This window comes from Clostridium sp. CM036 (genome assembly GCF_055081135.1).
This window is the reverse complement of the sequence record NZ_CM143652.1, coordinates 1,730,145-1,787,815: the sequence shown is the minus strand read 5'-3', so window position 1 is coordinate 1,787,815 and position 57,671 is coordinate 1,730,145. Positions and strand designations below refer to the sequence as shown.

43 protein-coding genes, 1 tRNA gene and 2 riboswitches (1 of these 46 only partly in view) are annotated in these 57,671 nt (G+C 31.4%); of the genes, 36 read left to right on the top strand and 8 right to left on the bottom strand.

The window, feature by feature from the left end:
* The first annotated feature begins 124 nt into the window (after nt 1-124).
* Both ACWJKE_RS08415 and ACWJKE_RS08410 read left to right on the top strand, forming a co-directional pair.
* A tRNA-Lys gene (locus ACWJKE_RS08415) sits at nt 125-201 on the top strand.
* 107 nt (nt 202-308) lie between these two features.
* The gene (locus ACWJKE_RS08410) at nt 309-2,531 is read left to right on the top strand and encodes a flotillin family protein (protein WP_220286514.1); all 2,223 of its coding nucleotides are present in this window, start codon (nt 309-311) and stop codon (nt 2,529-2,531) included.
* Between the two features lie 68 nt (nt 2,532-2,599).
* Here the strand turns inward: ACWJKE_RS08410 and ACWJKE_RS08405 are convergent, their stop codons facing one another.
* On the bottom strand, nt 2,600-3,178 hold the full coding sequence (locus ACWJKE_RS08405; protein ID WP_165413113.1) for an NUDIX hydrolase: 579 nt from the start codon (nt 3,176-3,178) through the stop codon (nt 2,600-2,602).
* A gap of 45 nt (nt 3,179-3,223) precedes the next feature.
* Complete coding sequence (locus ACWJKE_RS08400) at nt 3,224-3,508, bottom strand: hypothetical protein (RefSeq protein WP_165413114.1); 285 nt, start codon at nt 3,506-3,508, stop codon at nt 3,224-3,226.
* Nucleotides 3,509-4,252: 744 nt separating this feature from the next.
* Between ACWJKE_RS08400 and ACWJKE_RS08395 the strand changes: the two genes are divergently transcribed.
* From ACWJKE_RS08395 to ACWJKE_RS08355, 9 genes are all read left to right on the top strand, one after another.
* Entirely contained in the window at nt 4,253-5,728 is a 1,476-nt protein-coding gene (locus ACWJKE_RS08395) for a Na+/H+ antiporter NhaC family protein (protein ID WP_220286513.1), read from the top strand.
* A 209-nt stretch (nt 5,729-5,937) separates the two neighbouring features.
* Nucleotides 5,938-8,991 (top strand): insulinase family protein, encoded by a 3,054-nt coding sequence (locus tag ACWJKE_RS08390; RefSeq protein WP_462959330.1) that lies wholly within the window; start codon nt 5,938-5,940, stop codon nt 8,989-8,991.
* 143 nt (nt 8,992-9,134) lie between these two features.
* The gene (locus ACWJKE_RS08385) at nt 9,135-12,386 is read left to right on the top strand and encodes a DEAD/DEAH box helicase (protein WP_220286511.1); all 3,252 of its coding nucleotides are present in this window, start codon (nt 9,135-9,137) and stop codon (nt 12,384-12,386) included.
* A 69-nt stretch (nt 12,387-12,455) separates the two neighbouring features.
* Nucleotides 12,456-13,646, top strand: coding sequence for a sensor histidine kinase (locus ACWJKE_RS08380; RefSeq protein ID WP_462959329.1), 1,191 nt, complete (start codon nt 12,456-12,458; stop codon nt 13,644-13,646).
* 52 nt (nt 13,647-13,698) lie between these two features.
* Nucleotides 13,699-14,373 carry a response regulator transcription factor gene (locus ACWJKE_RS08375; protein WP_220319986.1) on the top strand — a complete coding sequence of 225 codons (675 nt, stop codon included), beginning with the start codon at nt 13,699-13,701 and terminating at the stop codon, nt 14,371-14,373.
* Between the two features lie 126 nt (nt 14,374-14,499).
* Nucleotides 14,500-15,639, top strand: a complete 1,140-nt coding sequence (locus ACWJKE_RS08370; protein WP_216303119.1) for an ABC transporter permease — start codon at nt 14,500-14,502, stop codon at nt 15,637-15,639.
* 16 nt (nt 15,640-15,655) lie between these two features.
* Complete coding sequence (locus ACWJKE_RS08365; protein ID WP_216303118.1) at nt 15,656-16,360, top strand: ABC transporter ATP-binding protein; 705 nt, start codon at nt 15,656-15,658, stop codon at nt 16,358-16,360.
* Nucleotides 16,338-17,468: an ABC transporter permease gene (locus ACWJKE_RS08360; protein WP_220319989.1), complete on the top strand. Its 1,131-nt coding sequence runs from the start codon at nt 16,338-16,340 to the stop codon at nt 17,466-17,468. The genes ACWJKE_RS08365 and ACWJKE_RS08360 overlap by 23 nt, the downstream gene beginning before the upstream one ends.
* A gap of 83 nt (nt 17,469-17,551) precedes the next feature.
* Nucleotides 17,552-17,998, top strand: coding sequence for a DUF2383 domain-containing protein (locus tag ACWJKE_RS08355; protein ID WP_216303116.1), 447 nt, complete (start codon nt 17,552-17,554; stop codon nt 17,996-17,998).
* 48 nt (nt 17,999-18,046) lie between these two features.
* On the opposite strand, the gene ACWJKE_RS08350 is transcribed toward ACWJKE_RS08355, so the two are convergent.
* Entirely contained in the window at nt 18,047-18,799 is a 753-nt protein-coding gene (locus tag ACWJKE_RS08350; RefSeq protein WP_462959328.1) for a tetratricopeptide repeat protein, read from the bottom strand.
* Nucleotides 18,800-18,963: 164 nt separating this feature from the next.
* Here ACWJKE_RS08350 and ACWJKE_RS08345 point away from each other — a divergent pair, with 164 nt between their 5' ends.
* The 3 genes from ACWJKE_RS08345 to ACWJKE_RS08335 all read left to right on the top strand — a co-directional run bounded on the left by ACWJKE_RS08345 (nt 18,964) and on the right by ACWJKE_RS08335 (nt 21,977).
* On the top strand, nt 18,964-19,779 hold the full coding sequence (locus ACWJKE_RS08345) for a ZIP family metal transporter (RefSeq protein ID WP_216302929.1): 816 nt from the start codon (nt 18,964-18,966) through the stop codon (nt 19,777-19,779).
* Nucleotides 19,780-20,096: 317 nt separating this feature from the next.
* Nucleotides 20,097-20,657, top strand: a complete 561-nt coding sequence (locus tag ACWJKE_RS08340) for a hypothetical protein (protein WP_216302928.1) — start codon at nt 20,097-20,099, stop codon at nt 20,655-20,657.
* 213 nt (nt 20,658-20,870) lie between these two features.
* Nucleotides 20,871-21,977, top strand: a complete 1,107-nt coding sequence (locus ACWJKE_RS08335) for a DEAD/DEAH box helicase (protein WP_462959327.1) — start codon at nt 20,871-20,873, stop codon at nt 21,975-21,977.
* Nucleotides 21,978-22,039: 62 nt separating this feature from the next.
* On the opposite strand, the gene ACWJKE_RS08330 is transcribed toward ACWJKE_RS08335, so the two are convergent.
* The gene (locus ACWJKE_RS08330) at nt 22,040-23,284 is read right to left on the bottom strand and encodes an HlyC/CorC family transporter (protein WP_165413161.1); all 1,245 of its coding nucleotides are present in this window, start codon (nt 23,282-23,284) and stop codon (nt 22,040-22,042) included.
* 338 nt (nt 23,285-23,622) lie between these two features.
* Here ACWJKE_RS08330 and ACWJKE_RS08325 point away from each other — a divergent pair, with 338 nt between their 5' ends.
* From ACWJKE_RS08325 to ACWJKE_RS08275, 11 genes are all read left to right on the top strand, one after another.
* The gene (locus ACWJKE_RS08325; RefSeq protein WP_220286505.1) at nt 23,623-27,027 is read left to right on the top strand and encodes an ATP-binding protein; all 3,405 of its coding nucleotides are present in this window, start codon (nt 23,623-23,625) and stop codon (nt 27,025-27,027) included.
* 274 nt (nt 27,028-27,301) lie between these two features.
* The gene (locus tag ACWJKE_RS08320; RefSeq protein WP_216302925.1) at nt 27,302-28,207 is read left to right on the top strand and encodes a DUF2156 domain-containing protein; all 906 of its coding nucleotides are present in this window, start codon (nt 27,302-27,304) and stop codon (nt 28,205-28,207) included.
* A 131-nt stretch (nt 28,208-28,338) separates the two neighbouring features.
* Nucleotides 28,339-28,881 (top strand): GNAT family N-acetyltransferase, encoded by a 543-nt coding sequence (locus ACWJKE_RS08315; protein WP_258875995.1) that lies wholly within the window; start codon nt 28,339-28,341, stop codon nt 28,879-28,881.
* Between the two features lie 342 nt (nt 28,882-29,223).
* Complete coding sequence (locus ACWJKE_RS08310; RefSeq protein WP_216302924.1) at nt 29,224-29,718, top strand: TspO/MBR family protein; 495 nt, start codon at nt 29,224-29,226, stop codon at nt 29,716-29,718.
* Nucleotides 29,719-29,932: 214 nt separating this feature from the next.
* Nucleotides 29,933-32,728 carry a sigma-54-dependent transcriptional regulator gene (locus tag ACWJKE_RS08305; protein ID WP_462959326.1) on the top strand — a complete coding sequence of 932 codons (2,796 nt, stop codon included), beginning with the start codon at nt 29,933-29,935 and terminating at the stop codon, nt 32,726-32,728.
* A gap of 355 nt (nt 32,729-33,083) precedes the next feature.
* Nucleotides 33,084-33,557, top strand: coding sequence for a mannose/fructose/sorbose PTS transporter subunit IIB (locus ACWJKE_RS08300; protein WP_216302922.1), 474 nt, complete (start codon nt 33,084-33,086; stop codon nt 33,555-33,557).
* A 258-nt stretch (nt 33,558-33,815) separates the two neighbouring features.
* Entirely contained in the window at nt 33,816-34,793 is a 978-nt protein-coding gene (locus tag ACWJKE_RS08295) for a mannose/fructose/sorbose PTS transporter subunit IIA (protein ID WP_220286502.1), read from the top strand.
* A gap of 43 nt (nt 34,794-34,836) precedes the next feature.
* Nucleotides 34,837-35,643, top strand: coding sequence for a PTS mannose/fructose/sorbose transporter subunit IIC (locus ACWJKE_RS08290; RefSeq protein ID WP_216302920.1), 807 nt, complete (start codon nt 34,837-34,839; stop codon nt 35,641-35,643).
* A 19-nt stretch (nt 35,644-35,662) separates the two neighbouring features.
* Complete coding sequence (locus ACWJKE_RS08285) at nt 35,663-36,574, top strand: PTS system mannose/fructose/sorbose family transporter subunit IID (RefSeq protein ID WP_216302919.1); 912 nt, start codon at nt 35,663-35,665, stop codon at nt 36,572-36,574.
* Between the two features lie 244 nt (nt 36,575-36,818).
* Complete coding sequence (locus ACWJKE_RS08280) at nt 36,819-37,184, top strand: DUF956 family protein (RefSeq protein ID WP_216302918.1); 366 nt, start codon at nt 36,819-36,821, stop codon at nt 37,182-37,184.
* Nucleotides 37,185-37,319: 135 nt separating this feature from the next.
* Nucleotides 37,320-38,762 (top strand): MDR family MFS transporter, encoded by a 1,443-nt coding sequence (locus ACWJKE_RS08275; protein WP_220286501.1) that lies wholly within the window; start codon nt 37,320-37,322, stop codon nt 38,760-38,762.
* A 1-nt stretch (nt 38,763) separates the two neighbouring features.
* Here ACWJKE_RS08275 and ACWJKE_RS08270 read toward each other — a convergent pair whose 3' ends face one another.
* Complete coding sequence (locus ACWJKE_RS08270; RefSeq protein WP_216302916.1) at nt 38,764-39,882, bottom strand: AI-2E family transporter; 1,119 nt, start codon at nt 39,880-39,882, stop codon at nt 38,764-38,766.
* A gap of 551 nt (nt 39,883-40,433) precedes the next feature.
* Here ACWJKE_RS08270 and ACWJKE_RS08265 point away from each other — a divergent pair.
* Both ACWJKE_RS08265 and ACWJKE_RS08260 read left to right on the top strand, forming a co-directional pair.
* A complete protein-coding gene (locus ACWJKE_RS08265) occupies nt 40,434-41,033 on the top strand; it encodes a 50S ribosomal protein L25 (protein ID WP_216302915.1) in 600 nt (199 codons plus the stop codon).
* A 156-nt stretch (nt 41,034-41,189) separates the two neighbouring features.
* A complete protein-coding gene (locus tag ACWJKE_RS08260; protein WP_216302914.1) occupies nt 41,190-41,477 on the top strand; it encodes a hypothetical protein in 288 nt (95 codons plus the stop codon).
* 119 nt (nt 41,478-41,596) lie between these two features.
* Here the strand turns inward: ACWJKE_RS08260 and ACWJKE_RS08255 are convergent, their stop codons facing one another.
* The gene (locus ACWJKE_RS08255; RefSeq protein ID WP_216302913.1) at nt 41,597-41,956 is read right to left on the bottom strand and encodes a hypothetical protein; all 360 of its coding nucleotides are present in this window, start codon (nt 41,954-41,956) and stop codon (nt 41,597-41,599) included.
* A 323-nt stretch (nt 41,957-42,279) separates the two neighbouring features.
* Between ACWJKE_RS08255 and glpK the strand changes: the two genes are divergently transcribed.
* The 5 genes from glpK (at nt 42,280) to ACWJKE_RS08230 (ending at nt 47,974) form a co-directional block, all read left to right on the top strand.
* The gene (gene glpK, locus ACWJKE_RS08250) at nt 42,280-43,770 is read left to right on the top strand and encodes a glycerol kinase GlpK (RefSeq protein WP_216302912.1); all 1,491 of its coding nucleotides are present in this window, start codon (nt 42,280-42,282) and stop codon (nt 43,768-43,770) included.
* Between the two features lie 69 nt (nt 43,771-43,839).
* Nucleotides 43,840-43,950, top strand: a riboswitch (TPP riboswitch).
* A gap of 146 nt (nt 43,951-44,096) precedes the next feature.
* Nucleotides 44,097-44,921: a bifunctional hydroxymethylpyrimidine kinase/phosphomethylpyrimidine kinase gene (gene thiD / locus ACWJKE_RS08245; protein WP_216302911.1), complete on the top strand. Its 825-nt coding sequence runs from the start codon at nt 44,097-44,099 to the stop codon at nt 44,919-44,921.
* A 205-nt stretch (nt 44,922-45,126) separates the two neighbouring features.
* Nucleotides 45,127-45,963 carry a hydroxyethylthiazole kinase gene (thiM, locus tag ACWJKE_RS08240; RefSeq protein ID WP_216302910.1) on the top strand — a complete coding sequence of 279 codons (837 nt, stop codon included), beginning with the start codon at nt 45,127-45,129 and terminating at the stop codon, nt 45,961-45,963.
* Nucleotides 45,953-46,582: a thiamine phosphate synthase gene (thiE, locus tag ACWJKE_RS08235; protein ID WP_462959325.1), complete on the top strand. Its 630-nt coding sequence runs from the start codon at nt 45,953-45,955 to the stop codon at nt 46,580-46,582. Before thiM ends, thiE begins: the two co-directional genes overlap by 11 nt.
* A gap of 18 nt (nt 46,583-46,600) precedes the next feature.
* Nucleotides 46,601-47,974, top strand: coding sequence for a C40 family peptidase (locus ACWJKE_RS08230; RefSeq protein WP_220286500.1), 1,374 nt, complete (start codon nt 46,601-46,603; stop codon nt 47,972-47,974).
* Nucleotides 47,975-48,163: 189 nt separating this feature from the next.
* Here ACWJKE_RS08230 and ACWJKE_RS08225 read toward each other — a convergent pair whose 3' ends face one another.
* Complete coding sequence (locus tag ACWJKE_RS08225; RefSeq protein ID WP_220286499.1) at nt 48,164-49,378, bottom strand: alanyl-tRNA editing protein; 1,215 nt, start codon at nt 49,376-49,378, stop codon at nt 48,164-48,166.
* A 281-nt stretch (nt 49,379-49,659) separates the two neighbouring features.
* Between ACWJKE_RS08225 and ACWJKE_RS08220 the strand changes: the two genes are divergently transcribed.
* The 4 genes from ACWJKE_RS08220 to ACWJKE_RS08205 all read left to right on the top strand — a co-directional run bounded on the left by ACWJKE_RS08220 (nt 49,660) and on the right by ACWJKE_RS08205 (nt 56,575).
* Nucleotides 49,660-51,771: a PAS domain S-box protein gene (locus ACWJKE_RS08220; RefSeq protein WP_462959324.1), complete on the top strand. Its 2,112-nt coding sequence runs from the start codon at nt 49,660-49,662 to the stop codon at nt 51,769-51,771.
* A gap of 241 nt (nt 51,772-52,012) precedes the next feature.
* Entirely contained in the window at nt 52,013-53,023 is a 1,011-nt protein-coding gene (locus ACWJKE_RS08215; protein WP_462953131.1) for a lysostaphin resistance A-like protein, read from the top strand.
* A 68-nt stretch (nt 53,024-53,091) separates the two neighbouring features.
* Nucleotides 53,092-53,191, top strand: a riboswitch (purine riboswitch).
* 92 nt (nt 53,192-53,283) lie between these two features.
* Nucleotides 53,284-54,276: an adenosine deaminase gene (gene add / locus ACWJKE_RS08210; RefSeq protein WP_216302904.1), complete on the top strand. Its 993-nt coding sequence runs from the start codon at nt 53,284-53,286 to the stop codon at nt 54,274-54,276.
* A gap of 520 nt (nt 54,277-54,796) precedes the next feature.
* Nucleotides 54,797-56,575, top strand: coding sequence for a peptidoglycan D,D-transpeptidase FtsI family protein (locus ACWJKE_RS08205; RefSeq protein ID WP_216302903.1), 1,779 nt, complete (start codon nt 54,797-54,799; stop codon nt 56,573-56,575).
* Between the two features lie 107 nt (nt 56,576-56,682).
* On the opposite strand, the gene ACWJKE_RS08200 is transcribed toward ACWJKE_RS08205, so the two are convergent.
* A protein-coding gene (locus tag ACWJKE_RS08200) for a DUF1538 domain-containing protein (RefSeq protein ID WP_216302902.1) crosses the window boundary here: on the bottom strand, nt 56,683-57,671 show its 3' portion. Its footprint extends 505 nt past the window's final position; the window shows 989 of its 1,494 coding nt (coding positions 506-1,494); its start codon lies off the right edge, out of view; its stop codon occupies nt 56,683-56,685.

Sequence of the window (57,671 nt, the reverse complement as noted above, 5' to 3'; positions counted from 1 at the left end):
GTAGGGGATATATAGGATTTACTATTCTTATAAAACTAATAAATAACTAGTTATCTATTAGTTTTATAAAATAAGTCTTTACAAATGCGTAAAAACAATATATAATAAAGATGTTGTCGGACATGCTTCATTAGCTCAGCTGGTTAGAGTACCTGACTCTTAATCAGGGTGTCCAGGGTTCGATTCCCTGATGGAGCACCATAAAGAAACATCAAGATCTTGTGATCTTGATGTTTCTTTTTATATAGACTAATTTTAAAATATTAACATATAATACAATAAAATATAAATTATACAAGGGGGAAATTATGGGTTCATACACCGTGTTAATTACAGTAGGTATAGTTGTAGTATCATTAATTTTAATTGCTTATGGCATAGGGTTTACAAGCATAGGAACAGATGAGGTAGGGATTGTCGAGAAGTGGTGGAGTTTAAGCGGCTCAGTGCCGGCCGATAGTCTTATAGCACTAAAGGGAGAAGCAGGTTATCAACCAGAAGTACTAAGGGCTGGTGTTCACTTCAAAACGCCTTTCAAGTATAAGGTTAAGAAGGTAAGGCTCGTAACTATACCACAAGGTCAAATAGCTTATGTATTTTCAAGGTCAGGGGAAAGTTTAGGGGATGGTCAAACTTTAGGTAAGGTTATACCACAAAGTAAGTCATTTCAAGATGTTGTGGCATTTTTGAATAATGGTGGACAAAAAGGTCCACAGAGACATATTCTTCGTGAGGGTACTTATGCATTTAACTTGGCACAATTTATTATAATCACGAAAGACAAGGTACACTCTATATTTACGTCAAAAGATGAGACGGCACAAATAGAAACAATGCGAAGTGACTTAGCTAGAGAAGGTGGGTTTAATCCTGTAATTATATCAAGTTCAAAAACTACGGAGCAATACACTCAGCAGAATGATGGTAGTGAAATGGAATCCTCATATAATAAAGGAAGGAATAAGGACGGTAACCTTGATACTATAGGTATTGTAACTATCAATGAGGGGCCTACACCGGACAATGGAGCAATTATAGCACCTATTGTTGGTGAGAGTATAAATAATGAGTTCTATCACAATAACTTCCAAGAGCCAGAAAAGTTTTTAGCTGCAGATGGCAGAAAAGGTAAGCAGATGCAAGTACTTACGGATGGAGTTTACTTCATTAATAGAATGTTTGCAAGTGTTGATATAGTACCTAAAAGTATAATAGATATTGGTTATGTAGGGGTTGTGGTAAGTTATTTTGGTGATAAAGGGGAGGATGTTTCAGGTACGGGTTATTCTCATGGAGAACTTGTAGAGCAAGGCAAAAAAGGTATTTGGAGAGATTCCATGATGCCAGGAAAGTATGCATTTAATACTTATGCAGGTAAAGTTGTACCAGTTCCTACTACTAATGTAATATTAAAATGGATTACTGGTCAAAGTGGAGTGCACAAGTTAGATGATAATTTAAAAGAGATTAGTTTAATAACTAAGGATGCCTTCGAGCCTAATCTACCACTAACCGTAGTATTTAACATTGATTATAGAAAAGCATCATCAGTTATACAAAGGTTTGGGGATATTAAAATGCTTATTGAACAATCGCTTGACCCAATGATAGCTGGTTACTTCAAGAATATTGGGCAAACTAAGACTCTTATACAATTAGTTCAAGATAGAAGTGAAATTCAGAAGCAGGCATCAGATGAAATGAAAGAGAAGTTTAAACTATATGATTTAGAGCTACAAGAAGTATTAATTGGAACACCGGCAGCTTCTGCTAGTGATACAAGAATTGAAAAAATTCTTGCACAGCTAAGAGATAGACAAGTAGCTATGGAAGAGATTAAGACCAATGAAGCTAAACAAAAATCTGCTGAAAAGCAAAGAGAATTAAATGAAGCTCAGGCAAAAGCAACAGCACAGTCAGCTCTTACGCAATCAAGTATTGACATAGAGGTAGCGGATAATAAGGGTAAATCTGAATTGAGATTGGCAGAACAGTTAGCACTAAAAACGCAGAAACTTTCCGAAGCGGACAAATATAAGAGAACTCAAGAAGCTGATGCTGAAAGATATACTAGAGAAGCCCAGGCAGCGGCACAAGCCAAAACCATTGAATTAACTGCGGGGGCTAATGCTAAACAAGTGGAACTTGCGGCAAGAGCAGAATCATTCAAACTTGAAACGGTAGGTAAAGCAACAGCACTAAATATTAAAGCAGTTGCAGATGCTACTGCTGAGCAAGAAACAAAGGTAGGTATCGCAAAGGGGACAGCGGCAAGGGCTTTAGTTGAAGCATATGGCGGCCCAGATTTACAAGTTAGGCAAAGCGTTATGATAGCATTTGCAGAGGCGTTAAAAATAAGTAAATCTCCACTAGTACCACAAACCGTAATAATGGGTGGAGCTGATGGGAATACACCTAATGCAATGGAAGGTATAATGAGTATGGTGCTTGCAAATATGGCAAATGATAAAAGTGTAGTGATGCCTAAAGATATAGATAATGTAAATGCTAAAGATGTAATAAAACAATAAAGAAACTAATGTAAAAAAACCATCAGAATAAATTAATTTATTCTGATGGTTTTTTTATTTAACAACATCTAACCTATAAAGTTTTGTATTGCAAGAAAAGCCTTAATATCTATCTTCTCATTAGAACTGATTAAAATACTAGCTTCTTCCTTGGATAATAACATAACTTCAATATCCTCATCTGGTTCTAAATAATCTTTTGATATTTCGCCGGAGCAAGTACAATACACTAAGGCAGCAGACTCGTCTGTCATACCTGTAGATATATACGCCTTAGATTTGGTCTTATCATAATCAATTTGAATCAAATCAAGGCCGGTTTCTTCTTTTAGTTCGCGGCTTACAGTAGTTTTAAAATCCTCTCCACAATCTATAAGTCCAGCTGGGATTTCATAAACATAATTATTAAGAGGAACCCTAAATTGCTTTATAACCACTAATTTATTTTGAGCTACATGAGTAGCTACAATTATAACAGCGTCTATATTGTCCTCTGCGCCATTAAAATAGTTATTTTTTAATGTAGCTAAATCTTTTCTAGAAGCTATGGACCAATTTCTAGGTTCTCCACTTTTATTGGTATACTCTGCATTATAAAGTTTTAAATACTTTGTATCTGCTAGTGTTGTAATGTTTTTTATACTCATTATTTCATCTCCAGTAATACTTCATTTTATGCTATCTATATTAGGTTACTCAAAATCCTCTGATTTTAAATTATTCACATAATCTAAAACGGCATCTAGTGATTTAGAGGAGTACATTGCGTCTACTCCGCCTTTATGATAATAAACCGAAAAGCGATCATTTTTGAAATAGAAAATGTGATAGCTTCTACTACCTACCTGTCTATGCCCTAAACAACTTTCGTCATCTATAATAAGCTCATTCAATATTTTATTTCCTACATTGACATCATTTATGACAGCTAAACTCAAATAACGAGGTTCAAAAGTAAATTCTTTCATTGTGTTCATTTTAATTCCTCCTTAATTAATGTATATAAATTAATAGTAGCACTTTGAATGAATAAAAACAAATAAAGGAAGAAGTAATCATTAAGAAATATATGAAATATTTTACCAATATTCAATAGAGAAGTTACAATTAATAGCTAAATGTTCAATTTAAATAAATTCGATTGATTTATATTAAATAGTATTATATACTGTTTGTAGTGGAATAAAAAAATTGTAAAAAAATCGTATATGATGAAATAAGTTATACTTTTATGCTTGTTTTGTGATCAAATCAATCAAGTTAAAACTTATATTTACGTTATTTATTTTTTGTAACTTACGGTGTAATCGTTATATATTTATTTTTTATAACTTGCAATGTAATCGTTATACATACAAAGAAATGAAAAAATTTTAATGATTTATGCAATGTGAAATTATATTAGAAATCTAATAGCTAATCAAAGAAAACTTTCAAGGAAATATGGAAGTTTAAAATGACACACTAATGTGTATGATCAAAAATTACATAAGAAAAATTAACTCTTTATCAAAATTTAAGACATAATTTTTATTTTGAAATTTTGTTGAAGTTTTAAAAAAATATCGAAAGGGGGAGCTACTCTCAAATTATTCAACAGTAATTATTAACGTACGAAAATTTAATTTATAATTGTATATATATTAAAAAAACTGCGTAAATGAAATTATTAATTTATTAGTGAATATATTTGACCATATTTTGAGTAGCATATATGTTTAATGAGTTTATTAAAACTATCACCAGTATTTTTAATGGCGGGATTGATGATGTCCAGAATGGATGCATTAATTGCAGCTCCAATTTCAGTAATTTATGCAGCTATAATAGCGGCAATAACTTGTAAGTTCAAATTTAATGATATTGTTGATTCTGCTGTGGAGAACGTAAAAGAAATGCAATTAGTTTTTTTTATACTAATGCTAGCATATGCACTAGCAGAAGCGTTTATGTCAACAGGTGTTGGAGCTGCGATAATTAATTTAGCACTTACGCTTGGAATAACGGGTAGAACAGTAGCGCTTACAGGCCTTTCAGTAACAGCTGTTCTGTCAATTGCAACAGGATCTTCATGGGGAACATTTGCAGCTTGTGCTCCAATTTTCCTATGGCTAAATCATATAACAGGTGGAAATATAATGCTTACTACAGCTGCTATTGCAGGAGGAGCTTGCTTTGGAGATAATATAGGACTTATTTCAGATACAACTGTTGTAAGTTCTGGTATTCAAAGTGTTGATGTCACTGATAGAATAAAACATCAAGGTGTATGGGCTCTTATAACGTTAGTAATAACGGCAGGTATTTTCTACTTTGTAAGTGTGTCAATGAACCTTCCAACTATAGTTGGAAGTTCATCCCAAGCAATAGATCAAATCCCAGAAAGTGTGTGGAAATCCCTTGAAGTAGCTAAACCATCAGCAGTAGTACTATTAAATCAAGTTAAAACCGGAGTTCCAGTTTACATGATTATTCCACTATTGGTAGTACTTGTAGTTGCGGTAAAGGGAATGCCAACACTTGCTTGTTTAGGACTTGGAATAATAACATCGTTAATCCTTGGATTAACAGCTGGAACAATAACAGACATACCTCAATTTTTAGAATTAATGAAAAAAGGGTTCGCAGATGCAGGTTCATGGGTTATAGTAATGATGATGTGGATTGGAGCTTTTGCAGGTATAATGGGTAAAATAAATGCATTTGCACCATTGTCAAGATTGGTTTCAAAAATGTCATGCAACGTAAAACAACTTATGTTTTGGAACGGTATGCTTTCAATTCTTGGGAATGCAGCATTAGCAGATGAAATGGCTCAAATCGTAACAGTTGGACCAATAATTAAAAATCTTCTTGAAGACAACGTGGAAGGTAGTGAAGAAGACTTATATACGCTACGGCTTAGAAATGCTACTTTTGGAAGTTCTCTTGGAGTATTTGGATCTCAGCTTATTCCATGGCACGTATATATCGGATTTTATGTAGGGATAGCCTCTGCAGTTTATCCATTATACAAATTTGCTCCAATTGATATAATAAAATATAACTTTATGGCTATGGTAGCAGTATTTTCATTATTAGTTCTTACAATAACAGGTTGGGATAGATTTATACCCCATTTCAAATTGCCAAGGGAACCTGATGTAAGATTAAAGAAAAATGTAGAAGAGGAAGTAAAAGAAGAACGTTCTGCATAAAAGTAAATAAACATATCTTTATAAAAAGCTCACTGAAAAGTGAGCTTCTTTTTTATTGTAAAATTTTAATCTTATAGTTATTTTTTGATTATTTCTAAGTTAAATTTAGGATATACAATAATTGATGCATTGAATGTTGTAAATAAAACATACTACTTATAACATAAAAAATTATAATATTACAAATTTTATAGTTAAGGGGGAATCAAATGAAGAGGTTCACAAAAATAACTTCTATATTGGTAGCAATTGGATTATTATTTAATAGCTTCAGTAGTGTTGTACTAGGTGCGCAAGTTGCGCAAACGAAGCAGGCACAATTAAATAATTCATTGTCAGTAGGAAAAAGTATATCAGGCTTTATGTTAGAGTCTAAAAAATGGCTTCCCGATGTACACTCAACTGCCATAATATTTAAGCATATTAAAAGTGGGGCTAAACTGATTTATTTACAGAATGAGGATGAAAACAAAGTATTTTCAATAAGTTTCCGTACTCCAGTGAATGATAATACTGGTGTTAACCACATTATTGAGCATTCAGTTTTATGCGGTTCAAAGAAGTATCCTGTTAAAGACCCATTTTTAATTATGACTAAGCAATCACTAAGTACATTTATAAATGCGTTTACAGGACCGGATTTTACAATGTATCCAGTAGCAAGTAAGAATGAAAAGGATTTTGACAATTTGATGGGTGTATACATGGATGCAGTGTTTTATCCAAATATATCTAAAAATCCTAAAATACTTAAACAAGAAGGGTGGCATTACGAGGTTAATAGTAAGACAGGAGAGTTACATTATAATGGAATAGTATACAATGAAATGAAAGGGAATAACTCTTCTCCAGAGGTAATATTATCTAATACTATTAATCAATCGCTTTTTAATGAAAATTCATACAGTTTTGAATCGGGAGGTAAGCCAGATAATATTCCTGACCTAACCTACGACAAATTTATCGAAACATATAAAAAATATTATGTTCCATCAAATAGCTCTATATATTTATATGGAAAATTGGATATTGAACATACATTGAAATTTATGAATGATAATTATCTAAGTAAACTTAAAAAAACAACAGTGGATAGTAAAATTAAATTACAGAAACCTTATGAAAATGAAAAAAAGGTTGAAAAAACAGCTTTATATCCTGTGGCTAAAGGTGTAGGTACAGCAGATATGACGTACTTATCATCTAATTATATGATCGATAAGGTAACAGATGTAGAAAATATTTTAGGTTTTCAAATATTGCAAGAGATTCTTTTGAATACTAAAACCTCACCTCTAAGGAAATCATTATTAAATAATGGGATTGGAGGGGATGTCTATGCAAGTTTTAACCCCTCAACTAAGCAACCAACTTTCAGTATAATTGCTACCAATGCAAATGAATCAGAGAAATATAAATTTAAAGGTCTTGTTGATGATTCCTTAAAACAAGTGGTAAAAGAGGGGTTTGATAAAGAATTAGTAAATTCAGTATTCAGTGCTGTAGAACTAAGTTTGCGTACTCAAAATTCGGATGCTAACAGAGGTATGAATTATATGTCTTCAGCTTTAAATTCCTGGAATTATGATGTGAGCCCTACAGAATATCTAGAGATTACCCCAGCACTTAATAAAATAAAATCTAAAATATCCAATGGGTATTTTGAAAAGTTAGTACAAAAATATTTATTGGATAATAAAAATAATTCATTAGTTGTTTTAAAACCTTCTAGTGGATTAAATGAAATAAAAGAAGAAATGGTAAAAAAGAAACTTTCAGAGTATAAAAAATCACTATCGCAAATTGAATTAGCTACAATTAAAAAAGACGCAGAAGAATTAAAAAAATGGCAGGGAACATCAGATTCAAAAGAAAAATTATCGAAAATACCAACACTTACTCTTAAGGATTTAAATTTAAAATCGGAACAAATTCCAACAATAGAAAAACTAGAAGGAGGTATAAAAGTATTAAGTCATCCTATGTTCACTGATGGAATTACTTATTCTAATTTATATTTTGACAGTTCAAAGGTTCCTCAAAACAAAGTATTATATTTGAAATTACTTGCGAGTGTTTTAGGAAATGTTAGTACTGAAAAATATAATATTATGCAACTTTCAAATAAAATGATGAAGTATACCGGGGGAATTGCCTTTAATTCAACATCATTTAAAAATAATACTGATAGTAATAAATACTCTCCTAAAATGAGTGTTTCAGTAAATTCTATTAATAATGCATTACCAAATTATTTGGAACTATTAGATGAAATAATGAATCATAGTAAGTTTGATGATAAGGAACGGATGAAAGATTTAATTAAAAAAATAAGAGTAAATTATGAATCTATGTTTGTTAATGAAGGTAACCGAATTGCAATAAAACGTGCATTGTCCTATTTATCATATAGTGGTAAGTATACTGATTTGGATTATTTGCCTTACTATGATTTTATTTGTGATTTGGATGATAACTTTGATGTGAAATTTGAAGAAACGGTAAAAAATTTAAATGATGTTAAAGATATTGTATTTAACAAAGAGGACTTGGTTGTAAGTTACACTGGAGATGAAAAAAATTATGAAGACTTTGTTGTTAGTCTTAATAAATTAGGAGAAAGAATTAAGGATAAAAAATTTCCTAAGCAGAAATATGAGTTTGATTTTTCGAAAAAGAATGAGGCTTTTGTAATTCCATCTCAAGTGCAATATGTGGTTAAGGCTGGTTGTTTTAAAAAAGCAGGGTACAACTATAATGGACATATGAAGGTTCTTGAAAATATTTTAAATAGTGATTATTTATGGCAGGAAGTTAGAGTGAAAGGCGGTGCATACGGTGGGGCTATGAGTTTTACAAAGGACGAGGTATTGTTCTATTCTTACCGCGATCCAAATTTAAAGGAGACATTAAACACATTTGATGATGCTTTAAAATTTTTAAAAAACTTTAAAGCAAGTGAAAAGGATATGACTAATTATATAATAGGAACGATAGGAAGTATGGATTCTTTAGCAGGGCCATCTTCTAAAGGTCTAATGGGGGACAATATGTATTTTACAGGAACTACTCAAGCTGATATTCAAAAGCTACGTGATGAAGTGTTATCGACTACCGCGGGTGACATAAGAAACTTCGCGGATCTGTTGGATACTATAAAAAAACAGAAATTACACTGCGTTGTTGGTAGTGAAACTAAAGTAAATCAAAATAAAGATTTATTCGATAGGATTATAGTACCTATTAAGAAGGCTAAACATTAATATTTCAGCTCCGCAGCGGATGATTAAATATGCTTTAAATTGCAGTATACATTTAGAAAAGAACATAAAGCGCAAGTTTTATGTTCTTTCTGTGTTTATGGTATAATTAAAAGATTATAAAACTTAAGAACTAGGGAGAAAATATGTTGAAAGAAGATATGATATTACAAATATTTAATGAAGGAACCAGTGGTAAAAATCATGCCAGTGGGCAAAGGGTCCTTAATAATGATTTGGTTTCTTCTATAAATATTACAAATGAAGATAAATTAATATGTATAGATGGCAATGTGATTTCAGAGAAACTTTTTAATGAATATCACACGAAAATTGAGATGGATGCAGTTCGGAGAAGTATTTTTACTACATTCTGTAGCTGTTCTAATTTTGAAAGCAATGAGTTTAAAAAAGAAAATTATTGTTGCAAACATTTAGTAGCAACATTTTATAAAGCATTAGAGGATTTATCAAGTCACCCACTTTTAAGGGAAGATGATGTTATGAATCCAAGTACATTTAAAAATAGTAGTAATGTACTATCTATGCTTTTGGGCGATGAAAGACATAAAGAAGAAATTAAAATAGAGGTGTACATAAATAAAAATCAGTGGACTAGCGACCTTACAGCTGAGTTTAAAATAGGGTTAAGTTCTATGAGTGCAAGTAATCTTTATGTTTTAAAGGATATCAATCACTTTTTATTAGGGTATTATAATAATATTCCTATAAACTATAGCAAAAATTTTACTTTTAATATGGAAAATCAAAAAATGTCCACAAAGGATAAAAGGATTATTGATTTTATTGAAATGTTAAAGACGATTGAGGGAACTCGAAGGTACGTTAACAGACGTGAAGACCGGTATGTAGATGGAAAAAACATAAATATTCCTAAATATCTAACCAGGGAATTTTTCGAAATTATAATTAAGCATAGAGTCTATTTAAATGATGGCTTTTTTTATAGACCTGTGGATACAGAAATTTTATATGAGGCTCCACCCCTAGATTTTGATTTGAAAATAATAAAGGATAATTATGTGCTCAAATCTTCAAGTGGAATGCCAGCATCTTTAGGATCTAATAATGATGTTTTTTTGTATGGTACCAATATATATCTTCCAGATTATGAGTTTTGTTATAAGATAAGTCCGTACCTTCAAGTTTTTAATGAGGCAAAGGTCGTAACTATGACAAACCTCGAGGAGGAAAACATATTAAGGCGGCTAATTCCAGATCTTAATTTATTGTCACCGAATGTTGTCTTATCTAAGACTATAAAAGATAAAATAGTAATGTGTAAAAGTCAGTTTAATTTCTACTTTAATCAGGAGGGGAAAGATATTACTCTAACATTAAAGGTGAAGTATGGAAATTTTGAGTTTAATATCTTTGAGGATTGCGCAGAAAAAATAATATATAGGGATTCTAAAGAGGAAGCCCAAGTTACTTCGGTTTTAAAAGTCTTAGGTTTTCAGGAAATAAAAAATAAGTTTTATTTTTCAAAGGGAGAGGACTATATATTCAAATTTTTTAAAAGTGATATTGCGAGACTTCAAGAAATAGGGGAAGTATATTACTCCGAAAACTTTAAAGGTATAAAATCATTAGGTGCTAAGGGTATTAGTGGAGATATTAAAAGCGGAAAGTATAATTATTTTGAAATGGATTTCAAAATAGGGGATATTGAGCCACGAGAAACTACAAATATACTAAGAGCTTTTAGAAATAATCTTAAGTATTATAAGCTGAAAAATGGTGAATATCTCGATTTGGAGGAATTAGAGCTTAATAAATTCTTAAAGCTTTTGGATGTGATTACATCATCTGATAGTTACAATAATCATATTGAAATATCTAATAGTAAAGGCATTTTCCTAGATGGTTATTTAAAGGAAAATAACATTAGATATATAAAAGGAAAAAAAGAATTAAAAGAAGTAAGAGATAAGATTAAGGACATTGAGAAATTGAATTTTAAAGAACCAGTTGATTTCAAGGGGAAATTAAGAGAGTATCAAAAAATCGGATATAATTGGTTTAAAACCTTAGATTATTTAGGGTTTGGTGGAATTTTAGGAGACGAAATGGGTCTTGGTAAAACCATTCAAGCTATTACTTTTATATTAGCGAGTAAGGGGAGTAAGACTTTAATTGTAGCGCCTACATCCCTAATATATAACTGGATAAGTGAACTTGAAAAGTTTGCACCTAGGTTAAAGGTTGCTGCGGTTAATGGGTTAAAGGATGCGAGAGAAGAAATAATAAATAGTATAGCAAATTATGATGTGATTATAACTACCTATAATCTATTAAAGAGGGACTTGGAAAGCTACAAACCATTAGAGTTTGATTGTTGCATACTAGATGAAGCTCAGAACATTAAAAATCCAAACTCTCAAAATGCAATAGCTGTGAAGGAGATAGGGGCGAAGACAAGATTTGCACTATCAGGCACGCCGATAGAAAATTCTCTTATGGATTTGTGGTCTATATTTGATTTTATAATGCCAGGATACCTATATGATCAAAAGAGATTTAGCGTGAGATATCATAAAAAGCTTAAGGAAAGTCCGGAGATATTAGAAGATTTAAATAGGCTTATAAAACCTTTTATTTTAAGGCGTCGAAAAAAAGATGTTTTAAAGGAATTACCTGATAAAATAGAAAAAACGCTTTTGGTAAATTTAGAGCAGGAACAAAAGAAGGTTTATAAAACCTATGCAAACCATGCAATGGAACTTATTGAAAAGAAGGTAAAAAATGATGAGTTTAAAAATAGTAAAATAGAGATACTTTCGTATATTACAAAGTTAAGACAAATATGTTTAGATCCTACAGTACTCATGAATGATTATAGTGGTGGTAGCGCAAAAATAGAAGCTTTAGTGGAACAACTTCATAAGAGTATAGATGAGGGACATAGAGTAATTGTTTTCTCCCAATTTACTTCTGTTCTTAAGAATATACAAAAAAGACTTATAGTGGAGGGAATATCTTTTAGTTACTTAGATGGATCGGTGACTTCAGAGAAGAGAATGAATTTGGTAAAAGATTTCAATGATGGCGAAAACTCTGTGTTTTTAATAAGCTTAAAGGCTGGAGGCACAGGCCTAAATTTAACTTCAGCAGATGTAGTAATTCACTTTGATCCTTGGTGGAATCCAGCAGTAGAAGAGCAGGCCACAGATAGAGCTCATAGAATAGGTCAAAAGAATGTGGTGAGTGTTATAAAAATTATAGCTAAGGGCACTATTGAGGAAAAAATTCTGTCACTTCAAGAAGAGAAGAAAAAGCTTATATCAGAGCTTATGGGGGATGAACTATCCGGAGGCAAAGGCTTTGCAGCAATGAGCGAGGAAGATATATTTGGATTATTTGAAATGAAGGAATAAAACTTGCATGGAAATCCTTTTTATTGTAAAGTTGAGTAATAATACTATATAAAATTTATGAGGTATTTTATGAAAAATAAGATTAAGGACATTTTGCTTATTATCAAGTATATACTATTTACCGCAATTTTTTTAATAACTGCACTTTATAACGCTCAAAATCAATTGTTAATTATTACTTTAACTTTTTTATTTTTAACATCTTACACAATTAGAGTATTTTTCATATATGATAGTGAAAATCATAAAAATCTAAGTTGTTTTTCTTTAGCAATAGATTATATATTCATATTTATACTTAATATATATGATAGCTCTCATCTATCTTTATGCTTATATTATTTTATGTTGGAAGATATTGTTCTAAATTTCAAAGTAGCAGTTGGTATAGTTGTTTCAATTTTTTCCTTTGTACTTTACTGCGTAACTTTAAGTATTATGGTGAATTTTGAATTTACAAGAATCATCGTGAAAATACTTTTAAGTCTATCAGTTTTTTCTATGATTTATTTAATGTTTTTCCTTGTGAGATATTTATTAAAGCAAGCAGAAATAATTGAAGTCTCTTTAAATAAAATAACTATGGAGAAATTAGAAAAAGAATACATATATATGAATTTAAAGGATGCATATGAAAAGTTAGAGATGATGACTGTTATTAAAGAAAGAAATAAGATCGCACGGGAAATTCATGATACAGTGGGACATACACTAACAACTGTACTAGTCGAAATAGAGGCTAGCAAAAGACTGATGAAGGTGAATTCGAATTTATCACTAGAAAAACTTTGCCTAGCACAAAGTCAAGTGAGAAAGGGTCTTAATGATATCCGTGCCTCTGTGCGGGTGCTTGAAAAAGGTGACGAATTACTGGAGTTTTATCCTTCTTTAGATACGATAATAAAGGATACCCAGCTACATTCAGGAGTGGTAATTAAAACTGAAATAGACCCTTCATTAAATTTAACTAAAGAAGCGAAAAATGTAATTTTATCTTCTCTACTAGAGGGGCTGACAAATGGGATTCGTCATGGTAAAAGTACTGCTTTTTTGTTTAAACTTATAAAAAAGGAGGATAAAGTATGTTTTTCTCTTGAAGATAATGGAGAAGGTGCAGGTATATTAAACTACGGATTTGGGCTTCGGGCTATGAGAGATAGAGTTTACGACTTAGAAGGAAGCTTTGACATTAACTCTGATGTGCAAGAGGGATTAGAACTTCTCATTACGCTTTCTTATTCTAAAGCCTGCGTGCAATAACTTTTAGGAAAATATAATAATATTGAATGCTTTATTTTCGAGGGAGGCTTTTATGGACAAGATAAGGGTGTTAATTGCAGATGATCAAACCCTTATGAGGGATGGACTTAAGACAATACTTGAACTAGAGGAAAATATAGAAGTAGTGGCCCTTGCAAAGGATGGGGTGGAGGCATTAGAATTATGCTCTGAAACTAAACCTCAGGTGGTGCTAATGGATATAAGAATGCCAAATATGGATGGAGTACAATGCACCAAATTAATAAAGGAAAAATTCCCTAATATAGTGATACTCATTCTTACCACCTTTGATGATGAAGAATTCATAGTTAAAGCTTTAAGCAATGGTGCCTCTGGTTATATTTTGAAGGACATAGAGGGGGATGGACTTATAAAATCAGTGAAGGATGCTTACAAGGGTGCTTTTATATTGCCTTCTAAAATTGCTATAGTGCTTGCTGGTAAAATAGTCAAACAGTACAGTAATGACAATCAAAAAAATAATGAAAATAGTGAAGCTAAATTATTAAATTCTTTTGGGCTTTCAGAAAAAGAAACTGAAATTGCAAAAATGCTAGCTCAGGGTTTTACCAATAAGCAAATTGCATCTTCACTATACATATCTGGTGGAACAGTAAAAAACTATGTAAGTAATCTGTATAGTAAAATAGGCATTTCTGATAGAACATCAGCGGCAATATATATTAAGGATTTACTTATGGAATAGATATACATTAAAAAAGTAACCCTGGTCACTTTATTTTGTGACCAGGGTTACTTTTTTATTACTCCTAAAATTGGTAGTATTTTATTAAAGAAATTATAAATTTTAGTTTTGAAAGGAGTTAGTAAAATGAAACCTTTATCAGCTTTAAGTTATTGCAAAAATAACAAGAAAAAACTTATTACTTCTACCATATCAATATTAGTGGCTGTTTCATTTTTATATATTTTTCAGACATTTGTAAAATCTATAGGGGACTCACTGCAAGATCTAAAAGTAAACCCATATAAAAATCATATGACGGTGCAAAGTATTGGAAAAAACAAACCAATACCAAAAAGTATCATGAGTATCCTTAAAGACAACTCTAATGTAGAAAACATAATTTCATTTGTTTCATATGAAACAGTCTATACTATACCTGGAGCTAGCACTAGTGCTTTTATTTTAGGTATAAGACCTGAAAATATAGAGTATGTTATGAAAAAAAACAACATTACATTAAAGGAGGGAAGGCTACCACTAGAAAATCATAAAGAAGTGGCACTAGATTATAGAGTATCAAAAAATAAAAATGTTGTGATTGGAGATAAAATTGGAAATTCTATTGAAAAAAATGATGCCTTAAATGGTGAGTATACAGTGGTAGGAATAGTTAAAGGCGACGGGTTTTTATCATTTATGCCTTATAACACTGATGTAGCAACAACAAATACCAATGATGCAATTACAGCGGAAAAATCCATATTAGTTTTTCCAAAGAATAACAAAATAAAAGAGGTGGATAAACTACTACTAAGTTTCCCTAAAAAAGGGGTAGCAGTGATGACTTTAAGTGGAATGATTAAACTTTATAATAAAGGAGCATCTATAATGCGTACATTAGATATGATTTGTATACTTGCGATTATTGTAATGGTTATTTCCACTGGAAGCTCTAAATATGTAGAGTTTTTTAGTAGAAAACAGGAACTTGGTATTTTAAACGCCATGGGGTACACCAAGGTGGAATTAATGAAGAAGGTATTTTGGGAAGTGTTTATTGTAAATCTACTAGGATTTACTCTAGGGATAATAGTTGGATGGTTGTCTTCTGTATTAATTAATAATGGAGCATTTGGAGCCGTTGGTGGGGTTTCAGTACACTATTCTTCAAAAGCATTTTTAATGGCGCTTTATATACCACTATTTACAACGCTATTTACATTAATACCAGTAAACAGAATGATAAGTAAGCTAGATCCTATAGTTATGATTGAAGGAATATAAAAAGGAGTGAATTATTATGTTATTTAAAGTGGAAAATCTAAATTTAATATATGATATTGGAAAAGAGGTTCAGACATATGCTTTAAGAAATATTAATCTTTCATTGGAAGGAAATAGATTAATAGGCATAATGGGACCATCTGGTAGTGGTAAAAGTTCATTGCTATATTCCTTAGCAGGACTAAAAATCCCATCATCGGGAACCATAAGTTACAATAATGTGAAATTTAATGAATTATCTATTTCTAAAAGTACAGGGCTTAGGCGTAAAGATTTTGGGTTCATTTTTCAAAGACATTTTCTTATAGATTATATGACAATAGTAGATAACGTATTAACACCAATAAATGATAATAGTACTCCTGCAAAAGAAAAGGCGTTGGGTTTATTAAAAAAGCTTGGCATTGAGCATTTGGCCAATAAAAGGCCTCATCAATTATCCGGTGGGCAAAGACAAAAGGCTGCAATTGCTAGAGCACTTATAAATGACCCTAAAGTAATTTTTGGTGATGAGATTACTGCATCCTTAGACCATGCCAGTGCAATGGAAGTAATGAAGATATTGGACGAATATAAAAATAATGCCTTAGTTATAGTTGTAACACATGATGCTTCCATACTTGAAAATGCAGACGATATAATTAATATATGGGATGGCGCTGTTACCTCAATTAAAAAAAGAGGAATGGAGGGATATAATGAATCCGCTATCACCCTTTAAGTATATTAAAAATAATACTTCTAAAATATTGCCAATACTAATGTCTATAATGGTAGGTGTCTTACTAATTTATTTTTATTCACTAATAAATAAAAGTGCTACTGAGCTAACAAAGATAACAGCTACCAATATTTTCAGTAAATACACAACAGTAGCTAGCAATAGCGAAGAGCCTATTTCCAAAGATTACTTAGACAAAATAACTAATGATAATAATGTAGATTATATTGTACCATTAATTGGTGAGTATGGTTTTCTTCAATATAGTGGATTTTTGGGTGGAATGTCTATTGATGTGATAAATTTTTATGAAAAAGATATATCAAGGATTATTACTACCCTTGATATGAAACTAATTCAAGGTAGACTTCCACGGCCCAATAAGAATGAAATCATTATCCCTAAAAAATATGCTCTGCAAAACGAATTAAAAACAGGAGATTATATTGGCTCAGAGGTATCCGATAGCTACGGAATAGAAGGTAAATTTAAAGTGTCAGGAATTACAGATGGTCCAGTAATGCTTGCAGTAGTCAGCGATAATAAGGATAATGTTCCGAGAAGTGCAGTAATGAAGAACTCTATAGTGTTTCATGTTAAAAATATAAAAGATAAAAATTTAATTAACTATTTATCTAAAGACACACCTAAAAATATTTTGATTAGGGATTATTACAGTGTTTCAAAGCAATATGATGAAATTCTTAAACCAATGAATAGTTTATCATTTATGCTTAATATGATAATAATAGTAGTGCTATTTATATCACTTGGAAATTTGAATTACATTAACTTCCTTAATAGAAAATACGAATTTGGAGTATTATTAGCTATAGGTTATAAAAAAAGTACACTTTATTTTAAACTTTGGAAGGAAAATTTTACGGTATGTTTACTGGGATATATATGTGGAATACTATTAACTACGTTTATAACTTTTATTTTGAATTTAACTGTACTTTATCCAACTGGTAAATTTATTCCTTTATGGAGTATTTCTGGTGCAAAGGTAGCGCTGTTTATACCAATAATTGTATCGTTTTTAAGTTTAATTGCACCTATTAAGGAACTTCGAAAAACCGACCCAATTGATGTAATTGGAGGTTAAGGGATATTAAAGTAAATAATTATGTATGACAAAATTACGAATAATGTAATTAACTAATGCTCACAATAAACAGAGGTGAGATTATGGCTTTAAATAATGATGTAAAAGAAATGAACAAATTTTTAAAGGGCATACACATGGGAGGTACTACTTTTAAGGATTATCTCCGCAAAGCTAAAGGGCAAGAGCTCAAAAATGAACTAGTTCAAATTATAGAATCATTTAAAAGACATGAAGAGGCAATTACCAATAGGATAGAAAAGTTAGGTGGTAATGCTGCCGATACTCTTGGGGTAATGGGCACTATGGCCGATTTTTTTGAGAAAATTAAACTTATACCCGTAAACACTGATTTGGAAGTGTGTGAGCATGCAATAGATGCTATGGAAATGGGAATAAAGCAAGGTCAAAAGTTTATAGAGCAGAATAAGGATTTGGATGCTAGTCTAATGAGCGAAGTAAAAGCTGTTGTAGCCGATTATGACAATCATTTAAGAAAAATACAAGAAGCAATGAGAATATGTAAATAGTAAAGTGCTCTCACATATAAGGTGGGAGCATTTTATTATTAAGCGACATTACAACAGCGAAGGAGATGATTTAATACCTATGTACATATTTTTTAATACGGTATAATGGCATTTATACCATTCATTTTCAGGTTCCAGTTCATATGCTTTTGCTGCATATTTTAAGGCTATTATTCGATTTTCCATAGCCATACATACTTTTGATTTTCCAAAATATGCAACACTTCTAGTGATATCAACTTCAATGGCTTTATTATATATTACAAGAGCCTCTTTACCCTTATGTAGAGAGAGTAGTGCACTTCCTTTACCACATAGTGCATCATAAAAATCAGGACTTAGTTTTAGGGATTCATCAAAACATTCTAATGCTTTTTCAAAATCGTTAATAATAGCTAAAAATTCTGCTTTTTTTAAATATATGTTTGTATTTTGTTTATCGGCCTCAAGAAGTTTTTCACAATAGTAAATACATTTATCAAAGTCACCAGTTAAATCGTTTATATCAATTAACTTCCAGTAGCCTTTTGGGTCACCAGGGACTAACTGTAAATATTTATTTATGCATTTTTCAGCTTCGTAAGCTTCGTACATTTCAATATAAGCTTGAGCTTTGACAAAATAAGCCTGCGCATATTCATTGTTGAGGAAAATGGCTTTATTAAAATTTTTGAATGCTTTTTCAATTTTCCCATCATTGAAAAGCCCCTTGCCTCTTTCTATATATTCTTTAATTAGGGTTTCATCATCGCTTAAACGGATACTAGTTTTCATTAACATGCTCCTTTCAATTGCAATCACACATTAAAATTATTGACATAAAAGAAAACGGTATACATGTGACTGGAATGAAATAAATGTTTTTATCTTAAATGATATTATTTACAAACATAAAAGGGTATAGTATTCTGTAAATAAAGGTACTATTGAAAAAATACAAGAAGTATTAGAATGGAGGATTTTTTATGATAATAGACTGGCTTAAAGGCTTTGATCCCGTAGTTCAGGCTCTTTTTGCAACATTATTTACTTGGGGTGTAACTGCTTTAGGAGCGTCTTTAGTATTTTTCTTTAAAAATATAAGCAGAAAGGTGCTAAATGGTATGCTTGGGTTTGCAGCAGGAGTTATGATTGCTGCCAGCTTTTGGTCATTGCTAGCTCCTGCTATAGAGATGGCAGAACTAACAAGTACACCATCGTGGATTCCTGCAGCAGTAGGGTTCCTCGCAGGTGGGGGTTTCCTTTTGGCAGTGGATAAAATTTTACCACATCTACATCTTAATCAACCAATAGAACAGGCGGAAGGGATTAAAACTAGTTGGCAAAGAAGTATTTTATTGGTACTTGCAATAACGCTACATAACATACCAGAAGGACTTGCGGTTGGGGTTGCATTTGGAGCAGTAGCAGCTAATATTCCTTCAGCTTCATTAGCAGGAGCGGTTGCACTGGCAGTTGGTATTGGTATTCAAAACTTTCCAGAAGGGGCTGCCGTTTCTATACCATTAAGACGAGAGGGTTTCTCTAGGTTTAAAAGCTTTATGTACGGTCAGGCGTCAGGGATAGTTGAACCTATAGCAGGAGTGATAGGTGCATTTGCAGTAATAGCTATGAAACCTATTCTTCCCTATGCACTATCCTTTGCAGCAGGTGCTATGATTTTCGTAGTTGTTGAAGAACTAATACCTGAATCACAACAGGATTCAAAAACAGATATTTCAACTATAGGTGCTATGGTAGGGTTTGTAATTATGATGATATTGGATGTAGCTTTGGGATAATGTAAAAATATGATAAAAATATGCTGATATATAAATATCATTTAAATAAAGGCGGCGCTATGGAAAAGTTTAGTGGTAATCTAAATTTTCTAAAAAAACTAGGTGTTATTTTTAGTATATCAATTTTAAATGTCAGAAATAAACGAATTTATAGATAAGATTAAGATTAAATTAGGAGTTATTAATTTTGTTCATTTTGTAATTACTAATTACGACATAATACCCATATTTCATCTTGTTATATTTTTATCACATGTGATATACTGATTTTGTTAAGTAATGTAACATGCTAATTAAAAAATAAGGGGGAGATTCGTATGAAAATTAAAGCAATAATACTATCACTAGCTGTAGGTGCTACTTTATTAGTAGGATGTGGCGCTAAAGAAGAAGCAAAAAAAGAACCAACATCAACTGAGGTAGCAACAAAAGAACCAGCAAAAACTGATGTAGTAACAACAGCTTCAATAGTAGATACTCAGGCAGCATTTGAAAATGCAATAAGCAGTAAAGGTACATGGATTATTGCAACGCTTAAGGATTTAACTGTTGATAAAGAGCTTGTAGTTGAAGGTGATTTTAAAAACACTAAAGATCCAGCAGTTGCACAACGTAAAATAGGTTTATACACACAAGATGATAAACATGTAGTAACAGCTAGATTCACTTTAACTGCTCCAAAATTAACTTTTAGTAGTCCTGCAGGAAGCATAGAACATGGAACTTTCAAAGGTGACCTTTATGTAACAGCAAGCAACTTTCAGTTAAAAGATGCTACAGTAGACGGAAATGTATATTTTACTACAGATGAAGCTAAATCTACATTTAAAATGGATGATAAAAGTAAAGTAACTGGAGTTCAAGAATTAAAAAAATAAAGTATAAAGTATAATTTGTACTTTTAAAAGTACTCAAATTGAAGGCAGATATCCATTAGCAAAACTAATGGGCATCTGCTTTTTTTTAATACAATCTACACTTTATTTTAGAATATTTATAAAACTCTTCTTATTATAATTAATGTCTGCTATAATTAATTGGTTTGTATAAAAAGTTAACAAAAATATGTTTAAATAGAAAGGTAAATAAAAATGATAAAGTTTAAAGAGCTAGGACTTAGCGACGATATACTAAATACGATTAAAATTCAAGGAATTACTGAGCCAACGCCTATACAAGAGCAAAGTATTAGGCTAATAAAAGACGGTAAGGATGTTATAGCAGAGGCACAAACAGGCACCGGAAAAACACTTGCGTTTCTACTGCCAATGTTTGATAATATGTCAAATGATATAAATACGATTCAAGGATTAATAGTGACTCCTACAAGAGAACTTGCAATACAGATAACTAGTGAAGCTAAAAAGCTTGCAGAAGGTAAAAATTTAAATATTTTGGCAGCATATGGTGGCAAGGACATAGGTGCACAGCTGAAAAAATTAAAAGGAAATATTCATTTAGTAATAGCAACACCAGGAAGATTACTAGACCATCTTAGTCGAGGTACGGTAAGGCTTGATAACCTTAAAACCATAGTATTAGATGAGGCGGATCAAATGCTTCTTATGGGATTTAAAAATGATGTGGAATCTATCTTAGAAAAAACACCAAAAAACAGGCAGACGCTATGTTTTTCAGCAACTATGAGCTCTGATGTGAAAAAAATGGCATATAAGTATATGAATGATCCTAAAGAAGTAATTATTAAAAAAGAAGAGACAACACTTAAAACTATAAAACAATTTTTAATAGAAACTACGGATAGACGCAAACAAGAAGATTTATGTAAAGTAATGGACGAAGATAATCCGTTTATGGCCATCATTTTTTGTAGAACTAAAAGAAGAGCTGATGATCTTGAGATGGCTCTTTACAAAAAAGGTTATAATTGTAAAAAACTACATTCTGATGTAACTCAATCAAAAAGAGAAAAAATAATGAAAGAGTTTAAGAAGTGTGATATTCAGTATTTAATTGCCACAGATGTAGCAGCAAGAGGCCTTGATATAAATGGAGTTAGTCATGTTTATAACTACGATATGCCTGAAAGTGCAGAAGGATATATCCACCGCATTGGAAGAACAGGAAGAGCTGGCGAAGAAGGATATACATATTTATTTTCAGCTCCAAAGGATAAAGTTCTTTTAGATGCTATAGAAAAGAAAATAAAAGGTAAAATTCCTAGAAAAATTTTGTAGTGAATTTAAACGATAAAATACTTAAAGCTAATTTAAATTAACTTTAAGTATTTTTATTTATATTAAGTTATAATTTTTAGTTTTACTATACGATTTTTACTGGTGTTTTGTATAATAAATTTTGTGTCATTATAATTTATTGTCTCGCCTGTCTTTGGAAGCCGTCCTAGTATGCCGGTAACGAAACCGCCTATGGAATCAAAATCCTCTGATTCTATATTGAGGCCTATCATTTCATTAACCATGCTTATTTTTGTGTCACCATCAACAATATATTCATCTTCTTTGATAACTTCGATTTTATCTGTATCATCGTCGTATTCATCATCTATATCTCCCACAATTTCTTCTACTAAATCTTCGATTGTAACAATTCCAGAAGTTCCACCGTATTCATCTAATAAAATGGCTATAGGAACTCGTTTTGCACGCATATCTGCAAATAAATCTACGGTGCTTTTGTACTCATACGTAAAGTAAGGGACACGCATATGTTTCTCTATGCTGAATTCTTCTCTTCCATCTTCGAAGAAAATTAAATCTTTAATGTATAAAACGCCAATAATATTATCAACAGTCTCTTCATATATAGGCAATCTAGAAAATTGCTCTTCCCTGAAGATTTTTATGAGCTCTTCGTAAGTAGAGGTTACATTTGCTACAATCATATCAGTTCTTGGAGTCATGACATCTTTTGCTTGCGAATCTCCAAATTCAAATACATTATAAATCATTTGCTTTTCTTCGCCTTCTAAAACACCTTCCTCATGACTTACACTAACCATTGTTTTTAACTCTTCTTCAGTAATAAAAGGTTTTACCTTAGTGACTTCCCCACCAAGTACTTTTATTATTGTATTTGTTATATAAATTAAGACTGTAATAAGGGGATTTAAAATGAAGGTAATTAGACTTAATGGCCGAGCAACTTTTAAAGCAATTTTTTCGGAATTTTGTGCAGCTAATGATTTTGGTGTTATTTCCGCAAAAATCAATACAAGAATTGTCATAATAGCGGTCGCAATAGCTACCCCAGAGGCTTTATAATAGTGAATGGCTAGGGAAGTTGCTAGTGCAGAAGCACCTATATTGGAAATGTTATTCCCTACTAAAATAACGCCTAAAAGTTTACTTGGATTTTCAAGTAATTTACTAATTCGCTCAGCACCACAAACTTTTGAATCTACCATATGCCTTAGCCTTATTTTGCTTAAAGTCATCAAAGCAGTTTCAGAAGCAGAGAAAAAGGCTGAAAACAGTAATAAAATTACTAAAGATATAATTTGCCACGTACCATCGGGGTCCATAATATATTTCACGCTCCTTAAGATATAACCTAAGGAAATTATATCATAAGATAAGAAATATTTAAATGGAATTATCATTAATGTTTTAAATGATTACACAAATATGTAAATGTTATACATAAATTGATTTGTTTGAGTACATATCTTCATTTGCAATGTACCAGCTACTATCCAGTAACTGTTTTCTTGAGATAATTTTTTAAAATACAAAATACATGGGATAATGAGTAGTATTTTGTTGATATTTATCATATATATGACATTTAATATGTTATTATATACTATAAGAGTATATTTTAAGATGTTACTATAAATACAATTAATAAAGGAGATAATTCATGGAAGAAATTAAGTCACACAAAATAAAAATATTTATGTTACTATCAATAACTTTAATTATGTTTATTACAATAATAAAAGGAAGTAGTGGAATTAGCCATACAAAAAAGAATATACCCTTGGCAGCAAAGGGGGTGTTAGACTTAAGAAATTGGGATTTTAAAAAGGATGGTATGATAAAACTTAATGGAGAATGGGAGTTTTATGACAATGAGTTACACATGCCTCAGGATTTCCAAAGTATTCCTGAAGACGCTATTAGGTATGAGAAGTTACCAGGTACATTTGGACAAGAAGGCTATTGTACGTACAGATTAAAGCTACTTATAGACAATAAGAAGGAACTTTATTCAGTGAAAATAAATTTTATCCAAAATGCATATGAACTTTGGGCTAACAATAAACTAATAACATCGGCTGGACGGGTGGGCAAATCTAAAAACGAAATGATTCCAGAAAATGAGCCAGCTAGCGGCTCATTCTATGTAGAAAATGATGAAACCTATTTAGTCCTTCGGGTTAGTAATTTTTATAATAAATATGGATATGTAGATACATTAGTACTTGGGGAGTCAAAGGAAATTACAGCTATAAGAGAGCAGAAGCTAGCATTGAGCTTGTTTATTATTGGATGCACCATCATGGCAGCTATATATAGTTTTGGACTATTTATTAATAGAAGAAAAGAAAAGGCTCAATTATATTTTTCAATCATTTGTTTAATCATTGCGATTAGAACACTATTTATTGGCCAAGGGTTCTTTTTTTCACTATTCCCTCACCTTAATTATATTTTCTCTACAAAAATGAAAATATGGACCTTTTATGCATACATTCCCTTTATTATCTTGTTTATAGATAAATCTTATGAAAAAATAATGTCACGTAAAGTAGTTAAAGTATCCAATTATTTAGGAGTGGTATATACTTTAAGTGTGATTTTTACTCCGGTTAAATATTATTTATACTTTATAGCACCTTTTGAATTATCTGCACTTGCATTGCTATTTTATATGATGTGTAAGATTTGTAAAATATGCATAAATAACAAACAAACTGATCATATAGTTGTTGTTGGACTGTTTGCTTTATTTATTACAAGAATCAATGATATCTTGTATGAATACAGTATAATAATTACGGACTCATTTGCATCTCAAGGCATATTAATATTTATTGTTGTAAATTACTATGTTTTAGCAAAGAGGCAAGCCAATGAACTTTCTAACATAGAAAGTAGTAGTGCTAAACTTAAATCTTTAAATGAATTAAAAGACGATTTTCTAGCGGTAACTTCACATGAACTAAAAACTCCATTGAACGGAATTGTTGGATTAACTGAAGGAATAGTAAATAATAAATATGCTGATTTAGATGTTGAGCTCAGAGAGGACCTATTTTTGGTGAATTCTAGTGCTAAAAGATTATCTAACTTGGTTAATGATATGATGATATTTTCTAAGCTTAAAAATAATCAAATTGTGTTACGTACGAAATTTGTTAATATAAGCAATGTGGTAGAAATGGTAATAAAATTTAGTGAAATATCTATAAATAATAAAAACGTTACTTTTAAAAATTTAATAGATAAAGACACACCTTATGTATTTGGGGATGAAGATAGGATACAGCAAATTTTATATAATTTACTTAGTAATGCTATAAAATTCACACATGAGGGGGAGATAATATTATCCTATATCGTAAAAAATTCTTTTGTTGAGATTTGTGTTACAGACACAGGAATAGGAATTCCAGAGCAGAAGCTTCATAAAATTTTCAGTAGATATGAGCAGGTGGATGGAATTGCAGAAAAGTATGGCGGCACTGGAGTAGGGCTTTATGTAACCAAAGAACTTATTCAAATACAGGGTGGGACTATAAAGGTTTCTTCTGTTATAGGAGAAGGCAGTAAATTTATTTTTACTCTCCCATTATGCACTGAGGAAGAGCTCAAGAGTAATCTTCATGAAAATCTTTATAATAAAGAAAATGAAGAGACAGCAGAACTATTAGCGCAGTATTCAAATAATCTAGAACTAAAACCTGATATAGTAAGTGTATCTATAGATAATGTTAGAAAAATTATTAATGAAAATATAAATTCAAGTAAGAAAGATAGGTATAAAGTTTTAATAGTTGATGATGAGTATGTGAATCTTAAAGTATTAAAAAATTATCTATCAAATGACACTTTTGAAGTTTTAGAAGCATCCAGTGGTAAGGAAGCATTGAGAATAATCGACGAAAATGTAGATTTAGATTTAGTAATTCTCGATATGATGATGCCAGATATTTCAGGTAATGAAGTATGTGCGATTATTAGGGAAGAACAATCGATTTTTGAACTACCTGTGCTAATTATGACTGCAGATAGCAATGTAGAGCACTTAGTTATATCCTTTGAGTGTGGTGCAAATGATTATTTAAGCAAACCTTTTAATATGCATGAGTTACTCTGTAGAATAAACACTTTGATAACATTAAAGGATTCAGTTAAAAAAGCCTTAGCATTAGTAAATGAGCTTGGAGTAGCTAAAAACCAAGTTGAAGCCCTTAGCGTGCAAAATGCCGAAGCTAGTAGACAAGTTGAAGAACTTATAGCATATGACAAAGTGAAAACGGATTTTTTAACTAATATGTCACATGAACTTAGAACTCCTCTAAATGTAATTTGTAGCACAATACAGTTATTAAAGTCTCTTGATGGAGCAAAAAACTTAGGGGATGAAAAGATTAAATATTATATTAATATAATGAATCAGAATTCTCTAAGGTTACTTAGACTTATAAATAATATAATAGACACAAATAAAATAGAGGCAGATTACATAAGTCTTAACTTGAAAAATGGTGACATAGTTTATGTTGTAGAGGAAATATCGCAATCTGTAGCTGAGTATATAAAAAGTCATGAAATAACACTCATATTTGATACTGATGTAGAAGAAAAAATAATTGCATTTGATGAAGAAAAAATTGAAAGAATTATGTTGAATTTACTATCCAATGCAGTTAAATTTACAGATAAAAAGGGAAGTATTCTAGTTAATATTTATGATAAAGGTGGTTTTATTGAAATATCTGTAAAGGATACAGGAATAGGAATTCCAAAAGGCAAGTTAGAGTTTGTTTTTGAGCGTTTTGCGCAAATCGATAAATCTACATCAAGGCATAATGAAGGTAGTGGAATAGGACTAGCATTAGTAAAGTCTCTTGTAGAAATGCATGAGGGGAACATTAGTGTAAATAGTGAAGGGGGAAAAGGAAGCGAATTTATTATAAATCTCCCAGTTAGAACAGTTGACAGGGAAGAGGAAGAAAACAATCTTAATAATAAAGAGGTATTTGAAACAAACTATGAACAAAATCTATCAATAGAATTCTCTGATATATATAAATAGTTAAATCATTACCTGCGTATCTGTTTCAGGTTGATAATATAATAATATTATATTATTCGGTAATACTATAAATATAATGTTATTATATTTATAAGAAATGTAGTTAATAGAATTATAAAAAAATACGTATTTATGTTATAATTAATTAGTATCTATATGGTAACTAAAGTTCATAAAAGTATCTACTTGCAAAAAATGAGTAAACGGTCTAAAATAATAGAAGAATATAAAAATATGATGATATTTATGGTATATCCTAAGGGGAAAGGTTGAGATGATGATTTTTAAAAGACTTATGATTGAAGATAAGAATGTATTTGAAAAATTTATATATCCATATAAATTTTTAAGTTGTGAATATTCTTTTACAACTTTATATATATGGAGAGAAGCTTGTGATGTTTGTTTTACTATTTATAAAGGTGCTCTAATAATAAAAAAGAAGGATTTCGAAGGAAGATATTATTTTATGCAACCTTTGGGATATAGTAAAGAAAATCTTAAAGAAATAATAGATGCATTAAAAGAATACAAAACAGAAAACAATATGGAATACTTATTTAAAGATCTTGATGAGGGTGTTATGGAGGAGATAAGGGATATATATGATGATGCTCATGGTATCTGTATCAAGGAAGATAGAGATAACTTTGATTATTTATATGAAGCAGAAAAGCTTATAAAGCTTTCGGGTAAGAAGCTTCATGGGAAAAAAAATCATTATAATTCCTTTATAAAGAAGTATAACTATGAAGTTAAAGACATTAAAGGGGAAGAAGTAGTAAATGACGTAATAGTAGCTGCAGAAAAATGGTATGCAGGTAATAATGATGATGATGTACTTTATTACGAATTACAGGGGATAAAAGACATCGTAAAAGATATGGGGATTTTTAATAATAAAGGGATAGCTGTTTATGTAGATGAAAAGATTGTAGCGTTTAGTTTGGGAGAAAAATTAAATGATGATTTGGCAGTGATTCATATAGAAAAGGCAGATACAAAGTATAGCGGAGTCTATAGCTTTATTAACAAAACGTTTGTTGATACGAGTTTTAGTGATGTTAAGATAATCAATAGGGAACAGGACCTAGGAATCGTAGGCCTTAGAAAATCTAAATTATCCTATCATCCTTTTAAATTAGAAAAAAAATATATTTTTAATTTTGGTAATGCTTAAGGATATTTCAGCATCGCGGGTGATGGTTTAATAGAGTAGAATAGACTAGCGTACAGCTAGTCTATTTTTGAAGAGTACATATAATCAATTCCAAATTAAAGCTGAGGAAAGGTGATAGAGTGAAAAATCTTTTGGTTGGAAAAAAAATAAAACTTACGTCTATAAACGAAGAAGATATTTTGGAACTTAAAAAGTGGCATAATGATGTGTCCTTCATGCGTAATTATGATGTAGTAAGCGCAATTCCTAAAAACATGGAAGAGGTAAAGGAGATAATAAGAGAGGCAAAAGAATGTAATAGAGCTTATATTTTTGCTGTTAAAGACAGTGAACAGGAAGAAATTATTGGTATTACAGGATTTGAAAATATATCTTGGAATAATGGAACTGCATTAATATATATAGGAATAGGGGAAGAAAAATATAGGGGACAAGGGCACGGAAAAGAAGCTCTTAAATTAACTATAGAGTTTGGATTTGAGGAACTAAATTTTCATAGAATATATCTTACTGTGCTTGAATACAATGAACCTGCAATAAAGCTATATGAGAAATTAGGGTTTAAAAGAGAAGGGGTCTATAGGGAATTTATTCACAGAGATGGTAGACGGTATGATATGTATTTGTATGGAATACTGAGACCTGAGTGGGAAGAGGCCTCAAAGGGAAAGTAAATATAATATATAAATAGGAATATAGTGTAGTTAATTAGACCGTATTTATAGTATTCTACTATACATTCTTATATAGATATAGAACTAATTTTGATATTTCAGTCCTAAGTTTTAAGATGCGTTTTTTATACTGGAGAAAAGAACAGGTTTATATAGGCATAGTTCAGCTGGGATGTGTATATAATACTGTATAAGCGAAAGTGACAAGTTGCAAATTAAGGTGATTTTGCATTAGGGCAAAATAAAATAAGTATTGTCTTTAATGGTCTTTCTGCATCAGCAGATAAGCTTCATTCATTTGTCACTTTTAAATTGTCACTGAATAATGGGGAGTGTGGTAAATTGAACATTTTGAAGGTTGGGGATAAAACTAAAATAGGTGCTGCTATTCTAAGTATTATTATAGCACTTGGGGTTGGTGGTCTCAGTGGATTTTTAAGCATGGATAATATGAAAGATTATGAGGGATTTGCAAAACCGGTGTTTTCACCGCCAGGGTGGGTGTTTCCAATTGTATGGACAATTCTATATATACTAATGGGACTTGCAGCATATAGGGTATGGGAACAAGGGAAACAAGGTCAAGATGTTAAAAAAGCTCTGGTTTTATATGCACTGCAATTATTTCTGAATTTTTTATGGCCTATAATATTTTTCGAATTCAGATTATATGGACTTGCTTTTGTGGAGTTGTTGGTGCTATTAATTTTTATTTTGCTTACAACTTTTGAATTTTTTAGAATTGACAGGACAGCAGGATATCTAATGCTACCTTATATCGTATGGGTTTCTTTTGCAGGTATTCTTAATTTTGCAATTTGGTCTTTAAATAGCTAAAAATCAATGTGACAATGATAATGATTGAGTAGCTAAAGCTATAAACAAATTTATAACTTAATAATTTAAATTAATACTTTTTAGCATTGAAATTAAAATATTGATGCTAAGAAGCTTTTTTTATACTTAAAACTTGAACATTTATTTCAATAGAGTTTATAATAAGGGAAGTGTATTAAGCGTATTAAGTGTATTAATATTTGGGAGTGATAATTTGAAGAGAAGCGAAAAAATATATGAGTATATTGCTGAAAAAACAGAAAAATTTAATCGTGAAAACTTAGAGGAAAAAATCGGTTTTAGCACAGCTGAAATATCTCAGAGTTTAGATATTTTAAGAAATAACGTAAGTATGGAATTAAATGAATTGCTTAGACAGGATAGAATAATAAAAATAAAATCTAGACCTGTGTTATACGTTGATAATGCTTGTTTAGAAAGGATTTTGAATAAAAAATTGCCAGCTGGGCCAATAGAAGTAAAAAAATTAAATGAGTTATTATTGGGAAAAAATGAAAATAGTCAGGAAGAATGTCCTTTTGATAAACTTATTGGAGCACAAACTAGTCTTAAAAATCAAATTGAACAGGCAAAAGCTGCAATACTTTATCCTCCAAATGGTTTGCACACATTAATTGTTGGTCAAACAGGAGTTGGTAAAACCTTGTTTGCAAATATGATGTACAAACAAGCAAAGTATTCGAAAAAATTGGATGAAAAATCACCATTTATAGTATTTAATTGTGCTGATTATTATAACAATCCTCAACTTTTAACCTCACATCTGTTTGGACATATTAAAGGAGCATACACCGGTGCTGATAGCGAAAAGGCTGGAATTGTTGAAAAAGCAGATAGCGGTATATTATTTCTAGATGAAATACACAGATTACCACCAGAAGGACAGGAAATGTTGTTTTATTTTATGGATACAGGTATGTTTAATAGATTAGGTGAGACAGAGAGAAACAGAAAATCCTGCGTTTTAATAATTGGAGCCACTACGGAGGATCCCAATTCATCACTACTAAAGACATTTGTAAGAAGAATACCAATAATTATAACTATTCCTAGCTTTGATAAAAGGACAGCCAGTGATAAAGTTGATTTTATCAAATTTTTATTAGCCAATGAGGCACATAGAGTAAGCAAAGTAATAAAAATTGAAGATAAAGCAGTTAAGGCAATTATTGGAAGTACGTCTAATGGGAATATTGGTAAGATGAAATCAAATATTCAACTTATTTGCGCTAAGGGTTTTTTAAATAGTATCAATAATAAGGATTTTATAGAAATAGATTTTAATTCGTTGCCTTCAGATATTAAAAGCGGATTATTTTATCTAAGTGGCAAACGTAAAGAAATGGAAGAAATATCTGGCTATTTAGATTCGCAACTAATAGTTACTCCAGAAGGTCACAGTGTATTAATTGAAAAAGATCCTTATGATCCACCTTTTAATTTATACAAGATAATAGAAGATAAGGCAGCCTTTTTGAAAAAAGGAGGTGCAGATGAGGAGTATATAAACAATTTTATTACAACTGATATTAATGTGCATATTAAATCCTTTTATAACAAGGTTAAAAATGATGAGGATGGTAGAAGTAAAATATTAAAAATAGTAGATGAAGATATTCTTGAATTTTCAGAAGAAATAATGGACATGATTGAAAAAAAGCTTGATAAAACACTAACGGATAGATTTTTATATGCATTAAGTCTACATTTAAGTTCATTTTTAAACAGATTAAGTAATCATCAAAATCTTAAGTATAAAAATATAGAAGGTATAATAGATGATAAACGCACAGAATTCAATATTGCAGTAGACGTAAAGGGAATGGTTGAAAAAAAATATAATGTGGTTGTCCCAAAGATTGAAGTTATATATCTTACATTGTTAATCAGTTCTATTATGGAGGAACAAACAAATCAGCATGTGGCAATAATTGTAGCGGCACATGGAAGCAGCACAGCAAGTAGTATGGTTAATGTGGCAAAGCAGCTTCTAGGGGAGGGTGTAATCGAAGCAATAGATATGCCATTAGAAGTTAGTCCTACTCAAACTTTAGATGAAATTATTGAAAAGGTTAGGGAAATAGACATGGGTAAGGGGGTTCTATTACTTGTGGATATGGGTTCACTTGTTAACTTTGAGTCTATAATAATGGAAAAAACAGATATAAAGGTTAAGACACTAGATATGGTTACCACCTCATTAGTATTAGAAGCCATAAGGAAAGCAACTATTTTAGATATGAATTTAAATGCCTTGTATAATTCTCTAAAGCAATTTAGAGGGTCTTCAAAGATTGAGGAAGAAGAGAAAGTGATTAATGAAGATGATGCAAATAAGAAAAGGGCAATAATAACAATATGCTCCACAGGTGAGGGGACTGCAGTAAAGCTAAAAGGACTTGTGGAGAACATTGTTAGAAGTACAGATGAAAAAGAAATTGAAATTTTACCAATAAGCATAAAAGACATAAAAAGGAAAATGATAAAAATAAAAAATAACTATAGTATTATAGCCTCTGTAGGTATTTTAAATCCTAAAATTGAAGCTCCGTTTATCTCCCTCGAAGAGTTGATTAGTGGTTATGGTGAAAATATTTTAATAAGTATAATACAGAGAAAAGACTTTAAAATTGAAAAAGGCCATGAAAATACAGTAGTTAAGGATTTATGTAAAGACAGCTTAAATCAATTTTTAACTTATTTAAATCCTTCTAAAATAATAAGTGTATTGTATCAATTTGTAAGTCTTTTAGAAGAAAACACAAAAATAAGCTTTAACAATGCAACCAAAATAAGAATAATGGTGCATGTAGGTTGTGCACTAGAAAGAATGATAATAAAGGATGGGTTAAAGTACAAGAGGGAAAAAGCTAAGATAAATTCACACTTGGTAGAGATTATTACAGGGGCAAATAAAGTATTTAAAGATGCAATAAACATAAGTTTAACTCAAGATGAAATATTATTTATAGCAGAAATGATAGAATAGGAGAAAATATACTGATACACTTCTCTTTTGATACACTTTTTATCAGCCGAAAATTAAAATTAGTATTGAAACTATAGAAGAAGTGTATCAAAATAAAAAAATAAAAAATATTAAAATAAAAAATGGCTATTTTAAAAGATTAACGACATTTGAGAATGAAAGTCTCCCACTTCTATAAGTGGGAGTATAAGTCTCCTTCTGAAGTCGTAAATGCATCTCCTGCGAAGATGTTGCAGCTCCGCAGGAGATGATTTAACACAAACATAAAAAACAATACACTATTTTGGCGCGACAATTGCTATATATAATAGTGTGACAACTTAGGTGAAAGTGCTGATTAGGAGGATGATTTATAATGAATATAGTGTTAGCAAGAATTGATGACAGATTAATACATGGTCAAGTAGCAACAATTTGGTCAAAAGACACAAAATGTCAAAGAATAATTGTATGTAATGATGATGTAACAAAGGACTCAATTAGAAAGACACTTTTGGAGCAAGTTGGACCTCCAGGAATTAAATCAAGCATTGTAGGAATTGATGAGGCAATAAGGGTTTATAATAATCCAAAATACCAAGATGATAGAGTGCTATTTCTATTCACTAATCCAACTGATGTTGTAAGAATGGTTGAAGGTGGAGTAGCCATAAAGAGTGTAAATATTGGTGGTATGTCATTTAAAGATGGAAAGAAACAAATAACTAGTGCAATATCGGTAAATGATACAGATATTGAAGCTTTCAAAAAATTAAATGAAAAAGGCATTGAACTAGAAATAAGAAAAATTTCTTCAGATTCAAAAGTAGATTTAATGTCAAAACTATAAGATTCACCATATTAACTTCTATTAGTGTATAGTACGTGCCAAAGAAACTAAGGTTGAATGGGCTTTAGTTGTAAACGTTATGATTACTTGCGATGAGCTCCAAAATTTTTGTTAAGCATCTCCACCTGGAGTGAAATCAAATGTCATTACAATTCGTAAATTATTTAAATATATCATAATTATTAATTTTGGTTACAGGTTTTTCAAAACTTTTATATAAATTTTACTGTAATAAATAAAAAATTGGAGGTATAAAAGATGGTAGGAATTATTCTTGCTAGTCACGGAGAATTTGCTAAAGGCATCTTGCAATCTGGTGCGATGATTTTCGGAGAACAAGAAAATGTACAAGCTGTTACGTTGATGTCTAGTGAAGGCCCAGATGATGTTAAAGCAAAAATGAAAGATGCAATCGCATCCTTTGACAACCAAGATGAGGTTTTATTCTTAGTTGATCTTTGGGGCGGTACACCATTCAACCAAGCAAATAGTCTATTTGAAGAACACAAAGATAAATGGGCAATCGTAGCTGGTATGAATCTACCAATGGTGATTGAAGCTTATGCTTCACGTTCTTCAATGGAATCCGCACAGGAAATGGCGGCTTATATTTTAAAAGCAGCTAAAGAAGGAGTTAAAGTTAAGCCTGAAGAATTAGAACCAGAAGATAATGGTAAATCTTCTGCAACTTCGGCGGATCAATCGAGTGTAGGTGCACCTGGATCATTCGAATATGTTTTAGCTCGTATTGACTCTCGTTTACTTCATGGACAAGTAGCGACTGCTTGGACAAAAGCTGTGCAACCGACCCGAATTATTGTCGTGTCAGATGCGGTAGCCAAAGATGAGCTTCGTAGGAAATTGATCCAACAGGCTGCTCCTCCGGGTGTTAAAGCTCATGTTGTTCCAATTAATCAAATGATTAAACTTGCAAAAAATGATCAACATTTTGGCGGACAACGTGCATTGCTTCTTTTTGAAAACTCGCAAGATGTACTTAGAGCGGTAGAAGGGGGAGTACCTTTGAAGACAATCAATGTTGGCTCTATGGCTCACTCTCTGGGTAAAGTTCAACCAAACAAAGTACTTGCTTTCAATCAAGAAGATATTGATACCTTCAATAAGCTTAAAGAAGATGGACTGGATTTTGATGTTCGTAAAGTTCCAAATGATTCAAAAGGAAATATGGACGAAATCCTCAAAAAAGCACAAGTGGAATTAAATAAACTGAAATAATTTATAATTTAACTATTTAAATGAAAAAGGGGGATTAATAATCATGGATATAAATATTGTCCAAATGATATTAGTCGTTATCGTGGCATTTATAGCTGGTATGGAAGGTATCTTGGATGAATTTCAATTCCACCAACCAGTAATTGCGTGTACGTTAATCGGCTTAGTTACAGGTAACTTAGTGCCATGCCTAATCTTAGGTGGTACTCTTCAAATGATTGCTTTAGGTTGGGCAAATATCGGTGCTGCCGTAGCACCAGATACAGCGCTTGCATCTGTTGCATCTGCAATTATTCTAGTTCTTGGTGGCCAAGGTACAGCAGGGGTTCCAGCAGCTTACGCTATTGCTGTTCCGCTAGCAGTTGCAGGGCTATTATTAACAATTATTTGTCGTACCATCGCTACAGTGTTTGTACATTTCATGGATGCTGCTGCTAAACAAGGAAATATCAGAAAAGTTGAAATGTGGCATATCATTGCTATTTGTATGCAGGGTGTACGTATTGCAATTCCAGCAGTCTTGATCTTAGCAGTTGGTGCTGGTCCGATTCGTTCAGTACTTGAAGCTATGCCTACTTGGTTAACAGGTGGTTTAGCAATTGGTGGTGGAATGGTCGTAGCTGTTGGTTATGCAATGGTAATCAACATGATGGCTACTAAAGAAGTATGGCCATTCTTTGGAATTGGTTTTGTGTTAGCAACTATTTCAGAAATTACACTTATCGGACTAGGGGCAATCGGTGTATGTGTGGCTCTTATTTACTTAAAGCTTACTAAACAAGGCGGCTCAGGTAATGGTGGAAGCTCAAATACTGGTGATCCATTAGGTGATATTATTGACACTTACTAAGAAGGGAGAGAACATGAAAATGGCAAATAAATTAAAATTAACAAAAAAAGATCGTATTTCTGTTTGGTTCCGTTCATTTTTCCTTCAAGGGTCTTGGAACTATGAAAGAATGCAAAACGGTGGTTGGGCATACGCATTGATTCCCGCAATTAAAAAATTATATAAGACTAAAGAAGATCGTGCAGCTGCATTGAAACGTCACTTGGAGTTCTTTAACACTCACCCATATGTAGCTTCACCAGTCATTGGTGTAACATTAGCCTTAGAGGAAGACCGTGCGAATGGTCTACCAATCGATGACATAACTATTCAAGGTGTTAAAGTTGGTATGATGGGACCTTTAGCTGGTATCGGAGATCCAGTTTTCTGGTTTACTGTTAGGCCAATTTTAGGGGCATTAGCGGCTTCTCTTGCTATGAGTGGTAACATCCTTGGACCAATTATCTTTTTCTTCGCTTGGAATATCATCCGTATGTCATTTATGTGGTATACACAAGAGTTTGGTTACAAAGCAGGCTCTCGTATTACCGATGATTTATCAGGTAATTTACTACAAGATGTTACAAAAGGAGCATCCATCCTTGGTATGTTCATTTTGGGATCATTAGTTAACCGATGGGTATCTGTTGTATTTGCACCCACTGTATCAGCCGTTAAGTTAGCTAAGGGTGCCTTTATTGATTGGAGCAGCCTTCCTGCAGGAGCGGAAGGTATTAAACAAGCTATGTTGCAACAATCGGGTGGCTTGTCATTAACTGATGTTAAGGTTACAACATTGCAAAATAACTTGGATTCTTTGATTCCTGGAATTGCAGGATTAGGATTGACATTACTTTGTATGTGGTTGCTTAAGAAGAAAGTATCTCCAATTACAATTATTTTTGGGCTGTTCGCAGTCGGGATTGTTTTCCACTTAATCGGTTTAATGTAATATTTTTACCCAACCTGGGCTTTTGGCCTGGGTTTTTTTATTACTTTCTATGTTAATATTGCAGCGACCCAGGAGATGATTTAATTTTATGTCTAGTAAAACTGTTTTTGACGGTTGAGCTTTGCGGAACTTGATTATTTCATCTTCAGAATGTATATTATATACTATAGTCAACAATCATTGTACAATGATTTATTAATTAATAGAAACAAATGTGTGTATAAATAGAAAAGAGGTAGATCGTATGGTTCAATCACTAAATACAAAGGTGGATCTAGTAATTGATGCAACAGCTTTTACGGGGTTTGCAGATTATGGGAAAATTATGATCGGCGACAAAGGTTTTGAGTTTTATAATTCTCGTGATTCTCGCAAATATATTCAAATTCCTTGGGAAGAGGTTGACTATGTCATTGCGTCCGTATTGCTAAAAGGAAAGTGGATTCCTCGATATGCAATCCAAACGAAGAAAGATGTTACCTATACTTTTTCTTCTAAAGAAGCAAAAAAAGTGCTTCGTGCTGTTCGAAAATATGTTGAGCCAAATCATATGGTTAATTCGTTAAGTTTTTTTGATGTGCTCAAACGAGCGGTGCAGCACCGCAGGTGATGATTTAACTAATTGGCAGTTTTTAATTTACTGTGCAGATATTTATAATTAATGGTAAAATGATATTTGTCGTTTATTTGTACTTTAGGTTAAATATAGATGATAATCATCACATTAAAGGAAGTGTAACAAAGGATGAAATCAAAAAAAAGAAGTATAGTCATTGCATTAATGGTGTCAATGTTCCTTGCAGCTGTAGAGGGAACAGTTGTGACTACTGCGATACCAACAATAGTTAAAGAGCTAAATGGGTTTGAACTTATAAGTTGGGTTTTTTCTGCTTATTTATTGACAACAGCCATTTCTACACCAATATACGGAAAATTAGCTGATTTATATGGAAGAAAAAACATTCTTTCTATTGGAATAATAATTTTTTTAGTTGGGAGCTGTCTTTGTGGGTTATCACAAAACATGTATCAGCTTATAGCTTTTCGTGCAGTTCAAGGAATGGGAGCAGGAGCAATATTTACAGTTACTTATACTATATTGGGTGACATTTTTACTGTTGAAGAAAGGCCAAAGATCCAAGGATGGTTAAGTACAGTATGGGGGATAGCAAGTTTAGCTGGTCCTTTTTTAGGGGGGTTTTTAATAGACAATTTCTCATGGCATTGGATTTTCTTTATAAACCTACCTTTTGGAATAATATCTATAGTGATTTTACAAAGAAATCTAATTGAAACTTTTGAGAAAAAGAAACATAAGATAGATTATGTAGGTGCTTTATTATTTTCAGTTGCAATTATAACGTTTTTACTGGGTAGCTTAGCAGGTGGAAGAAATAATATTATAATAGCTTTAGTAGTTACAATTGCAGTGATGATTGTGTTTTATTATGTGGAAAAAAGAGCGGATGAGCCTATTATACCTTTTGAAATTTTCACAAAAAGTAGCACCATTGTAAATATAATAACATTTTTAGCCGCAGGGATTTTAATAGGAATAGAGGTTTATTTACCTATATATATGCAAAATGTTTTAGGATTTAGTCCTACAGTTGCTGGAGTGTCTATGGCACCTATGTCTATTGCTTGGTTCTTATCTTCATTTGTTTTGTCTAAAGCTATCCCTAAATATGGTGGAAGAATAGTGATTGGCGTATCTACTCTAATTTTGCTTATTAGTTGTGTGTTTTTGTCTACTTTAAGTAGTGAATCTCTATTAGTATCAGTTATAGTTTATGGGTTCATTATGGGATTTGGATTTGGAGGAGCTTTTACTACATTAACAATAATGGTACAAGAGTCAGTGGGATATAACAAAAGAGGCGCAGCTACAGCAGCGAATTCCCTGGTGCGTACACTAGGTCAAACTATAGGCGTAAGTGTTTTTGGAATTATATTAAATATGAATATAATTAAATATTTCAATAATATAGGAAGAAAGGGAATAGAACCTAACAATTTGTATTCCAAGGCAACTTTGAGTAGTGGAGTAAGTTTGCAGCAGATAAAGCAAGCTTTAAATTCAGGGCTTCATGAAGTATTTATAATATTTATCATAATTGCTTTAGCATCATTGGCACTTTCTTTTATATTTGACTCAAAATTAAAAAATAATTCATGTGAACAATAAGTTATTTAATTAATTTTTCTTCAATTTGTTTATCATTAATTTGTTTATTCATAAAATTTTCTAGTAGGGTCTTTATTAAGGCTATAGTGGGAACTCCAAGTAACATTCCTAAAACACCAAAAAAACCTCCCCCAAGAACAATTCCTAGTATTATAAGTAGTGGACTAATCCCAACCTTATCTCCAATAATCTTTGGAGATATGAACCACCCATCAATATTACTTAAGGTTGTAATAAATAGTACCAACTGAACACATTTCATTGGGCTAAAGAATATTGTTATTATAACAGCGGGAATCATCCCTATAATATTTCCAAAATAAGGGATCATATTTGTTACACCTATTACTAAACTAAAAGGTAAAGCGTAAGGTATTTTTAATATCGTAAATCCTATAAAAGTAATAATACCAAAAATAATAGAGTCAATCATTTTCCCAACAAAATATTTCTTAAAAGTAGTGTTAACTATCTTAAAAAAATCAATTATTTTAATAGCAACTGTTTCATTTAAAACAGAATAAACAAATTTTTTAAGATTAAAAATAATAGATTCTTTATCAATCAAGAAGTAAATTGAAATTACGATTCCAGACATTAATTTCATAAAAAAAGAACCCAAACCCATTAGGTAATCAATTATAAGTTGAAAACCGGGGCTAAAATATGCAGATACATCCTTATTAAAAGAACTAAGGTAACTATCTAAGTAAGAAGTAGCATCAAATTTGTTTAGTAGTTCATTTTTAGATAAAAAATTGGTAGACCATTTATACGCTTTATTTGCAAAGTGAGGGATATTATTAAATAAATCAACGGAGCTTTTAATAATATTAGGAGTAACTAAAGTGATTATAAAAATTATTATGCCTATAAATAATGTGTAAATTATGCATATACTATAAATCCTTTTCATTTTTGTTCTCTTTTCAATAAACACCATAAGCGGGTTAAGTAAATAAGCTATGACGAAACCCCAAATAAAATAAGTAAGTAAAGAAAAAAAATTATTTAATATTGAACCTATATTTTCAACGTTGTTTACTATTCTATAAAGTAGAAGGGCAATTATAATAATAGGGACAAGCTGTATATATGGTATCTTTTTATATTTAATCAATGCAATTCCTCCAGTCAATATTTAGCCGCTTGTTATAAGATCAATGTAGTATTATGTAATTGTAATATTGTAGATTAGAAGAAGATGATTGTAGCTTATTTAATTATATCATTCTTAAAACAATTTATTAATATTCATTTTTAAAAAAATTAACGACATATTGCGTAATAATAGTAGGTTACAGAAATAGGTAACACACCTTACAATTTCTGTTTGCAAACATGTGCAATAATGTGCTATAATATAGTTATATTTAAATACTAATGTTATCTTTTAGGTAGTGATGCTGATTTTTTTATTTATTTGTATAAATAATGGATATAACATGGAAATTCAATAAATATATTTATGAAAACATGAAAGACAGCAGGGTAATTCATGTTGTCTTTTAATGTTTGTAATTATATACATTGAATTTTCAGATACTTGTAGTTAAAAAAATCATATCATTTTAAAGTTCAACACAAATTTTAGTGAAAATTATTAGTGGTAACATATGTACATAAAATAATAAACAGAAAGGCTTTATAAGCCAAGAGGAGCGAATTATTATGGAAGAAATGATTTTAGATGCATTTGAAAGAATTCCAACAAATAAAAGATTTGTAGAGGAAGGTTTTATTGCAGGTGTAATGTATGGCGATGGCGTTAAGGAAGCAACTTCAATAAAGGTTCAAGACGTTGAATTAATAAAGATTCTTAAAAAACATGGTTCTAATGCTAAAATATGGATTAAATACGGAGAAGATAAAAAATTTGGATTTATAAAAGAAATTCAAAGACATCCTGTAACAGCAAAAATTAATCACATAGACGTACAACTTGTTTCTAAAGATCGTGAAATAAAAATGCAATTACCTATTTCTTTCAAGGGAGAAGAGAATGTAGCAGCCAATCTACTTGAGTTGAAGATTTATAAAGCTGAGATAGATGTTGTTGGAAGCATGGGTATATTACCTGATGGAATAAGTATTGATATATCACAAAAAATACTTGGAGATACAATTACAATAAAGGACTTTGATTTAAATAATCAAATAAAAGTTACTGATGATGAAAATCAAATTTACGCAGCTATAGCACAAATGAAAGAAGAAGTGACTGAAGAAGTTACAGCTGAAGCAGTTGTTGCTGAAACTGAAGCTAAATAATAAAATAGTAATTATATAATAATAAAAGGATGAACATGAAAAGTTCATCCTTTTATCTATTATGGATAAAATTTAAAATGTTTTGATGATGAGGTAAGAAAAAGAATATAAGCAAATAGATACTTATTATTGTGAGTAAAATTAGGAGGCTAAAGAATGGCAAATATATTGAGATATTCAAAAAAACAATTAGATAGAACATTAAAAGATTTCGGAAAGAGAGAAAATATAGGTTCTAATGACACATCCGAGTGGATAAGACTAATAAACGATTTTATATATGAATTTGAACTAAAGTCTGAAGTTAATGAAGTAGATAAACTTTCTATAACAACTAGCAAAGAAGAACAAGTGGTAATTGAAAAAATGATGTATGCACTAGAAGGTACAAAAACTTCTTTGAATTACATTTTTGATGGTAATATTACTTATATAGAAGAATAGGTTATTATAACAATAAAATAAATATTAAAGGAAGCCATTTAATTAAATGGCTTCCTTTAAAAAGTATCATATCATCGAAAAATTATTAAATGGAATCTAAAGAACATATAAATAAAAGTTTATTTTGAACTAGTACCTTTATTTGCATAGGATTGATTATTTAGCTTTTTTGTCTCTTCTAAAGCAGCATCACTATTGCTACTACTCATATTAGACATACCAGCACTTGATTGACTATTTAATTGTTTTGTTTCTGCTAAAGTAGAGTCACTAGTGCTGCTAGACATATTTGACATAGCAGAATTTGAAACACCACTAGTACCTTTATTTGAAGCTGATTCATTATTTAATTGAATTGTTTCTTGTAGAGTGGAAGCACTAGTGCTACTAGACATACCAGCATTTGAGTAAGAGCTTGAACCTCCATTAGCTGCTGATTGTTTATTTAATTCTTTTGTTTCTTCTAAATTGTTATTCATAAGTATCTCTCCCTTCTAATATAAAAATTACACTAATCAAGTACAGTATATAGTTTACCCATTTTATCTTAAAATATAGATGAAAATATTGAGAATTTTTACTTGAAATTTTAGGATTGTAAAAATTTTAAGATCTTATTATATATTGTAGCAGCGACGATGTGATATTTAAAAAATAAATCTAAATAGTGAAGTTTATAAGTTATATTGCAATAAATATAATAATCAGTTATACTAAATATAATGATATTTTAACGTATTTTTTTATTTATTAATGTGTAAACGATTCAATAAGACTAATTTCAAAAAGGAGTTTTGCTAAAATGGCTAAATATATAATGGCACTTGATCAAGGTACAACCAGTTCAAGGTGTATTCTATTCAATGAAAGGGGACTTATTGTAACGTCCGCTCAAAAAGAATTTACTCAGATTTTCCCAAAAGGAGGGTGGGTAGAACATGACCCAATGGAGATATGGTCAAGTCAAATTAGCGTTGCAACAGAAGCGATGGCTGAAGTTAATGCTACGGCGTCTGATATAGCAGCAATAGGTATTACAAATCAAAGAGAAACTACTGTAGTTTGGGATAGACGAACGGGAGTTCCGGTATACAATGCAATTGTATGGCAATGTAGAAGAACTGCAGAGACTTGTGATGAATTAACACAAAAAGGATTTGATAAAATTGTTAGAGCTAAAACGGGATTGATTTTAGACGCTTATTTTTCTGGAACAAAAATAAAATGGATATTGGACAATGTAGAAGGCGCTAGAGCAGAAGCTGAAGCAGGAAATTTATTGTTTGGCAATATAGATACTTGGTTAATTTGGAATTTAACAAAAGGAAAAACATATGTAACAGACTATTCTAATGCTTCAAGAACAATGCTATTTAATATTCATGAACTTACATGGGATGACGAAATTTTAGAAACATTGAACATACCAAAATCAATGCTCCCAGAAGTAAAACCTTCAAGTTGTGTATATGGCAACACCGATATTTCATTGTTTGGAGGGGAAATTCCAATTGCTGGAGCGGCTGGAGACCAACAAGCGGCATTATTTGGACAAACTTGCTATTCACCAGGAACAGCTAAAAACACATATGGGACAGGCTGCTTCATGCTTATGAATACAGGAGACAAAGCAATTCAATCTAAACAGGGATTACTTACAACGATTGCTTGGGGAATAGATGGAAAAGTAGAGTATGCTCTTGAGGGTAGTGTATTTATAGCTGGAGCAGCTATACAATGGTTAAGAGATGAGCTACGCATGATTGACAATGCTGCTGATTGCGAAGAATATGCTAATGCGGTAGAAGATACAAATGGAGTATATGTAGTTCCGGCTTTTGTTGGACTTGGAGCACCATATTGGGATCCTTATGCAAGAGGAACAATTGTAGGTCTTACAAGAGGAGCAAAGAAAGAACATTTAATAAGAGCAACTCTCGAAGCGCTTGCTTACCAAACACATGATGTTTTAAAAGCAATGCAAGAAGATTCTGGAATTATACTTACAGAACTTAAAGTAGATGGAGGAGCTTGCAATAACAATTTCTTAATGCAGTTTCAATCTGATATTTTAAACGTTCAAGTAGACAGACCAGAGGTTACTGAAACTACAGCACTCGGTGCGGCTTATCTTGCAGGGCTAGCAGTAGGATATTGGAAGAGCAAAGATGAAGTAGCAAAGCATTGGGCAATATCAAGAAGTTTCAAACCTAGTATGACAGAAGAAAAAAGAAAAGAATTACTTCATGGATGGCATATAGCTGTTAAAAGATCAGGCATAAAACTTGAATAGTAGTAACGAAATATTAATTGTTAATAATAATTTGTTATGCTATTATTAACATATGAAATATAAAAGAATAACCTAACACAGGGGAGTTGGATAGGCCAACTGAGAGAAAGAACTTTAATTCTTTGACCCTATAACCTGATCTGGATAATGCCAGCGTAGGAAGTTGTTTATTGGTGTATTATATATGTATATATTTTTATATATCAAGATAATTTAAACACGAATCCTATGGGTTTGTGTTTTTTGTTTTATAAATAAAATGGATGAATAGTGCCGCAGGTGATGATTTAACATTTAAAAAATAATTATTTTAGGAGGGAATTGATATGAAAAAAGTTTTAACTATAGCAGGTTCTGACAGCTCAGGAGGAGCAGGTGTACAGGCAGATTTAAAAAGCTTAAGTGCGAGTGGCGTATACGGGATGAGTGTAATTACAGCGATAACAGCACAAAATACTATGGGGGTTTTTGCAGTGCAAGACTTGGGCGAAGAAATCATCAAGGCACAAATTGATGCTATTTTTACAGACATAGTTGTAGATGCGGTTAAAATTGGTATGGTTTCTGTGATCTCAACTATTGATGTGATAAGTGAGAAATTAAAACAATACAAGCCTAAAAACGTAGTACTCGATCCCGTAATGATCTCAAAAAGCGGTTATTCACTGTTAAAGCCAGAGTCAAAAACGGCTTTGGTTAAAAAATTAATTCCACTAGCGTCAATTATTACACCTAATGTCCCAGAGGCTGAAGAAATTTTAAAAGAAGTAAATTCAGATATTACGAGCATTGAAACAGTAGTAGATATGGAAAGTGCAGCAAAAGAAATGTACAAGCTAGGATGCAAAAATGTGCTTTTAAAGGGAGGACATATGCAGGGGGAAGCCGTAGATGTGTTTTATGATGGAAGTGAAATTACACATTTTACGTCTGAGAGAATAAATACAAAAAATACTCATGGAACTGGATGTACTTTGTCTTCAGCCATAGCTGCAAATTTGGCGCTTGGCTATAGCATGAAGGATTCAATAAAAAATTCAAAGCAGTATATAACAACTGCTATAAAGCATTCTTTAGATATTGGGCATGGGGTGGGACCTACAAATCATTTCTACGAATTATATAAAAAAGCAGGGATGGCAAATGATTAAGGATAGTGAAAAACTGGATTTTTAGCAGCGAGTTCTGTAAACTTAATAACACAAAGTTTAAGGGGAGTAAATAATGTATTAGTATGTATCATATTTATAGCAGTAGATATTACTTTATAAAACGTTATTTATTACTTGGAGCTACAATGCCCGTTATGATTATTACAGGATTTATATAAACAATAATTTGGAGGATGATGTCAAAATGGAAATTAATAAGAAAATAATTAAATTACTAAACAATTTAAGAGAAAAAACCCCATTGGTGCACCAAATAACAAATTATGTTACCGTTAATGATTGTGCCAATATTACACTAGCAATAGGTGGGTCACCGGTTATGGCGGAGGATATTCATGAAGTTCGCGAGATGGTATCACTTGCATCTTCACTTGTTATAAATATAGGAACATTAAATAGTGTAATTATAGAGGCTATGATTGAGGCAGGAAAGATGGCAAATGAATTAAACATACCTGTTATCTTAGATCCTGTCGGAGTAGGTGCAACAACTTATAGAACAGAAACTTGCAAAAGAATTATAAATGAAGTGAAATTAGCAGTTATTAGAGGGAATTTATCTGAAATAAAAACAATTTATGGTATTAAAACTATAACAAGAGGTGTAGATGCTAGTGAGAGTTTTTCTGTAGATAGTAATGAATTTACAAGAGAGAAAGAAATGGCAAGGAATTTTGCTGTTAAATTTAATACGGTAGTAGTTATAACAGGTGCTGTAGACATTATATCAGATGGTAAGACTCTTTACACCGCATCTAACGGTCATAAAATAATGTCTAGGGTTACAGGTACAGGATGTATGTGTACTTCCGTTATTGGTTGTTATTTAGGCGCTGGAGATAATAATTTAATAGCAGCACTCGCAGGAATTGTTTCAATGGGTATTGCAGGAGAAACAGCTTATGAAAGCTTAGATAAAAATAGCGAAGGATCAGGAACATTTAAAGTGAAAATGCTAGATGCTATTTACAGTTTATCTGAAGCTCTAATAATGGAAAGGAGTAAAATAAATGAAGAATAATGTAAATTATAGCCTTTATCTCGTTACAGATAGAGATGTGTTAGTGGATTTAGATATATTTGCAGCGGTGGAGGAAGCAATAAAAGGCGGGGTTACATTAGTCCAGCTTAGAGAAAAGAGATTAAGTACTTTAGAGTTTTATAATATTGCAGTGAAAATAAAAATTATTACAGATAAATATAAGATTCCCCTAATAATAAACGATAGAATTGATATTGCACAGGCCATAGATGCAGCGGGGGTACACATAGGTCAAAGTGATATGCCAGCGACTATCGCGAGAAGTATAATAGGAGATAATAAGATACTAGGGGTTTCTACTGCAACACTTAAGGAAGCACAAAGGGCAGAAAAACAAGGAGCAGATTATGTGGGTGTTGGGGCGATGTTTCCTACAACTACTAAAGATAATGCAAGTGCAGTTTCAGTATTATGTTTAAAAGAAATAAAAGAAAAAATTTCTATCCCTGTAGTTGCTATTGGTGGAATTAATGAAAAAAATGTAAATTTATTAAAGATAGCAAATATTGATGGAATAGCTGTTGTTTCAGATATTCTTGGGAAAAAATCTGTAAGGTCATCAGCAGAAAGGCTATGTTCTTCCATAAAGCAGAAATAATAGTGGGGGGGATTTATAATGTTTATCAAGCCGACTGGATTCGAAAAGAACCTATCTGGAAACGAGGTAGATAAGGTAATCTATTCAAATATTCCAGGATTAAAGGAAAAAATGCTTTGCATGAACTATTGGACAAAATTGAGTGGCATGAATAAAGATATTATGAATGTACAGGAGATTGAAGCATACAACAAGAGTAGTTTAACAACTGTTGGATCAATTGTGAACTTAGAAAATTACGAAGAATCCTTTAGCATGCAAGAATTAATAAACAAGATAAATACTATTAGTTCTATGCCAAAATCTGAAAGATTCCATGAGGATGGGAAATTAGTAGTTCAAGAATATTATAATAAGTTAATAAAGAATTGCAATATTGAAAAATTAATGGACTTATTGGATATCAAATATGCAATAACCATTAGAAAGACTGTGATGAGGACATTCCCAACCTATGATAAAATATTTAAAACTGGAGATAACTATGAATTTGACAGATTTCAGGAGACAGCTGTTTATCCTGTTGAACCAATTGTAATTCTGCTATCAAGTGTGGATAAAAAGTGGTATTTTGCACAGATGTATAATTATTTAGCATGGATACCCGAAAAAGATGTGGCAATATCTAGTAAAGAAGAAATTTTTGATTATCTTAAAACAGAAAATTTCTTAGTAACTACAGGGAAAAGAGTATTTACAAATTATAACCCATTAAATGAGCAATTATCAGAAGTGAAATTTGACATGGGAATTAAAATACCACTTGCAGATATTAAGGAAATAGAAGGGGATATTTATGGTCAAAATTCCGCAGGTAATTATGTGGTTAAGCTTCCAACCAGAGATAATAAGGGAAATGTAGAATTCAAAAAAGCTCTGATTGCAAAAAATGAAGATATCTCATTAGGGTACTTACCTTATACCAGAAAAAATATCATAGTTAATGCCTTTAAATTTTTAGGCGAAAGATATGGATGGGGTGGAATGTTCAATTCTAGAGATTGTGCAAGTTTTATAATGGATGTTTATAGAACTATGGGTATTAAGCTTCCTAGGAATTCCGAGGATCAGGGGAAACTCGCAGTGGGCAATTTCTATGAAATGCCGGAAAATATGACTATGGGAGATAGAGAAAAGTTGCTGAATAAATTGAAGCCTGGAACGTCAGTATTTATGAATGGACATACAATGATTTATATAGGTAAAGAAAAAGGTCAATATTATGCTATTCATGATTTTTCAGGCTTTTATAAACCACAGCAGGACGGGAGCTTAAAATATTATAAGGTACGCGAAGTGATGGTTTCTCCATTGTGTATAGTATTATCAGAGGATGGTAAAACATATATTGAAGGATTATACGGAGCTAGAGATTTTGTTAATGTGGATTAATTAGCCTGACCATTTCGGTCCAGCGAAAAGCAATAGCTCCTCCAATAAATATAGATATACGATATAGTATGAAGTTTATCCATAGTGTTTTGAAATAAGAAGAGCAGAAACATTAGAATTTCTTAATGAAATTTCACGTTTCAATCTCTTATTTCAAGTCACGTAGGAGAAACTTCATAGATTGCACTATTATTTGTTCCTAGAAATTATATCAGCGTGGATTTTACTCCATGCATAATCTAGCGCAGAATCTAAATTATTATTATTCTTACCACCACCTTGTGCTGAAAAGGCACTTCCACCACCTTTGCCGTCTATTAGAGTTATGGCATCTTTTAAAATAGAGCTCATGCTAATTATATTCAAATCCTTAGAGCACATAAATAAAAGATTTGCTTTATCTTGAGATTTTACTCCAAATAAGACTATAACTTTTGGAGAGGATACTAATTTTGTTGCTAACATATTAGTATATTTTAAATCCCCATTATCATAAATGCATTTAAGCATCCTGATATCTTCTATTTTTGGGGCTGCCTCTAACATATTTTGAACTTCGTACTGCGCAACCTCTGACTTTAGGGCCCTTTTTTCAGTAAGTGCTTTATTAAGTTCATCTGAAAGTCGTTCTACAACGGACGAAACTGTAGCATTATTGCAGGAAAAAAGTTTAGACATTTTTTCCATGGATTCATGTTTTAAGGCATAATCAGAAACAGCCCTTTGTCCACATATAAATTCAATTCTTATTCCAGTCTTATACTTTTCAAATTTTGTAACCTTAATTAATTGAACCTCAATAGTTGAACTAGGATGTAGACCACAACATGGGTTTATATCAATATCACCTATTTTAACTATTCTTACTTTTTCACCAGCTTTTATTGGGAGTTTTTTTAGCGATAATTTTTTTAGTTCAGAGTTAGTTGGATATAGTACTTCTACTTTAATATTGTCTAATACAATTTTGTTAGCTTTTTTTTCGGCAATTTTAATTTCATTATTGCCAATAACTTTATCAATATCAATAGTTGTAGAATCCGTGCCAAGGTGAAACCCAATAGTAGTTGCATTAAATAGATCAGAAATAGCAGCAGAAAGTATATGCTGCCCTAGATGCTGTTGCATATAGTCAAACCGTTTATCAAAGTCTATGATGCATTTAACCCTATGAATTTTTAAAGGGTTCACGGCAACTACATGATAAATTTTTTCATCTTCTTCATACACATAGGTTACAGCAGCACCATTTATATATCCAGTATCACTTGGTTGACCACCACCTTCAGGGTAAAAATAGGTTTTGTCAAGTTCAACGTGATACTTGTTTTCTTTTTGGATTACGTTTATGACTTCAGCTGTAAATTCTGCTTGATATGGATTTTCGTAATATAACTTTTCCAAAGTTTTGCATCTCCTTTTGCGAGCTAGGCTTCAATAGAATACATGATGTGTTTTTAATCTAATTGTACCATAAAAATATTATGCTACAAAATAATACCGGGTTTTTACTTTGATTTTGTCATAAATTAGTAATAAATTCTAAATTATACAAAAAAAAATCCGAAAAAAAAAGGTTTACACTATATTTTGTAGAATATAATATTTTGAGAATGTTCTAAAAATAAGTCAATTCAGTTATAAAGTTAACGACATTTCAATGGATTTTTAAAGGGGAAATTAAAATGAGTGAATATGTTAATGATAATGTATTACAAGAAACAGATATTGATAAAGTTATTGAGTTATCAAAGGTTTTGTTATTTGAAAATGATAGAAATGCTTTGCATAGCAAGTTAATTAATATAATAAATAGTTATTTTAAAGTTAAAAGGGTATTAATTTTAGAGTGTGTAAATAGAAATTTTGAAGTAGTAATAGAATGGAAAGAGCAGTGTGGTGAAGCAATTTTTTATAATGAAAGAAATATTAAAGGCACCTCTAATATATTTAGAGGCACCTCTAATATATTTAGAGGCATTATAGAAGAAGTCTGTGATTGCAAAAAAGAAAAAGTAATTAATAAAGGTAGTGAAGGTTTTGAAGTTTTTTACCCATTGGTTTACAAGGAAGAGTTATTAGAAATTATATACATAGAGAAAAATCTTGAATATAGTAATATGGATTTAAAAATGCTTAAGCTAATTTGCTTTCAGGTTGCGGCTGTTATGGAAAGAATAAGTATAGAAGAGGCTAAAGTTCAGAAAATTGAAAGTGAAGAAGAATATAAAAAGTTATTTGAATTATCTCCTGATGCTATATGTGTGCTCAGCGGTGGGAAAATAGTATTAGCTAATCCTGCAACTGAAGGATTATTCGATGTGAAGGACTCTAAGGATATAATTGGAAGAAGTATTATGGAGTTTGTTCATCTTGATTACATTGATATTGCTAGGAGTAGAATAAATATAATATATGAAGGCGGAATGACGACACCATTTATTGAAGAGAAATTTCTTACAAGTGGTGGGTCTGTTATTGATGTTGAGTTAGGCACAGCTGCTTTTAAGTATAAGGGGGAGCTAGCAGTTTTAATAGTGACTCGCAATATTGACAAAAGAAAAAAGATGGAGAGAAATCTAAGGGAGAGTGAAACACTATTAAGGGAGATAACTGAAAATACTTCTGATATGATTATAAAAACAGATACTGATGGTAGAATTAAATATATTACAGCTGCTCAAAAGGCGATACTTGGGTATGCTACAGATAATGTCATTGAAAGGCACGTTTTTGATTTTGTTTACGGGGATGATAAGAAAAATGTATTAAGGGAAATTAGAAAACTAATTACTTCAACTACAAATGAAAAATTCAAATGTAGATGCTTGCATGCAAATGGAGATATTGTATGGTTAGAGATTTGTGGTAGTAAATTATTAGATGATAATAATAAAGTTAAAGCCTTAATATTGTCATCAAGAGATATTACTAAGCGACTTGAAAATGAAGGGATAATGAAAGAAAATGAGGAAAAGACAAGATTTTTAAATCAAGCAATAAAATATGATAGATTTAGGACGGATTTTTTTGCGAATATATCTCATGAATTAAGAACACCGATCAATGTTATTTCTGGTACTATCCAGCTTATGGAACTTAAATTCAAGGAACTCTTTAATGGAAATGAGGGTAAAAGCAAGGAATATTTAAAAACTATGAAACAAAACTGTTATAGATTAATAAGATTGACTGACAACTTAATAGATGTAACAAAAATAGATGCAGGATATTTTGAAATTCATTTAAGTAATTGTAATATTGTTAGTATTATAGAGGAAATAACTTTGTCTGTAGCTGAGTATGTATCAAATAAAGGAATATCACTTTTATTTGATACAGAAATGGAAGAAAAAATAATAGCTTGTGATAAAGATAAAATAGAAAGAATAATGTTGAATCTCATTTCAAATGCAATAAAATTCACGAATTCAGGTGGAAATATTTTAGTGTATATTTTTGAAAAAAAAGATAGTGTTGTAATCTCTGTTAAGGATACAGGTATTGGAATAGAAAAAGAAAAGCAACAATGCATTTTCGAAAGATTTATTCAAGTTGATAAGTCACTTACGAGAAATAGAGAAGGGAGTGGCATAGGATTATCTTTAGTTAAGTCGTTAGTAGAAATGCATGGAGGTAAAATGTTTTTAGAAAGCGAGATTAATATAGGAAGTAAATTTAGTTTTGAACTTCCTATAAAAAAGTTACTAGATATTGAGGGAGTTTTTGTTGATAATAATTTGAGTGTTAGTAGTAATATTGAAAAGATTAAGATTGAGTTTTCAGATATATATTAATGTCTACTACCTTAGAGTAACACAGGAAACCGTGCTATAAATAGCACGGTTTTTTTATAAGCTACCCTGCAAGGTAGGTTTTTTAAGTGAAAATCCTGTAACAGATAGTGGAATTTAAGAATTTGATTATTTTAGGTGATTAGCTTATTATATATATTGGGGTATTAGTATTTAGTGAAATTAATGCCGTGCTTAAAAAAGTATTAATTCGAAGAAAATCTTATGTTTTAAGGAGAAAATTATGAAAGATAAAAGAATACTACTAGCGAATAGTTTATTATTAGGAGCGTTATTGTTATTTATTTCAATACCCTTAATAGCAATAAAGGTATTTAGATTACAGGGTTCTATAAGCGGGGATACCTCACTTCTACTTTCTGGAGGGTCAAGTGTTATAGCACTTGGTGGAATTGCTTTATTATATTGCAGGATTACTAAAAGAAGCTTTAATAAGGTAATGGTAATAAAGAAGATATCTCTAAAGCAAGTTTTTTTAATTATGTCTATATCAGTCGGTACTTATATTTTTGCAATAGGCGTTAATATGATAAGCATGAAGTTATTTCCCATTGCAATAAAGGATAGTATGGCAATATCTAAATTACTAAACAGTAGTTCAGCATTATTAGGGTTAGTGGTGATAGTTTTGGTGCCAGCATTTTTTGAGGAAATATTTTTTAGAGGAATTTTCTTAGATGCTTATGAGGGGATAAATAAAAAAATTAAATTTTTTATAATAACTGCAATCTTTGCAACCTTTCATGGTAATGTAATGCAAATTATTTACGTAATGTTTTTAGGACTTGTTCTATTAAAGGTAAGGGAATATACAGGATCGCTTGTAGGGAGTATGACACTTCATGCAGTAAATAATGCAATATCTTTTATTTTAAGTAAAGTCGTAATGAATTATATGAAGCTTGCGAATAATGGAATAAAGAATGGTGTGATAGATCAAACACAAGTACAAGCAGTTGCGACAACTGATGCAATGGATGCTAGTTTAACTGTAATTTTACTTAGAGCTTCAATATTTTTACTAATCGGAGGATCTATATTATTTATAAACTTAAGAAAATTAAAAGAATATAAAGAGGGAAAATATGAATCAGAACTCATTGAAGAAGAAAAGGACATTGAAGGAAAATATATAGCAAGAAAAGAAGAAATTATAGATATAGATAAAAAACAATATATTCCATTAGTTATATATTTTATTTCTATGACTGTGCTGGTTGTTCTAAGGTATTAAAGCATCTTCTGCGAAGATGAGTACCGGGGAATTTACAGCTTGACAATTTTTTTCTTTATGATAAAATATAAAAAATACAAATTTTAAATCGTATAACCCCAATAATATGGTTTGGGGGTTTCTACCAGGAACCTATAATTCCTGATTACGAAGAAGATATAACTATGTTTATCTTCTTTGTGGTCAGGATTTTTTATTTTTTGCTAATTAAATCATCTCCTGTGGAGCTGAAATGTCATTAAAATTAAAAGGAGGACAATATGGAATTTAAAAATTTACCTAAAATTGATTTACATTGTCATTTGGATGGAAGTGTAAGACCGGGAACAATAATTGATATAGCAAAAGAAGAGGGTATAAGTATTCCCTACTATGATATTGAAAATATTAGAAAAGAAGTTACAGCCCCAGCAGAATGTAAATCTCTTGATGAGTATTTAAAAAGGTTTGAAATTCCGAATTTAGTAATGCAATCAAAGGAGAGTTTAAGAAGAATTACATTTGAACTTCTTTGCGATTGTGCAAAAGAAAATGTAAAATATATTGAAGTTAGATTTGCACCACTACTTCATATAACAAAGGGTTTAAGTGTAGAAGACGTAATAGAGAGTGTAATATCTGGGATCAAATATGCAGAAGAGAAATATGATATAAAAGGAAATGTAATACTTTGCTGCATGAGATTTATGTCTATTGATAAAGCCTTTGAGGTTGTAAAAGCTGGCAGAAAGTACCTCTTGAAAGGTGTAGTTGCAATAGATTTATGTGGATCTGAAGGAGAAGGCTTTTGTGAAAAATTTATAGAACCTATATCCTTAGCTAAAGAATATGGATATAGAGTAACTATCCATGCAGGTGAAACGGGAATAGGAAAAAATGTCCTTGAAGCAGTGGAACTTTTGGGGGCAGAAAGGATAGGTCATGGAGTATTTATTAAAGACTGCATTGAAGCCTATAACATTGTAAAAGATAAAGGAATTACTCTTGAAATGTGTCCAACAAGTAACATCCAGACTAAAGCAATTGATACTTTTGAAAAACACCCAATTTATGATTTTTTTAATGATGGAATAAGGGTGAGCGTCAATACTGATAATAGAACTGTATCTGACACAAATATGACTAAGGAATGCGATGTATTATTAAGAGAATTTAACATTACGTTTGAGGAATATAAACAAATTTATCTTAATAGTGTTGATGCAGCATTTGCTGATTTAGAAACAAAGGAATGGTTAAGGAAATATATCTAAGTGATTAATACCCTAGTATATTAATCAAAAATTTGGTAGAATAATATTATTATAAGTGATATTATTTAAATAAGGTTAAATACATACCAAGTGATAATCTAAATTTAGTAGAACTTAATATATGGGCGGGCAATTTGATGTGTGGAACACTAGGATATGTCAATCCTATAGATTTATTAAAAAAAGAAATGAGCGAAATAGAAGACTAGATTACAAATTAAGTTTTTTAAATAAAGAGCAGATTTCATCCCATATTTAGGGATGAAATCTACTCTTTGTTTTTAAATAAGTTTCGAATATTAATTAACTTTCACACGTGTTAGAATTATTTTACATTTATTTTTATCCCTTAATTGTATATTATACAAAATATAATACTTGGGTATTTTCTATATACTTATGTTAAACTAAAATTCACGCGAATAAATGTTAGAATAAATTCTAATATATTGGTAACTTACAAAGAGGAGGGAAGTGCGTAAACGTCGGAAGAAATTATTTAAATAGGTTGGTGAGCAAATTGAAAAGAAAAAGGGTGAGAAGTAAAAGGATTTTTATTGCAGGTATGTTATTTTCCATAGCATTTATGGGTCTTGTGAGTAGAATGGTTTATTTAATGGTTATTAATGGGCCAGATTATAAACAGCTGGCATTAAACAATTGGACAAAAACTATAAAAATAGCTCCCCAAAGGGGGGAGATTCTGAGCAGAAACGGTTCAAAATTGGCATTAAGTGCAGATGTTTACAGGGTTGATGTTGATTTAAATGTATTTAAAAGATACTTAGAAGTTAAAAAAATACCTGAAGAACAAGCCATTGAACAATTGTCGCAGAAACTGGATGTTAAAAAGAGCGAATTTGAAAAAATATTAGATAGCAAAGATGGCAATGGCAAGCTACTTAAATTTGTATCATTGAAGAGAAAGGTTGATAAGAAGGGTGCAGATGCGGTTAAAGATTTAAAATATAATGGCATAATAATTTCAAACGATGTAGAGAGAATGTATCCAAATGATAGCGTTTTATCCCAGGTTATCGGACATACCAATTTGGAGGGAAATGGAATAAGTGGAGTAGAACAGAGTTATAATAATGAATTAGCAGGTATTCCCGGGGTAAAAGTGACAGAAGTGGATAGGAATAATAATGAATTGCCCTATAAAGAAGCAACCACGGTTCAACCTGTAAATGGAAAGGATTTAACATTAACTATAGATGAACAAATTCAAAATTTAGCTGAAAAAGTAGCAAAAGAAACATTGGATGAAAATAGTGCAAAGTCTGTAAGCATAATAATTATGAATCCGCAAAATGGTGAAATTTTGGCTATGGTTAATACACCGGGATATAATCTAAATAAGCCTTATGTAGAAGGGAAAACAGATAGTGAAGTACAGGAAATATGGAAGAATAGAGCTATCAGTAATGTGTTTGAGCCAGGATCAATTTTCAAGGTTATAACAGCTGCTGCTGCACTTGAAAATAACGTGGTGACGGACCAGGACCGATTTGTAAGTAATGGAAGCATTAAGGTTGGAAGTACAACATTGTATAATGATAATAAAGAAAATCATGGGGTTGAGACTTTTTCAGATATAATAAAAAATTCCGATAATGTTGGATTTGTTAACCTGGGACAAAAAATTGGAGAGGAAAATTTTTATAAATTTTTAAAGGCGGCTAACTTTGGACAGAAAACCGGTATAGATTTGCCAGGTGAAAGTACTGGATTAATAAAGGATTTAAATAGTATTAAACCTATTGATCTTGCTACAATGGCCTATGGTCAAGGTGTAGCGGTTAGCCAAGTGCAGTATATCGCTGCATTCAATGCAATAGCTAATGGAGGTACATGGATAAGACCCCATGTTATGAAAGAGATATCACATATGGTGGAAGATAAAAAAGTTGTGGATAAAAAATATGATAATCTTGGTGAAAAGGTTATAACCAGCAAAGAAAAAGCAGCTGAATTAAGAATGTATTTGGAAAGGGCTGTTAAGGAGGGAACTGGAAAGGATACCTATATGGAGGGGTACCGCATAGCTGGAAAGACAGGAACTGCAAATAAGGTTAACAGTACTGAAGGGGGTTACGGTTCTGGTAAATATGTAGCATCCTTTGCAGGTATGGCTCCTGCTAATAATCCAGAGGTAACATTGATAGTTACAATAGAAGAGCCAAACCCGGAAAAATATTATGCTGCCCAGACAGCAGTACCGGCAGCACGTAAGTTATTTTCAGGGTTGTTTAGAATACTTAACATGTCTACGGATAATGTGAGTGATACAAATTGATACTAAATGAAAATAAAGAGCAGATTTCAGCCCATGTTAGGGATGAGATCTGCTCTTTGTTTTTTGAATAAGTATCGAATATTAATTAACATTCACATGTGTTAGAATTATTTTGCATTTATTTTTATTCCTTCTTTTTTAGCCTTATGTTGAAAGATCAAACCTAAAATTTGCAAAGCAATTAATGGAGTTAAAGCAACCATGGCAATTACGCCAAATCCATCAATTAATACATTCGCTCCTTCAATGGCCTCAGCGGCACCTTGTGCAAAGGCTAAAATAAAAGTTGCTGCCATTGGACCAGAAGCTACACCGCCAGAGTCAAATGCTATTCCTACGAATAGTTTCGGCACAAAATATGACATAATAATTGAAATTGCGTATCCTGGTAAAAGAAAATGCCACAACTGAATCCCGGGTACAACTATTCTTAACATTGATAATGCTACTGCAAAGGCAACTCCGATAGAAAGAGTAAAAATTACTGCCTTCTTTTTTATATATCCATGAGTAACAATTTCTATCTGATCTGTAAGTACATGCACAGCCGGTTCAGCTAATATTACCACTAATCCAAGTATGAACCCAACAATGACAAGAATCCAACTACTATGTAGGGAAGCAATACTGTGTCCGACTACAGTTCCAATCTCTATAAAACCAGCATTTACTCCTGTTAAAAATAATATCAGTCCAATAAAAGAATATAGAATACCTCTTAATATCTTTGAAAATTCCTTTTTTGAAAGCTTAAATGATATTTTATTGAATATAAAAAATAATAATAATAATGGAAGCAAGGTGAAAAAAACTTCACTTATCATAGTTGGCAATTTTTCAATAAATGGATTTATAATTGAGGTTGAGCTGACAGTACTAGTGCTTAGGTCGCCAACAATTTTATCAGACTTTGATATAAGGCTCATAATAATAACGGATAAAATAGCGCCTGTGGATGCTACTGCTACTAGTCCGAAACTATCTTCTTCCGAGGATATTCCATCTTTTTTTATTGAAGACACTCCTAACGCAAGTGCTAATATAAATGGAACGGTCATTGCGCCCGTAGTAGCACCAGAAGCATCAAATGATATTG

Coding starts and splice junctions, on each gene's coding strand:
- ACWJKE_RS08410 (WP_220286514.1), top strand. CDS start 309: ATGGGTTCATACACCGTGTTAATTACAGTAGGTATAGTTGTAGTATCA.
- ACWJKE_RS08405 (WP_165413113.1), bottom strand. CDS start 3,178: ATGAGTATAAAAAACATTACAACACTAGCAGATACAAAGTATTTAAAA.
- ACWJKE_RS08400 (WP_165413114.1), bottom strand. CDS start 3,508: ATGAACACAATGAAAGAATTTACTTTTGAACCTCGTTATTTGAGTTTA.
- ACWJKE_RS08395 (WP_220286513.1), top strand. CDS start 4,253: ATGAGTTTATTAAAACTATCACCAGTATTTTTAATGGCGGGATTGATG.
- ACWJKE_RS08390 (WP_462959330.1), top strand. CDS start 5,938: ATGAAGAGGTTCACAAAAATAACTTCTATATTGGTAGCAATTGGATTA.
- ACWJKE_RS08385 (WP_220286511.1), top strand. CDS start 9,135: ATGTTGAAAGAAGATATGATATTACAAATATTTAATGAAGGAACCAGT.
- ACWJKE_RS08380 (WP_462959329.1), top strand. CDS start 12,456: ATGAAAAATAAGATTAAGGACATTTTGCTTATTATCAAGTATATACTA.
- ACWJKE_RS08375 (WP_220319986.1), top strand. CDS start 13,699: ATGGACAAGATAAGGGTGTTAATTGCAGATGATCAAACCCTTATGAGG.
- ACWJKE_RS08370 (WP_216303119.1), top strand. CDS start 14,500: ATGAAACCTTTATCAGCTTTAAGTTATTGCAAAAATAACAAGAAAAAA.
- ACWJKE_RS08365 (WP_216303118.1), top strand. CDS start 15,656: ATGTTATTTAAAGTGGAAAATCTAAATTTAATATATGATATTGGAAAA.
- ACWJKE_RS08360 (WP_220319989.1), top strand. CDS start 16,338: ATGAATCCGCTATCACCCTTTAAGTATATTAAAAATAATACTTCTAAA.
- ACWJKE_RS08355 (WP_216303116.1), top strand. CDS start 17,552: ATGGCTTTAAATAATGATGTAAAAGAAATGAACAAATTTTTAAAGGGC.
- ACWJKE_RS08345 (WP_216302929.1), top strand. CDS start 18,964: ATGATAATAGACTGGCTTAAAGGCTTTGATCCCGTAGTTCAGGCTCTT.
- ACWJKE_RS08340 (WP_216302928.1), top strand. CDS start 20,097: ATGAAAATTAAAGCAATAATACTATCACTAGCTGTAGGTGCTACTTTA.
- ACWJKE_RS08335 (WP_462959327.1), top strand. CDS start 20,871: ATGATAAAGTTTAAAGAGCTAGGACTTAGCGACGATATACTAAATACG.
- ACWJKE_RS08330 (WP_165413161.1), bottom strand. CDS start 23,284: ATGGACCCCGATGGTACGTGGCAAATTATATCTTTAGTAATTTTATTA.
- ACWJKE_RS08325 (WP_220286505.1), top strand. CDS start 23,623: ATGGAAGAAATTAAGTCACACAAAATAAAAATATTTATGTTACTATCA.
- ACWJKE_RS08320 (WP_216302925.1), top strand. CDS start 27,302: ATGATGATTTTTAAAAGACTTATGATTGAAGATAAGAATGTATTTGAA.
- ACWJKE_RS08300 (WP_216302922.1), top strand. CDS start 33,084: ATGAATATAGTGTTAGCAAGAATTGATGACAGATTAATACATGGTCAA.
- ACWJKE_RS08295 (WP_220286502.1), top strand. CDS start 33,816: ATGGTAGGAATTATTCTTGCTAGTCACGGAGAATTTGCTAAAGGCATC.
- ACWJKE_RS08290 (WP_216302920.1), top strand. CDS start 34,837: ATGGATATAAATATTGTCCAAATGATATTAGTCGTTATCGTGGCATTT.
- ACWJKE_RS08285 (WP_216302919.1), top strand. CDS start 35,663: ATGGCAAATAAATTAAAATTAACAAAAAAAGATCGTATTTCTGTTTGG.
- ACWJKE_RS08280 (WP_216302918.1), top strand. CDS start 36,819: ATGGTTCAATCACTAAATACAAAGGTGGATCTAGTAATTGATGCAACA.
- ACWJKE_RS08275 (WP_220286501.1), top strand. CDS start 37,320: ATGAAATCAAAAAAAAGAAGTATAGTCATTGCATTAATGGTGTCAATG.
- ACWJKE_RS08265 (WP_216302915.1), top strand. CDS start 40,434: ATGGAAGAAATGATTTTAGATGCATTTGAAAGAATTCCAACAAATAAA.
- ACWJKE_RS08260 (WP_216302914.1), top strand. CDS start 41,190: ATGGCAAATATATTGAGATATTCAAAAAAACAATTAGATAGAACATTA.
- ACWJKE_RS08255 (WP_216302913.1), bottom strand. CDS start 41,956: ATGAATAACAATTTAGAAGAAACAAAAGAATTAAATAAACAATCAGCA.
- glpK (WP_216302912.1), top strand. CDS start 42,280: ATGGCTAAATATATAATGGCACTTGATCAAGGTACAACCAGTTCAAGG.
- thiD (WP_216302911.1), top strand. CDS start 44,097: ATGAAAAAAGTTTTAACTATAGCAGGTTCTGACAGCTCAGGAGGAGCA.
- thiM (WP_216302910.1), top strand. CDS start 45,127: ATGGAAATTAATAAGAAAATAATTAAATTACTAAACAATTTAAGAGAA.
- thiE (WP_462959325.1), top strand. CDS start 45,953: ATGAAGAATAATGTAAATTATAGCCTTTATCTCGTTACAGATAGAGAT.
- ACWJKE_RS08230 (WP_220286500.1), top strand. CDS start 46,601: ATGTTTATCAAGCCGACTGGATTCGAAAAGAACCTATCTGGAAACGAG.
- ACWJKE_RS08220 (WP_462959324.1), top strand. CDS start 49,660: ATGAGTGAATATGTTAATGATAATGTATTACAAGAAACAGATATTGAT.
- ACWJKE_RS08215 (WP_462953131.1), top strand. CDS start 52,013: ATGAAAGATAAAAGAATACTACTAGCGAATAGTTTATTATTAGGAGCG.
- add (WP_216302904.1), top strand. CDS start 53,284: ATGGAATTTAAAAATTTACCTAAAATTGATTTACATTGTCATTTGGAT.